50 protein-coding genes and 1 other annotated feature (1 of these 51 running past the window's edge) are annotated in these 57,671 nt (G+C 36.8%); of the genes, 7 read left to right on the forward strand and 43 right to left on the reverse strand.

What is annotated here, in order from left to right; translation table 11 throughout:
* The first annotated feature begins 609 nt into the window (after window positions 1-609).
* Entirely contained in the window at window positions 610-1,296 is a 687-nt protein-coding gene (locus GF867_RS14405; RefSeq protein ID WP_153832969.1) for a prepilin peptidase, read from the forward strand.
* A 49-nt stretch (window positions 1,297-1,345) separates the two neighbouring features.
* Here the strand turns inward: GF867_RS14405 and rpoC are convergent, their stop codons facing one another.
* Entirely contained in the window at window positions 1,346-4,969 is a 3,624-nt protein-coding gene (rpoC, locus tag GF867_RS10015) for a DNA-directed RNA polymerase subunit beta' (RefSeq protein WP_153832970.1), read from the reverse strand.
* A 135-nt stretch (window positions 4,970-5,104) separates the two neighbouring features.
* Window positions 5,105-8,680 carry a DNA-directed RNA polymerase subunit beta gene (gene rpoB, locus GF867_RS10020; protein ID WP_153832971.1) on the reverse strand — a complete coding sequence of 1,192 codons (3,576 nt, stop codon included), beginning with the start codon at window positions 8,678-8,680 and terminating at the stop codon, window positions 5,105-5,107.
* Window positions 8,681-9,275: 595 nt separating this feature from the next.
* On the opposite strand from rpoB, the gene ftsH reads away from it, so the two are divergent.
* Entirely contained in the window at window positions 9,276-11,096 is a 1,821-nt protein-coding gene (ftsH, locus tag GF867_RS10025) for an ATP-dependent zinc metalloprotease FtsH (RefSeq protein ID WP_153832972.1), read from the forward strand.
* An 85-nt stretch (window positions 11,097-11,181) separates the two neighbouring features.
* Here the strand turns inward: ftsH and GF867_RS10030 are convergent, their stop codons facing one another.
* The 6 genes from GF867_RS10030 to GF867_RS10055 form a co-directional block, all read right to left on the reverse strand.
* A complete protein-coding gene (locus GF867_RS10030) occupies window positions 11,182-13,143 on the reverse strand; it encodes a PTS fructose transporter subunit IIABC (RefSeq protein ID WP_153832973.1) in 1,962 nt (653 codons plus the stop codon).
* Window position 13,144: 1 nt separating this feature from the next.
* Window positions 13,145-14,071 (reverse strand): 1-phosphofructokinase, encoded by a 927-nt coding sequence (pfkB, locus tag GF867_RS10035; RefSeq protein ID WP_153832974.1) that lies wholly within the window; start codon window positions 14,069-14,071, stop codon window positions 13,145-13,147.
* Window positions 14,071-14,823 carry a DeoR/GlpR family DNA-binding transcription regulator gene (locus GF867_RS10040; RefSeq protein ID WP_172974007.1) on the reverse strand — a complete coding sequence of 251 codons (753 nt, stop codon included), beginning with the start codon at window positions 14,821-14,823 and terminating at the stop codon, window positions 14,071-14,073. The genes pfkB and GF867_RS10040 overlap by 1 nt, the downstream gene beginning before the upstream one ends.
* A 245-nt stretch (window positions 14,824-15,068) precedes the next feature.
* Window positions 15,069-15,983 (reverse strand): pseudouridine-5'-phosphate glycosidase, encoded by a 915-nt coding sequence (locus GF867_RS10045; RefSeq protein WP_153832976.1) that lies wholly within the window; start codon window positions 15,981-15,983, stop codon window positions 15,069-15,071.
* Window positions 15,984-17,099 (reverse strand): carbohydrate kinase, encoded by a 1,116-nt coding sequence (locus GF867_RS10050; protein ID WP_153832977.1) that lies wholly within the window; start codon window positions 17,097-17,099, stop codon window positions 15,984-15,986.
* Window positions 17,100-17,264: 165 nt separating this feature from the next.
* Entirely contained in the window at window positions 17,265-17,873 is a 609-nt protein-coding gene (locus tag GF867_RS10055; RefSeq protein ID WP_153832978.1) for a class I SAM-dependent methyltransferase, read from the reverse strand.
* 102 nt (window positions 17,874-17,975) lie between these two features.
* Between GF867_RS10055 and GF867_RS10060 the strand changes: the two genes are divergently transcribed.
* Window positions 17,976-18,851 (forward strand): Cof-type HAD-IIB family hydrolase, encoded by an 876-nt coding sequence (locus GF867_RS10060; protein ID WP_153832979.1) that lies wholly within the window; start codon window positions 17,976-17,978, stop codon window positions 18,849-18,851.
* 542 nt (window positions 18,852-19,393) lie between these two features.
* Here the strand turns inward: GF867_RS10060 and rplL are convergent.
* The 4 genes from rplL to rplK all read right to left on the reverse strand — a co-directional run bounded on the left by rplL (window position 19,394) and on the right by rplK (window position 21,738).
* The gene (gene rplL / locus GF867_RS10065) at window positions 19,394-19,759 is read right to left on the reverse strand and encodes a 50S ribosomal protein L7/L12 (protein WP_153832980.1); all 366 of its coding nucleotides are present in this window, start codon (window positions 19,757-19,759) and stop codon (window positions 19,394-19,396) included.
* Window positions 19,760-19,799: 40 nt separating this feature from the next.
* Window positions 19,800-20,303, reverse strand: a complete 504-nt coding sequence (gene rplJ, locus GF867_RS10070; protein WP_172972612.1) for a 50S ribosomal protein L10 — start codon at window positions 20,301-20,303, stop codon at window positions 19,800-19,802.
* Between the two features lie 36 nt (window positions 20,304-20,339).
* Window positions 20,340-20,464, reverse strand: a sequence feature (ribosomal protein L10 leader region).
* 75 nt (window positions 20,465-20,539) lie between these two features.
* The gene (rplA, locus tag GF867_RS10075; RefSeq protein ID WP_153832982.1) at window positions 20,540-21,229 is read right to left on the reverse strand and encodes a 50S ribosomal protein L1; all 690 of its coding nucleotides are present in this window, start codon (window positions 21,227-21,229) and stop codon (window positions 20,540-20,542) included.
* Between the two features lie 83 nt (window positions 21,230-21,312).
* Window positions 21,313-21,738: a 50S ribosomal protein L11 gene (gene rplK / locus GF867_RS10080; protein ID WP_311454218.1), complete on the reverse strand. Its 426-nt coding sequence runs from the start codon at window positions 21,736-21,738 to the stop codon at window positions 21,313-21,315.
* Window positions 21,739-21,948: 210 nt separating this feature from the next.
* On the opposite strand from rplK, the gene GF867_RS10085 reads away from it, so the two are divergent.
* Window positions 21,949-22,812: an ABC transporter substrate-binding protein gene (locus GF867_RS10085; protein WP_153832983.1), complete on the forward strand. Its 864-nt coding sequence runs from the start codon at window positions 21,949-21,951 to the stop codon at window positions 22,810-22,812.
* 48 nt (window positions 22,813-22,860) lie between these two features.
* On the opposite strand, the gene GF867_RS10090 is transcribed toward GF867_RS10085, so the two are convergent.
* The 13 genes from GF867_RS10090 to GF867_RS10150 all read right to left on the reverse strand — a co-directional run bounded on the left by GF867_RS10090 (window position 22,861) and on the right by GF867_RS10150 (window position 33,585).
* Window positions 22,861-23,652 (reverse strand): TspO-related membrane protein, encoded by a 792-nt coding sequence (locus GF867_RS10090; RefSeq protein ID WP_153832984.1) that lies wholly within the window; start codon window positions 23,650-23,652, stop codon window positions 22,861-22,863.
* A gap of 98 nt (window positions 23,653-23,750) precedes the next feature.
* Entirely contained in the window at window positions 23,751-24,293 is a 543-nt protein-coding gene (gene nusG / locus GF867_RS10095) for a transcription termination/antitermination protein NusG (protein WP_153832985.1), read from the reverse strand.
* Window positions 24,294-24,423: 130 nt separating this feature from the next.
* Entirely contained in the window at window positions 24,424-24,597 is a 174-nt protein-coding gene (secE, locus tag GF867_RS10100; RefSeq protein ID WP_153832986.1) for a preprotein translocase subunit SecE, read from the reverse strand.
* 15 nt (window positions 24,598-24,612) lie between these two features.
* The gene (gene rpmG, locus GF867_RS10105) at window positions 24,613-24,765 is read right to left on the reverse strand and encodes a 50S ribosomal protein L33 (protein WP_153832987.1); all 153 of its coding nucleotides are present in this window, start codon (window positions 24,763-24,765) and stop codon (window positions 24,613-24,615) included.
* Between the two features lie 97 nt (window positions 24,766-24,862).
* Window positions 24,863-25,477: a sigma-70 family RNA polymerase sigma factor gene (locus GF867_RS10110; protein ID WP_153832988.1), complete on the reverse strand. Its 615-nt coding sequence runs from the start codon at window positions 25,475-25,477 to the stop codon at window positions 24,863-24,865.
* A gap of 43 nt (window positions 25,478-25,520) precedes the next feature.
* On the reverse strand, window positions 25,521-26,054 hold the full coding sequence (locus GF867_RS10115; protein ID WP_153832989.1) for an NYN domain-containing protein: 534 nt from the start codon (window positions 26,052-26,054) through the stop codon (window positions 25,521-25,523).
* A 15-nt stretch (window positions 26,055-26,069) separates the two neighbouring features.
* Window positions 26,070-26,930 carry a 23S rRNA (guanosine(2251)-2'-O)-methyltransferase RlmB gene (rlmB, locus tag GF867_RS10120; RefSeq protein ID WP_153832990.1) on the reverse strand — a complete coding sequence of 287 codons (861 nt, stop codon included), beginning with the start codon at window positions 26,928-26,930 and terminating at the stop codon, window positions 26,070-26,072.
* Window positions 26,923-27,348 (reverse strand): Mini-ribonuclease 3, encoded by a 426-nt coding sequence (locus GF867_RS10125; RefSeq protein WP_153832991.1) that lies wholly within the window; start codon window positions 27,346-27,348, stop codon window positions 26,923-26,925. The genes rlmB and GF867_RS10125 overlap by 8 nt, the downstream gene beginning before the upstream one ends.
* Window positions 27,349-28,770 (reverse strand): cysteine--tRNA ligase, encoded by a 1,422-nt coding sequence (gene cysS, locus GF867_RS10130; protein WP_153832992.1) that lies wholly within the window; start codon window positions 28,768-28,770, stop codon window positions 27,349-27,351.
* A 126-nt stretch (window positions 28,771-28,896) separates the two neighbouring features.
* Window positions 28,897-30,372 carry a glutamate--tRNA ligase gene (gene gltX / locus GF867_RS10135; protein ID WP_153832993.1) on the reverse strand — a complete coding sequence of 492 codons (1,476 nt, stop codon included), beginning with the start codon at window positions 30,370-30,372 and terminating at the stop codon, window positions 28,897-28,899.
* Between the two features lie 57 nt (window positions 30,373-30,429).
* Window positions 30,430-31,539: a PIN/TRAM domain-containing protein gene (locus GF867_RS10140; RefSeq protein WP_153832994.1), complete on the reverse strand. Its 1,110-nt coding sequence runs from the start codon at window positions 31,537-31,539 to the stop codon at window positions 30,430-30,432.
* A gap of 69 nt (window positions 31,540-31,608) precedes the next feature.
* The gene (gene radA, locus GF867_RS10145) at window positions 31,609-32,997 is read right to left on the reverse strand and encodes a DNA repair protein RadA (protein ID WP_153832995.1); all 1,389 of its coding nucleotides are present in this window, start codon (window positions 32,995-32,997) and stop codon (window positions 31,609-31,611) included.
* Window positions 32,998-33,024: 27 nt separating this feature from the next.
* Window positions 33,025-33,585 carry a dCTP deaminase/dUTPase family protein gene (locus GF867_RS10150; protein WP_153832996.1) on the reverse strand — a complete coding sequence of 187 codons (561 nt, stop codon included), beginning with the start codon at window positions 33,583-33,585 and terminating at the stop codon, window positions 33,025-33,027.
* A 245-nt stretch (window positions 33,586-33,830) separates the two neighbouring features.
* Here GF867_RS10150 and GF867_RS10155 point away from each other — a divergent pair, with 245 nt between their 5' ends.
* Window positions 33,831-34,937, forward strand: a complete 1,107-nt coding sequence (locus GF867_RS10155; protein WP_153832997.1) for an ABC transporter ATP-binding protein — start codon at window positions 33,831-33,833, stop codon at window positions 34,935-34,937.
* A gap of 59 nt (window positions 34,938-34,996) precedes the next feature.
* On the opposite strand, the gene GF867_RS10160 is transcribed toward GF867_RS10155, so the two are convergent.
* The 3 genes from GF867_RS10160 to GF867_RS10170 all read right to left on the reverse strand — a co-directional run bounded on the left by GF867_RS10160 (window position 34,997) and on the right by GF867_RS10170 (window position 38,265).
* Window positions 34,997-36,469, reverse strand: a complete 1,473-nt coding sequence (locus GF867_RS10160) for an alpha-amylase (protein ID WP_153832998.1) — start codon at window positions 36,467-36,469, stop codon at window positions 34,997-34,999.
* Window positions 36,470-36,553: 84 nt separating this feature from the next.
* Complete coding sequence (gene glnA / locus GF867_RS10165) at window positions 36,554-37,897, reverse strand: type I glutamate--ammonia ligase (protein ID WP_153832999.1); 1,344 nt, start codon at window positions 37,895-37,897, stop codon at window positions 36,554-36,556.
* Window positions 37,898-37,926: 29 nt separating this feature from the next.
* Entirely contained in the window at window positions 37,927-38,265 is a 339-nt protein-coding gene (locus GF867_RS10170; protein ID WP_153833000.1) for a MerR family transcriptional regulator, read from the reverse strand.
* 307 nt (window positions 38,266-38,572) lie between these two features.
* Here GF867_RS10170 and GF867_RS10175 point away from each other — a divergent pair, with 307 nt between their 5' ends.
* Both GF867_RS10175 and GF867_RS10180 read left to right on the forward strand, forming a co-directional pair.
* Complete coding sequence (locus tag GF867_RS10175; protein ID WP_153833001.1) at window positions 38,573-39,529, forward strand: C39 family peptidase; 957 nt, start codon at window positions 38,573-38,575, stop codon at window positions 39,527-39,529.
* A 295-nt stretch (window positions 39,530-39,824) separates the two neighbouring features.
* Window positions 39,825-41,114 (forward strand): adenylosuccinate synthase, encoded by a 1,290-nt coding sequence (locus GF867_RS10180; protein ID WP_153833002.1) that lies wholly within the window; start codon window positions 39,825-39,827, stop codon window positions 41,112-41,114.
* Between the two features lie 66 nt (window positions 41,115-41,180).
* Here GF867_RS10180 and GF867_RS10185 read toward each other — a convergent pair whose 3' ends face one another.
* The 15 genes from GF867_RS10185 to yaaA all read right to left on the reverse strand — a co-directional run.
* A complete protein-coding gene (locus GF867_RS10185) occupies window positions 41,181-42,032 on the reverse strand; it encodes a DUF536 domain-containing protein (protein WP_153833003.1) in 852 nt (283 codons plus the stop codon).
* 46 nt (window positions 42,033-42,078) lie between these two features.
* On the reverse strand, window positions 42,079-43,452 hold the full coding sequence (gene dnaB, locus GF867_RS10190; RefSeq protein ID WP_153833004.1) for a replicative DNA helicase: 1,374 nt from the start codon (window positions 43,450-43,452) through the stop codon (window positions 42,079-42,081).
* Window positions 43,453-43,623: 171 nt separating this feature from the next.
* Window positions 43,624-44,076 carry a 50S ribosomal protein L9 gene (gene rplI / locus GF867_RS10195; protein ID WP_153833005.1) on the reverse strand — a complete coding sequence of 151 codons (453 nt, stop codon included), beginning with the start codon at window positions 44,074-44,076 and terminating at the stop codon, window positions 43,624-43,626.
* Window positions 44,057-46,084, reverse strand: coding sequence for a DHH family phosphoesterase (locus GF867_RS14080; protein WP_366927814.1), 2,028 nt, complete (start codon window positions 46,082-46,084; stop codon window positions 44,057-44,059). The genes rplI and GF867_RS14080 overlap by 20 nt, the downstream gene beginning before the upstream one ends.
* Before the next feature lie 547 nt (window positions 46,085-46,631).
* Window positions 46,632-46,865: a 30S ribosomal protein S18 gene (gene rpsR / locus GF867_RS10205; RefSeq protein WP_153833006.1), complete on the reverse strand. Its 234-nt coding sequence runs from the start codon at window positions 46,863-46,865 to the stop codon at window positions 46,632-46,634.
* 21 nt (window positions 46,866-46,886) lie between these two features.
* Window positions 46,887-47,444: a single-stranded DNA-binding protein gene (gene ssb, locus GF867_RS10210; protein WP_153833007.1), complete on the reverse strand. Its 558-nt coding sequence runs from the start codon at window positions 47,442-47,444 to the stop codon at window positions 46,887-46,889.
* A gap of 38 nt (window positions 47,445-47,482) precedes the next feature.
* On the reverse strand, window positions 47,483-47,782 hold the full coding sequence (rpsF, locus tag GF867_RS10215; RefSeq protein ID WP_153833008.1) for a 30S ribosomal protein S6: 300 nt from the start codon (window positions 47,780-47,782) through the stop codon (window positions 47,483-47,485).
* Between the two features lie 492 nt (window positions 47,783-48,274).
* Window positions 48,275-48,874, reverse strand: a complete 600-nt coding sequence (locus tag GF867_RS10220; RefSeq protein WP_153833009.1) for a nitroreductase family protein — start codon at window positions 48,872-48,874, stop codon at window positions 48,275-48,277.
* A 174-nt stretch (window positions 48,875-49,048) separates the two neighbouring features.
* A complete protein-coding gene (locus GF867_RS10225) occupies window positions 49,049-49,756 on the reverse strand; it encodes an ABC transporter permease (protein ID WP_153833010.1) in 708 nt (235 codons plus the stop codon).
* A gap of 1 nt (window position 49,757) precedes the next feature.
* Window positions 49,758-50,606 carry an ABC transporter ATP-binding protein gene (locus GF867_RS10230; RefSeq protein ID WP_153833011.1) on the reverse strand — a complete coding sequence of 283 codons (849 nt, stop codon included), beginning with the start codon at window positions 50,604-50,606 and terminating at the stop codon, window positions 49,758-49,760.
* Between the two features lie 159 nt (window positions 50,607-50,765).
* Window positions 50,766-51,680 (reverse strand): LytTR family transcriptional regulator DNA-binding domain-containing protein, encoded by a 915-nt coding sequence (locus GF867_RS10235; RefSeq protein WP_172974008.1) that lies wholly within the window; start codon window positions 51,678-51,680, stop codon window positions 50,766-50,768.
* A 251-nt stretch (window positions 51,681-51,931) separates the two neighbouring features.
* On the reverse strand, window positions 51,932-54,451 hold the full coding sequence (gene gyrA, locus GF867_RS10240) for a DNA gyrase subunit A (protein WP_153833013.1): 2,520 nt from the start codon (window positions 54,449-54,451) through the stop codon (window positions 51,932-51,934).
* Between the two features lie 35 nt (window positions 54,452-54,486).
* Window positions 54,487-56,412 carry a DNA topoisomerase (ATP-hydrolyzing) subunit B gene (gene gyrB, locus GF867_RS10245; protein WP_153833014.1) on the reverse strand — a complete coding sequence of 642 codons (1,926 nt, stop codon included), beginning with the start codon at window positions 56,410-56,412 and terminating at the stop codon, window positions 54,487-54,489.
* Window positions 56,412-57,536, reverse strand: coding sequence for a DNA replication/repair protein RecF (recF, locus tag GF867_RS10250; protein WP_153833015.1), 1,125 nt, complete (start codon window positions 57,534-57,536; stop codon window positions 56,412-56,414). The genes gyrB and recF overlap by 1 nt, the downstream gene beginning before the upstream one ends.
* Window positions 57,533-57,671 carry the 3' portion of a S4 domain-containing protein YaaA gene (gene yaaA / locus GF867_RS10255; protein WP_153833016.1) on the reverse strand. Its footprint extends 104 nt past the window's final position, so only the last 139 of its 243 coding nucleotides appear in the window; its start codon lies off the right edge, out of view — the gene reads right to left on this strand; its stop codon occupies window positions 57,533-57,535. The genes recF and yaaA overlap by 4 nt, the downstream gene beginning before the upstream one ends.

Genomic DNA, 57,671 nt, shown 5'->3' on the forward strand with positions numbered 1-57,671 from the left:
GTGTTCATTAACAAGTAATGAACCCTTACACATTTTGGTGTTTGTCTTTGTTCAGTTTTCAATGAGCTTTGTCAGTTGCGAACTCGTTCGCTGTGACAACTTTTATATTATAGCATGTTTCGTTTAGACTTGTCAACAACTTTTTAAAAGAAATTTAAGTTTCTTTTTTGTTATCGGATGGCCACGAAGCGCATCTCCTTAACGGAACTTTTATATAGTAACATCTTTCGAATTTGATGTCAATAACTTTTTTAAAATAAATTAAATTTTTTATTAACATTATCAAACCGTGTTGTTATTATAACACATCCGTCGTTGAAATGGAAGCGTTTAGAAAGTGATTAAATCAACTTTCTTCGTCATCTAACACTCTGTTCTCTTACTCTCTTTCAGCAACCTATTAATAATATCATGTATTATGAGTCATGGCAACACTTTTTTATTTATTTTTTTCGGTGCTATCATGAGTCATTTAACAACAGAAAGCAATATACCATGTAATACACATGAAAATCAATACTTTTTATCATTTTTATGTACTTTTTTATAAATTTTGTTACCTCACGCACATTTTAACTTTTTTTACGTATTTATATACGAGGTGATTGAATGATTTTGTTAATCGTATTTTTTTATTTTGGTTGTTGCTTTGGTTCATTTGCTTATTGTTTAGCCAATCATTGGACGAGGTCTACTTTTAAATTGAACACTCGCTCTTCTTGTCATCATTGCCACAAGCAATTAGCTTGGTATGAGCTCTTTCCTTTATTTTCCTATTTATTTCAGTACGGTCGTTGTAATCATTGTAAATTAAGTATCCCTTCCTCTTATTGGATAGTAGAGGCTATAACAGGTTTACTATTTGTTCATTTTTTTTATTATTATTCCGAGGATTCACGCCTTCTATTAACCGGAATCACACTAGCGGTATTATTCATTATGAGTTTATGTGATATTTGCGATCGATGGGTTCCCGACTCATTACAATTGTTACTATTAGTTTGTTCATTACTTCAAATTGACTTTAAACTTATCCTTTGGTTACCATTGTTATTACTCAATAGTTTGTTACTTCTATTAATTTACTACAATTGGATCGGTGGCGCCGACGTCAAACTATTATTTACCTTTCAACTACTAATCCCAATTGATGCATTTCCAGTTTTTCTTTTTATAGCTTCTCTTTCTGGTTTACTTTTCATGCTAGGTAGCCGCTTTATTAAGAAACCAATTTTAGAACTACCCTTTGTTCCTTTTTTATCGTTAGCATATTATTGCATTCTAATCTATTTTTAGACAAAAAAATCACCACCTAGCTAAGCTAAGCGGTGATTTTTTCTTACGTTTATTTCATTTGTGGCGTTTCTTCGATAACTAAGTCTTCAGTTTTCTCAGGTGTATCGATGTTCGTTTCAATTTTACGGTAACGAGTCATACCAGTACCAGCTGGAATTAACTTACCAATTGTAACGTTCTCTTTAAGACCTAATAAAACATCTTTCTTACCTCGGATTGCCGCATCTGTTAACACACGTGTTGTTTCTTGGAAGGAAGCTGCAGAAATAAATGATTTAGTTTCTAAGGCGGCTTTTGTAATTCCTAATAACACAGGACGAGCTGTCGCTGGAACTTCCCCACCTTTAATAGCGCTTGTGTTCGCTTCGGTGAAGTCAGAAATATCCATTAACGCACCTGGCAAGATATTAGTTGAAGCAGGGTCCATTACGCGTACTTTTTGTAGCATTTGACGTACCATAACCTCAACGTGTTTATCTCCGATTTCTACCCCTTGTCCACGGTAAACAGCTTGTACTTCTCTTAATAAGTAGTTTTCGACCGTAATAACGTCCGTAACTCTTAATAATTCTTTTGGATCAATCGAACCTTCAGTTAAAGCCTCTCCACGATCTACATGGTCTCCTTCTTTCACACGTAAGCGTGAAGTATAAGGAACATTATAAGTACGTGTATCAGTTGTACCTTTAACTGTAATATCTCTTGAACGATCTGATGGTTTTTCTTCGATATGATCAACGATACCATCAACCTCTGTAATAGTCGCTTGTCCTTTAGGTACACGCGCTTCAAAAATTTCTTGAATACGAGGTAAACCTTGAGTGATGTCTCCACCACCAGCAACCCCACCTGTATGGAATGTACGCATCGTTAATTGTGTACCAGGCTCACCGATAGATTGAGCGGCAATTGTACCAACTGCTTCTCCAACTTCAACACGTGATCCTGTTGCTAAGTTACGTCCGTAACAGTGTTTACATACACCGTGATCAGTGTCACACGTAAATACCGAACGAATTGTTACTTCTTTAACGCCTGCATTGACAACTACTGCCGCTAAGTCTTCTGAAATCTCAACATTAGCAGGTACAATAATTGCTCCAGTCTCTGGATGGTAAATTGTTTTCTGAGTGTAACGACCAATTAAACGTTCTTCTAACGTTTCAATAATGCTGTTACCATCAGCAATTTCAGCTACAACTACACCTTTATCTGTTCCACAGTCATCTTCACGAACAATTACGTCTTGAGCCACATCTACTAAACGACGCGTTAAGTAACCTGAGTCGGCTGTTTTCAAGGCCGTATCCGTCATACCTTTACGGGCTCCGTGAGTCGAGATAAACATTTCCAATACCGATAAACCTTCACGGAAGTTAGACGTAATCGGTAACTCGATAATTTTACCACTCGGAGCAGCCATGTTACCACGCATACCAGCAAGCTGTGTAAAGTTGGAAATGTTACCACGGGCTCCAGAGTCTGACATCATGTGAATTGGGTTCAAACGAGGTAATGAATTTGCTAAATCGTCTTGGATTTTATCTTTTGCTAATTCCCAAGTACGAATAACACTTTCATAACGCTCATCTTCTGTAATTAAACCACGCTTGTATTGCTTAGCAATCTTATCAACACGTGCATGTGCTTCATCCAGAATACCGTATTTAGTATCAAGTTTCAGAACGTCAGCAACTCCTACTGTTAAACCAGCGCGAGTTGAGTATTTATAACCTAGGTCTTTCATTCTATCTAACATCTTAGATGTTTCTGTAATATGGAATCGTTTGAAGACTTCCGCAATAATATTACCTAAATGTTTTTTCTTAAACGGTAACACGTAGTCCATTTCAGCAATCGCTGCAGGAACATCAGTACCTGGTTCTAAGAAATACTTATCTGGTGTTTTCTCTGTTAAGTTTTCATTTGTTGGTTCATTTAAGTAAGGGAATTCTGGTGGCATGATTTCGTTAAATAATAACTTACCAATTGTAGTTACCATTAAACGTTCTTTTTGCCAATCAGTAAATGCCTTGTCTTCTAAAGCTGCTGTTGGGATCGCAATACGTGTATGTAAGTGTGCTTCTCCATTTAAATAAGCAATTTCCGCTTCTCCGACACTACTTAAAATTAAACCTTCTCCAACACGGCCAGGTTCTTCTAATGTTAGGTAGTAGTTACCTAAGACCATATCTTGAGATGGTGTAACAACAGGTTTACCATCTTTAGGGTTCAAGATGTTTTGTGCTGCTAACATTAATAGACGCGCTTCAGCTTGAGCTTCTTCAGATAGTGGTACGTGAACCGCCATTTGGTCCCCATCAAAGTCAGCGTTATAAGCTTCACAGACTAATGGGTGTAAACGAATAGCACGACCATCAACTAATGTTGGTTCGAATGCTTGAATACCTAAACGGTGCAACGTAGGTGCTCGGTTAAGTAATACAGGATGCTCTTTAATTACTTCTTCAATCACTGGCCAAATCACATCATCTTGCGTTTCAATCATGCGTTTAGCATTCTTGATATTGCTCGCGATTTCGCGTTCTACTAATTCTTTCATAACGAATGGTTTAAATAACTCAATCGCCATTTCTTTTGGTAATCCACATTGGTACATTTTCAAGTTTGGTCCAACAACAATTACTGAACGCCCTGAATAGTCCACACGTTTACCTAGTAAGTTTTGACGGAAACGTCCTTGTTTCCCTTTTAACATATGTGATAAAGATTTTAATGGACGGTTACCCGGTCCAGTTACTGCACGACCACGACGACCATTGTCAATCAATGCATCAACAGCTTCTTGTAACATACGTTTTTCGTTTTGAACGATAATGTTTGGTGCACCTAAGTCTAATAAACGTTTTAAACGGTTATTACGGTTAATGACACGACGATATAAGTCGTTCAAGTCACTTGTCGCAAAACGGCCACCTTCTAATTGAACCATCGGTCTTAAATCTGGCGGAATAACTGGTAATACATCTAATACCATCCAGTCAGGTTTATTACCTGATTCAAAAAATGCATCTAGAATATCCAAACGACGAATCGCGCGTGTACGTTTTTGACCAGTTGCAGTCTTCAACATTTCACGTAATTCTGTTACTTCTTTTTCTAAATCTACGTTTTGTAATAATTCCTTAATTGCTTCTGCACCCATTTTGGCATAGAAACGATTACCATACTCACGTTTTTTCTCGCGGTATTCTGCTTCTGTTAATAATGATTTGGCTTCTAACGGTGTATCACCCGCATCAATTACAATATATGAAGCAAAGTAAATCACTTCCTCTAGCAAGCGCGGGCTTAAGTCTAACACTAATCCCATACGACTTGGAATTCCTTTGAAATACCAAACGTGTGTTACTGGTGCAGCTAATTCGATATGTCCCATACGTTCACGACGAACTTTAGCACGTGTCACTTCAACACCACAACGATCACAAACACGACCTTTGTAACGAACACGTTTCAACTTACCACATGAACATTCCCAATCTTTTGTTGGTCCAAAAATTCGCTCACAGAAAAGGCCATCTTTCTCTGGCTTTAATGTACGATAGTTGATTGTCTCTGGTTTCTTAACCTCACCATAAGACCAACTACGAATTTTTTCGGAGGATGCTAATCCTATTTGCATGGATTCGAACTTATTAACATCTATCAAGGGGCCGACCTCCTTTTAATTTGTCACCTTATCCGTTAGCGGAAAATAGCTTTCCGCTAGCTTCAAGGTTGCGTGGAGTGCCTTATCTCCAAATGGCTCCAAGGCAATTTAACTCAATTATCTCTTTTGATTGACTTAGTCTTCTGATTTTACAGCCGGCTGAGTGTCATCTTGTTTTTGCTGTTCAGCAGCTTTTTGGTCTTCGCGGTATTTATCCAATGCGTTAAAGTTGATTACGTCATCTTCATCATCGTCATCACGTAATTCAATTTCTACATCATCTTCATCTAATACTTTCATATCTAAACCTAAAGCTTGTAATTCCTTCACTAATACTCGGAATGATTCAGGTACTCCTGGTTTTGGAATTGGTTGTCCTTTAACGATTGCTTCGTAAGTTTTAACACGTCCTACAACGTCATCTGACTTGTAAGTCAAGATTTCTTGTAGCGTATACGCTGCACCGTAGGCCTCTAGAGCCCAAACTTCCATTTCCCCGAATCTTTGTCCACCAAATTGAGCTTTACCACCCAATGGTTGTTGTGTAACAAGTGAGTAAGGTCCAGTTGAACGCGCATGAAGTTTATCATCAACCATGTGGGCAAGTTTAATCATATACATGACACCTACCGACACTTTACGGTCGAATGGTTCCCCAGTACGTCCATCATATAAAGTTGTTTTAGCGTCTGCTTCCATACCAGCTTCTTTAATAGTATTCCACACGTCTTCTTCGCTCGCACCATCAAATACTGGTGTCGCAATTTTAATTCCTAATTGGCGTGCTGCCATACCTAAGTGTAATTCGAATACTTGTCCAATGTTCATACGTGAAGGTACCCCTAATGGGTTCAGCATGATATCAATTGGCGTACCATCTGGTAAGAATGGCATATCTTCTTCTGGCATAATTAACGAAACAACACCCTTGTTACCGTGACGTCCCGCCATCTTATCCCCTTCGCTAATCTTACGTTTTTGAACGATAAAGACGCGAACTAACTTGTTAACACCTGGTGCTAATTCATCACCAGCTTCACGCGTGAAGACTTTAACATCGTGAACAATACCGCCACCACCGTGTGGTACACGTAATGAAGTATCACGAACTTCACGAGCTTTCTCACCAAAGATTGCGTGTAATAAACGTTCTTCAGCAGATAATTCTGTCACACCTTTAGGCGTTACTTTACCTACTAAGATATCACCGTCTTTCACTTCCGCACCAATCGAAATGATTCCATCTTTATCTAAGAATTTCAAGGCTTCTTCACTAACGTTTGGAATTTCGCGAGTAATTTCTTCAGGTCCTAATTTAGTATCACGAGATTCTGATTCATACTCTTCAATATGAATTGAAGTATATACATCATCTTTAACTAAACGTTCTGACATAATAATCGCATCTTCATAGTTATAACCATCCCAAGTCATGAAGGCTACTAATGGGTTTTGACCTAAGGCCATTTCACCATTTTGCATTGATGAACCGTCAGCTAAGATATCTAAATCGTCAACTTGGTCACCTACTTCAACGATTGGTCGTTGGTTATAACATGTTCCCGCGTTTGAACGCGCAAATTTAATTAAGCTATATTCATCGACTGTTCCGTCAGCAATTTTCACTTTAACCTTATCAGCATCAACATAAACCACTTCACCACCACGGCGGCAGATAAGCGCTGCTCCCGAGTCATGGGCTGATTTATATTCCATACCCGTACCGATTAATGGAGATTGCGGATTGATCAACGGCACAGCTTGACGTTGCATGTTGGCACCCATCAAGGCACGGTTCGAGTCATCGTTTTCCAAGAATGGAATACATGCTGTTGCGACCGCAACTACTTGTTTAGGCGACACGTCCATGTAATCTACTTGATTAATAGGAACTTCAATATTTTCAGAGATGTAACGTGCCATAACTTGATCGTTAACGAATGTTCCATCTTCGTTTAATAATGAGTTGGCTTGCGCCACAACGTATAAGTCTTCCTCATCAGCAGATAAGTAAACAATTTCATCCGTAACACGACCATTTGCTTTATCTACTTTACGATACGGTGTTTCAATAAAACCAAATTTATTGATTTTAGCGTATGAAGACAAACTGTTGATCAAACCAATGTTTGGTCCCTCTGGTGTTTCAATCGGACACATACGACCGTAGTGAGAGTAGTGAACGTCTCGAACTTCATATCCAGCACGATCACGCGTTAAACCACCAGGCCCTAAGGCAGATAGACGACGTTTATGTGTTAACTCACCCAACGGGTTAACTTGGTCCATGAATTGTGATAGTTGGTGAGAACCAAAGAATTCTTTGATTGCTGCAACAACTGGACGAATATTAATTAACTGTTGTGGTGTAATCGTTGAAATGTCTTGAAGCGACATACGTTCACGAACCACACGCTCCATACGAGATAAACCGATTCTAAATTGGTTTTGTAATAATTCACCAACTGAACGAATACGACGGTTACCTAAATGGTCAATATCATCAGTAGTTCCAACACCTTCATCAAGTAATAAATAATAGTTCATTGAGGCAATAATATCTGCCGGCGTTAAACTTTTAGCACCTTCAAGATTTGCATTACCAATTACATTTACTACTAACTCTGGGTTTTTAGGTGAATACACTTTGATTATTTGTAAATCAATTGGCTCACCAATCACACCATCTGGAGATGGCATTGCCGTTACTAAATTCAGACCATTATCTAAATGAGGTACTAATTCCTCAATTTTATCTGAATCTAATACTGTACCTTCTGCAAAAATCACTTCACCCGTTTCAGGATCTGCTAAAGTTTCTGCTAAAGTTAAGTTTAATAGACGGTTTTTTAAGTGTAATTTTTTGTTTACTTTGTAACGGCCAACTGGTGCCAAGTCATAGCGACGTGGATCGAAGAAACGACCGATTAATAAGTTACGAGAACTTTCTGCCGTTTTCGGCTCACCTGGGCGAAGACGCTCGTAAATATCTTTTAAGGCTTCTTCCGGACGTGAATCCGCAATATTTTTATGAACATCTTTATCGATCGTTGTATTTAATAATTCTGTTTCAGATAAAATATCATAAATTTCATCATCAGAACCAAACCCTAATGCACGCATTAAAACTGTAAGAGGGATTTTTCTCGTACGGTCGATACGCACATACGCGATACCTTTAGCATCTGTTTCGAACTCCAACCAAGCACCACGGTTAGGGATAACAGTAGAGGTGAAACTATGACGACCTTTTTTATCCACTTTATCGTGGAAATAAACACCTGGAGAACGAACTAATTGTGAAACAATAACACGTTCTGCACCGTTATAAATGAAAGTCCCCATGTCTGTCATGATTGGGAAATCTCCGAAGAATACTTCCTGTTCTTTCACTTCACGTGTTTCTTTATTGATTAAACGTAATGTAACGTAGATTGGTTTTGAATAATTAGCATCATGTGCACGTGCTTCTTTAACTGTATATTTTGGCTCTTTAAATTCATAATCAACGAAATGTAATTCTAAGTTATCACTATGATCGACGATTGGAGAAACGTCTTCAAACATAACCTTGATACCTTCGTCTAAGAACCATTGATAAGAATCCGTTTGAATTTCAATTAAGTTTGGCAATTCAAGAACTTCATCAATACGAGCATAGCTACGACGTTCTGCTTTTTTACCATATTTGACGATATGATGTTGACTCAAGCTGTTCACCCCTCAAATTATTTGCGACTCAGCAAGATGTTACAGTTTTGTTACAAATATTAATAATCTATAACAAAATACTATTTTTGCCTATTTTTGAGCAAAAAAAGAACAAAAGAATCGTGTTCGTTAACTCAGTCCACTGTATCTTTTGTTTATTCTCTGTCAGAATCCCACTTTGGACAATATTTCAAAGCAGAATCCTTCATCTATGCCTACTCTTGCGTCTATCTATTCTACTCGCATCATTTTCAATTGTCAACACCTGAAAACACTTACTTAGCAATCTTCTCTACATTCTGGTGATTTTTTGCATTCTTTAAGAAAATATTCGACTATTCCGAGCCCATTAAATGACATTCAGTAGTTTTAACTCGATAATATTGTTTTACTTTTGTTGGAATACTTAACGCAACTTAGCGAAGCATAAAGCACACTAAACTTATCCCCCTTATAAATAGAACAAATTATGCTTAAACCACTGTCAAATTACTCCCCAACACAAAGAAAATGAACTAATTCATAGTGAATTAATAATTTTGTCATATGTTATTGCTATAACAAGCCGAAAAACGAATCAAGCAGGAGGAAAATTATGAAACAAGTAAACAATCCAAAACGTTCCCTACTATATTACTACGGATTTGCGATGTTAATCATCGTCATTTTCAATTTCATCGCAATGCCTTGGTATTCCGAACGTCATGTCCAACAAATTAATTACGATAGTTTTATGACGATGGTCGATGATCGACAAGTAGCCGAGGTACAATTACAACCTTCTGAAAACCAAATTATTTTCACGAGCGCTGAAGATGATACAGTTTATAAAACGGCAATGGTGGAGGACCCTAACTTAACCCAGCGCCTATTCGATGCGGACGTTGCCTTCACTGGTGAAATCATTGAGCAAGCTTCTCCAATCGCATCATTCTTGAGTTTTGTTTTCCAGATACTATTATTCGTCGCAATCGGTCAATGGATCTCACGAATGTTACTCAAAAAAGCTGGTGGCAATAATGCGATGCAGTTTAACCTCGGTAAAAGCAATGCTCGAGTCTACGTCCAATCAACAGATGGTTTAAGTTTTAAAGACGTCGCAGGCCAAGATGAAGCAAAAGAAAGTCTAACCGAAGTGGTTGATTTTCTAAACAATCCTAAGAAATATCAAGCAGTCGGCGCTAAGATGCCTAGCGGCGTCCTGTTAGTTGGACCTCCAGGAACAGGAAAAACCATGTTAGCCAAAGCAGTTGCGGGAGAAGCAAATGTTTCCTTCTTCTCAATGTCAGGTTCAGAATTTGTCGAAATGTTCGCAGGAGCTGGAGCCGCTAAAGTCCGCGACCTCTTCAAACAAGCAAAAGAAAAGGCCCCATGCATTGTCTTCATCGACGAAATTGATGCCATTGGTAAAAAACGTGGCCAAGCAATCGGTAACGACGAAAGAGAGCAAACATTAAATCAACTGTTAACTGAGATGGATGGCTTCGAAGGCAATAACGGCGTCATGATCCTGGCCGCTTCTAACCAACCTGAATCATTAGACCCTGCATTACTACGTCCAGGACGTTTCGACCGACAAGTTCGTGTTGAGTTGCCTGATTTAAAAGGCCGTGAAGATATCTTGAAAGTACATGCTAGCAAAGTGCAACATGACGATTCAATTGATTACAATAAAATCGCTCGTATGGCTTCTGGCGCTTCTGGTGCTGAGTTAGCAAATATTGTCAACGAAGCTGCCTTAAGAGCGGTACGCCAAGGACGCAATGCAGCGACACAAAACGATTTCGAGGAAAGTATCGAAACCATTATGGCAGGGGAGCAAAAGAAAAACGCCATTTTATCAGATAAAGAAAAATGGATCGTCTCTTATCATGAAATAGGTCATGCCTTAGTTGCTGCAAAACAGTCAGGTTCAGCCCCTGTAGAGAAAATAACCATTATTCCGAGAACTTCAGGAGCGCTGGGATATACAATGCAAGTTTCTGAGAAAGGCAATGACTATCTACACTCAAAAGAACATCTTGAAACTCAATTGGCGACTTTAGCTGGTGGACGCGCTGCCGAAGAAGTGGCATTTAACTCAATTACCACGGGCGCTTCTAACGATATCGAGCGTATGACGCAATTAGCCCGCGCAATGATTAGCCAGTACGGAATGAGCGATACTTTCGGAATGGTGGCTTTTGAACAAAGAAACAATCAATACCTAGGTAACGAAGCTAGTTCTACAGGTTCTGCTGAAACTCAAGCTGCCATAGACCGTGAAGTGATTGAACTAGTAGGAGCGCAGTACGACAAAGCGAAGACTATCTTAATCAATCACCGCGAATTACTCAACGAGCTTTCACACTTCCTATATAACGAGGAAACAATTACTGGTCAACAATTTATGGAGATTGTTAATAAATACAATTAAACCTAAGCCCAAATACGCCCCAAAGCGCTCGCGCTCATTCCACTAAAGAATGAGAAACGCGAAATGCTTTGGGGCGTATCCTAACTTATTTATTATCCTTTAAGAGTGCATTGAGTAATAGCGCTCCGACAAAACCACCCACTAACCATGCAACGATATACATAACTGGATTGGTGACACCACCCGCAAGTACGGCAAACAATCCGCCGTGTGGTACATAACTAACGCTACCGAACAACATACTTAACGCACCGGCAACTCCACTACCAATTGCCAATGCAGGAATCACTTTCAAAGGGTTAACCGCTGCGAACGGAATTGCTCCTTCGGTAATAAAGGCAGCTCCCATTACATAGTTAACTAAAGCACTATTTCTTTGTTCTGGTGCCCAAAGTTTCTTGTTGATTGTAGCCGAAATCGCAATTGCTAACGGTGGCACCATCCCACCGATCATTACTGCGGCCATTACATCTGAGCCCGCTCCGTCTGCTGCTGTAACTAGGGCTGTACCTGTTACATAAGCAGCTTTATTTAAAGGTCCGCCCATATCAATAGACATCATTGCTGCTGCTAAGAAACCTAATAAAAGTGACAGTTCACGTGGCACACTGTTCAACAAGTTCTCTAAGCCTGTCATCACAGCTCCCATTGGGCTATTTATAACAAAGAACATCAATAAGCCCATGATCAGCACACCAAATACAGGGTAGAGGAAGATTGGTTTCATACCTTCTAATGATTTTGGTAACCAACTGAAGCCTTTACGTAACAACCAAACGATTCCACCCGCTAAGAAACCAGCAACTAAAGCTCCCAAGAAACCTGAAGCAACCGTATCCTCGAAGATTCCTGCTGCATTGAAGCCAGCTAATACCCCCGGGTTAGCAAATACCCCACCCATAAAACCAATTACTAAACCTGGACGATCCGCTAAGGATTGGCCGATAAAACCAGCAAGTACTGGTAACATCATTGCAAACGATAAATCACCTAGCGTTTTTAATACATGCGCAACTTGATTATAGGTTGGATCTGCTGGATTCGCTGAGTTAATTCCCCAGAAAAACGAGAAGGCAATGAGAATACCACCTGCTACAACGAAAGGTAACATGTGCGATACACCGTTCATCATATGTTTATAAAATTTACGACCTAACGATTCATCTTCATCGCCTGCACTTTGCGATCCGGCAATGTCTTCTTGGTTAGCACGGTAAATCTTCGCATCAACTTTAGCTGCACGCTCAACTAATTCAGCGGCTTTATTAATACCATCCGCCACTTTAGTGACAATGACCGGTTTGCCATCAAAACGCGCCATTTCAACTTGCTTGTCTGCAGCAACAATAATTGCAGTAGCTTGTTCAATATCTTGAGCAGTTAGACGATTTCCTACACCAGTTTGTCCGTTCGTTTCAACTTTAATACGGTAGCCAGCTTGTTTAGCCGCTTGATTCAATTTTTCTTCTGCCATGTAAGTATGTGCAATCCCAGTTGGACAGGCTGTAACGGCTAGAATATACGGTTCTGAACTTTTAACGGGGACTTCTGGAGTGTCTGCAACACTGTTTGAACCGGCAGCTTCCTCAGCTTTGGTTTGCTCAAAGCGCGCAATCACCTCGATGACTTCATCGGCAGTTGACGCTTCTAATAAAGCCGCTTTCGCAGCTGGATCCATTAAAATTCCAGATAATTTGGCTAAAGCTTGTAAATGCTCGCCGCCACCTTCTGGAGCTGCAATCATGAAGATTAATTTAGCAGGTTGACCATCAAATGATGCCCACTCAATCCCTTGTTCCGCACGAGCAAATACAATGGCTGCTTGTTTAACGGAGGCATCTTGCGCGTGCGGAATGGCAATTTCATCGCCAACGCCAGTTGTAGATTGAGCTTCGCGGGCAGCTAGCTTATCAACATACGCCTCTACATTTGATACGCCGCCAACTTCAGCAAAGCGCTCAGCTAAATAACGTAACGTACTATCTTTATCTTGTGTCGTTAAATTTAAAGTAATAGCCTCTTTTATAAATAATTGTGATAATTCCATATTAGTTTACACCTACACTTTTCACTTTTATTTGTTCTAATAACTCTGACACTAAACTCGCTTCAGCAATCCCTACCGAGAAAGCTGTTGCACTCCCACTTGCTGCACCTTGTTTCAAACTCGCTGCATAATCTTGTGTTTCAATATATTTCGCCATGAAACCTGCCACCATTGAATCACCAGCACCCACAGAGTTAACCACTTGCCCCTTCGGAACATTTGATTGATAAACACCCCCTGTTTCTGTCACTAAAACCGCACCATCTCCACCTAAAGAAACTAAGACATTACGTGCACCACGCACTTGCAATTCCTTCGCATAAGTTACCACTTCAGCAATTGTAGTGATGGCTACACCAAAGATTTCACTCAATTCATGCGCGTTCGGTTTAATCAAGAAAGGCTGCTCTGATAAACAGGCTGTTAAAAGTTCCTTGTTTGAATCTAAGACAAATAGCGCTTCTTTTTCACGACACATAGTCGCCACTTGAACATAATGTTCACTAGTCATACCCGGAGCAGCATTTCCCGCTAAAAAGACAACATCACCTGCCACTAAAACCGTTTCGAAATACGCCATCAATCGGTCAACGTCTAATTGAGTTACCTCCGGTCCATTCGCATTAATTTCAGTTTCTTGATTCGCATGTAATTTCACATTAATACGCGTAATCGCATCTACAGAAACAAATGCCGTCTCTACACCCTCTGCCTGCAAACTGTTTTTTACAAACTCACCCGTAAAACCACCAATAAAACCTGTCGCAATATTGTCATGCCCTAAACGCTTTAATAAGACAGACATATTAATCCCTTTGCCTCCAGCCACATAATCGGCTGATTGTACACGATTTAATTCGCCCAAACGCAGCTCATCTGTTCTCATCACTAAATCAACTGCCGGATTAAACGTAATTGTATACAACATCAACGATCAACCTCCTTTATTTCCAATACACCATGATACTTATCACCTAACCTGTCACCTAAAGGACTCGTAATCACAACCGCTTCATCCAATTCCATAAACTGACAGAAAGAAACTTTATCAAACTTACTAGCATCCGCCAACACATAAACCCGATTAGCTTGCTGCGTTGCGGTTTGTTTAACATGTGCTTCCTCAGAATCTGGCGTTGTAAAACCAAATTTTGTGTCAATCCCATTCGTTCCCATAAATGCACGCGAAAAACGATACTGCTTCAACTGCTTCTGCGCATCTGAACCGATCATAGCGCGTGTGCGATTCTTCAAGTTACCCCCTAGCACAATCACATTCAACGACGCTTCTGACAAATGCCCTGCTAAGTCTAAACTATTCGTGACAATTGTTAAACCCTTAGCTTTTATATGAGGCACCATCGCAAGTGTCGTAGTCCCCGCATCCAGATAAATAAATTCATTATCCTGAATCAACTGCGCTGCATATTGACCAATCGACTGTTTTTCGTCATGAAAACGTAAGTTCTTTTCCGGAACGCTCGGTTCTGACTCTAATGAAAACTGACGTTTCGCGCCTCCATGAACTCGAACCAACTCGCCCAATTCCTCTAACTGCGATAAATCTCGCCTGACGGTTGACTCCGAGGCTTGCGTCGCCTCAACAATTGCCTGAATTTTTACAATTGAATCACCTGTTAACAATTCGCGAATCACATCGAACCTTTCCTCTGTAAGCATTTTCATCACTTCCTTACTCATAGGATACACCGAAAACAATCATAAATCAATCATAAATGTTCAAAATCAATCAATTTCAGCCAAAATACATCTCAGCAACCTCTTGTGCGTCTCAATAGCCCCTCCAGCAAAGTTTGGGGAGCAATGTTTGTAACCGATACAACTTGAGGGCTTATTTTCAAATAATTAAAAAACGCTCCTAAACTCTTTAAGTTAGAGTCTAGAAGCGTTGTGTGCTTGTTTAATTATTTTTTGTTGTAGTCGGCTGCGATTTGCGCGCCAACTTTTGCGTTGTTGTATACTAATGCGATGTTTGTTTCTAAGCTGCGGCCTTCTGTTAATTCAACGATTTTTCCTAATAGGAATGGTGTTGAGTCTTTTCCTTTGATGCCTGCGGCTTTTTCTTCTTTCAATGCTTGTGTGATGATTGAGTCGATTTCTTCGTGTGGAATTTCGTCTGCTTCTGGAATTGGGTTTGCAACTAGGATTCCTGCTGTTAAGCCTAATTCGTTTTGGTAGTGCATCATGTCAGCAATTTCAGCTGTTGAGTCACTGCGTAAGTTTAATTTGTATTCTGATGTTCTTGTGTAGAATGCTGGTAAGTAGTCTGTTTGGTAGCCTACTACTGGCACACCTTTAGTTTCTAGGTATTCTAATGTACGTGGTAAGTCTAGGATTGCTTTTGCTCCCGCACATACTACTGTTACATCTGTTTGACCTAATTCTTCTAGGTCTGCTGAAACGTCCATGTGGTCTTCGTAGCCACGGTGAACGCCGCCGATTCCGCCTGTAACGAACACTTTAATTCCTGCTAATTTAGCCCCGATCATTGTTGTTGCAACTGTTGTTGCGCCAATTTGTTTTGTTGCGAAGACATTTGCTAAGTCACGGCGTGATACTTTCGCTACGTTTTCAGCTGTTGCTAATAATTCTAAGTCTTCTGCTTCTAAACCAATTTTAAATTTACCATCCATAATCGCAATGGTTGCTGGAACTGCACCGTTGTCACGAATGATTTGTTCTACTGTTTTAGCCATTTCAACGTTTTTAGGGTAAGGCATTCCGTGAGAAATAATTGTTGATTCTAAAGCTACCACTGGTTGGTTGTTGTCAAAAGCTGCTTGTACTTCTTTGCTAATTGATAATAATGGATGTGTCATTTAAATGATCCCTCTTTCTTTTAATTCTTCTGTTTGTTTTTCTAGTATATCTTGTGTTAAATCTAAGCGTACTGTTTTAGGCGATTGAATGGTGTGATAAGCATTTGTCATAGCCAATTGGATACTTTCGACTGGCGAGTAGCCTTGTAATTGTCCGTAAATTAAACCTGAAGCATAAGAATCTCCAGCTCCTGTGACATCTTCGACGTAAGGCGAAACAGGTGGTACAAATTGTTTTCTTTCACCCGCTTGATTACCATAGAACGTTGACGCTTGGCCGCGTGTGATGATAACATTCTCAACACCTAAGGCCAACCAGCTTTCAACAAGCTCTTCAACATCTTCTGCTATTTCAACTTTTTTATTGAAAAATGTTTCAGACTCGTCTAGGTTGACGATGAGCCACTTAACCCCCTCTAGTTGACGTGGTAAGTGCGCCATTTTAGGTGAACTTACCGGAATAATCACAAGTGGAATGTCTTTATTACGTGCTAACTCAATAATATACTCTGTTGTTTCTAACGGTACATTCAAATCCAATACAATCATCTTAGCTTGGGCTAAAAGATTTTGATAAGAACTTATCCACTCACGGTTCATTGTGTCAGCTACTGACATATCCGCTAAAGCTAACTGCATATCTCCGTCGTCATCTAGTAATGCCACATAAGAACCTGTTGAGTAATCACCTAGTTGCGTCACGTGTTGAAAATTAACAAATGGTTCCGTCGCTTGCTTTAAAGTTTCGAAATCTTGATCTCGACCACCGATTGACAATAGGTTAACATTTAACCCTAAGCGTCCAAGGTTTTCTGAAATATTGCGTGCTACGCCTCCGACACTCATTGAAGAAGTGACTGGATTACTGGTTTTAGGTATTAGCTCTGCCTCCAGTAAATACTTGCGGTCAATATTCATTCCACCTATACAGAAAATTTCAGCACCATGGTTGACAATATAAGCCCGACCCAACAACTGCTTTTTATTCGTCAATGTCGAAACTATCGTTGCGACAGTAGAGCGCGGTAAATCTAATTGAGAAGCAATTTCTTGTTGTGTAAGAAATGGATCTTTTTCAATTAAAGCCAATACACGCTGCTCGTTTTGTGTTAACAATTCATCATCGCCTCCTTTTACAACAAATGTCCTTATTAAAGATTTTTGTTTACAATCACAGTATAAAACATAAAACTTATAACGACAAGCAAAATATACAAAATGAGAAAATTCTAATGAAACAAAAAATAAGCTGACATTCTATTGCAGAATATCAGCTTAATATTATTTAACACTTTTTAAAATCCAATAACCTTTATCCCGGCCCATTAGTTCTACATTACCAAAAATTTCCTCCATATAATCAGACATAGAAGGTGCGCCTTGTTTCTTCTGGATTACTAACCAGAGTTCCCCATCCACTTTCAGTGCTTTTGCAGCCGTTAGAACAAATTCACGTATCACTTGTTTGCCCGCTCTAATGGGTGGGTTCGTTAATACATAGTCATAGTCAGCCTCAACAGGCACAGTCGTCGCATCGTGCAACAACCATTCAACGTTCGCCACTTTATTTAATTGCGTATTCTGTTGCGCTAATTCAAGCGCACGCTCATTAACTTCAACACCTACATAACTGGCAAGCGGAAAATGTTTCGCCACCGCCAACAATAAAGGACCGTAGCCACTCCCTAACTCAAGTATTTTTTCCTCACTAGTCATTGATTTTCCTTCAATAAAAGTCTCCACTAGTAATTTAGAACCGAAATCCATACGATTCTTAGAAAAAACACCACTATCTGTCTTTAAACGTAAACTTTGTTTTCCAACTTCTGCACTAATCTCTTTTAGTTCATGGCTACTTTGAGGTTTATTTGTATAATAATGATCGCTCATTCTCTCTCTCCTTAAGAAAACATATTCATGTACCATAACTATATCACTTTTTAGGCTATTCATGTTACACTAAAACTAGATAAAACGTAATGGAGGTCAACAATGATCAAACTTTTTGCATCTGATATGGACGGCACTTTACTTAATGAAAACCACGTGATTAGCGACAGAACGGCTGCCGCAATCAAGAAATTACAAGAAACGACTGATATTGAATTCATTATCGCAACAGGTCGTTCTTTTAAATCAGCGTCTGTTCTGACACAAGCTCAGGATATATACTGTCGCATGATTAATTTAAACGGTGCATCGATTCATGAAAAAGATGGCACCTTAACTGATTCAAATCCTTTATTAACAGATACAGTCTTAAGTGTTATTCAATATTTAGATACTTTAGCTATCGATTATGCTGTTTCAACACCCAATAATTATTATGTTGCAGATTATGAAGGCTTCATCAAACGAATTGCACACTTTATGAATGTTAGTCATGAAGAAGTTCTCGCCGCAGCAGATGGCACCGATGAAGTAACTAACGCTCAGTTACTCGCACATTATGGTGATGTTAAACCTATTACTGAAATGGAATTAACAAAAGAAAACCCTGCATTAAAACTATTACTTTTCAGTTCCAATGCTGATTTATTGAGTCAAGTTCGTCAACACCTAAGTAATTTCTCTGATTTAGACGTCACATCTTCTGCTGCTGATAATATTGAAGTCACACACATTAATGCTCAGAAAGGTTTAGCCGTTGAAGCTTATGCTAAATCACAAGGTTATACATTAGATGAAGTTGCAACAATTGGCGACTCACTCAATGACCGTTCAATGTTACAGATGGCTAAACATAGTTATGCAATGGATAATGCGCCCGATCATATCAAAGCTATGGCACAAAACATTGCACCAGCAAATACAATCGATGGCGTTGCTATTATCCTTGAACAATTAATTGCTGAATATGCTAAATAAGTTATGCCTTATCAGTCTCTTCATGAGGCTGATTTTTTTGTTTATCTATACCGATCAACTAAGAGAGCCTCGCCTATTGAGCTGGAAAAAACCTCCCAACCGCGATACTTTGAAAGCGACCACCGCCTTGGAAAATAATAAGCTGAACTAAACACAGAACTTGGTAAAGCAACATAAAGCTTAAATTCTTGTATAATACTAGGAAACTTCGGACCAGTCTGAGGTCATTAAATTCCGTTTAGTAGTTTTTATCTGATAATACCGCAATACTTTTATCAGAATGCTATGCGCGTAGATCAGCGACTTGTTTTCCAAAGCGGCATGAAGGGCAATCGGCGCAGCTTGCTCTGACTATGAGCAAAGCGAAGTAGTCAGAGCCTAGCCGATTGAGTTGGAAAAGCCCTCACAAACGTGAGGCTTCGAAAGCGACCACCGCCTTGGAAAACAACAAGCTGAACGAAGCCCCAAAATTATATTTTCTGATTAAAAAAAAAAAAAAAACGCACCTAGAAATACTAGGTACGTTTTATGAGAGTAAAAGATTATTTTACTTCTACTACAGCGCCAACTTCTTCTAAAGAAGCTTTTAAAGCTTCTGCTTCTTCTTTAGATACGCCTTCTTTAACTGCTTTAGGAGCGTTATCTACTAATTCTTTAGCTTCTTTCAAGCCTAAACCAGTAGCTTCACGAACAGCTTTGATTACTTTAATTTTTGATGAACCAGCAGATGCTAATACAACGTCAAATTCAGTTTGTTCAGCTTCAGCTGCTCCACCAGCTGCTGCTACCGCTACAGGTGCTGCTGCTGTTACGCCAAATTCTTCTTCGATTGCTTTTACTAAGTCGTTTAATTCGATAATTGTTGCTTCTTTAATTTCAGCAATAATGTTCTCAATGTTTAATGCCATTTTTAATTTCCTCCGTTTGTATGATTATATTTTTTAAAAATTAAGCTGCGTCTTCATCTTTTGCTTCTGCAACTGCTTTAACAGCCAACGCAACGTTGCGGACTGGAGCTTGTAATACAGAAAGTAACATAGATAATAGTCCGTCGCGGTCTGGTAGTTTTGCTAATGCATTAATGTCATCAGCTGAAGCTACTTTACCTTCGATTAAACCACCTTTGATTGATAATTCGCTTGCTTTTTCAGCAAACTCAGCAACAATCTTAGCTGGAGCAACCACTTCATCAGTACTATAAACAATAGCTGATGGTCCTGCAAATACATCTTCAAGACCTTCGATTCCAGCTTCAACAGCAGCACGACGTAAAATTGTGTTTTTCACAACTTTCATCTTAGTTCCGCTTTCACGTAATTGTTTACGTAAGCTAGTAACTTCTTCTACCGTTAAACCTAAATAATCAATAACAACAACTGATGTTGCGTCTTTTAATTCACTTGCAATAAAAGATACTTCTTCTTGCTTTTTAACCATAATTGCTTTTGTCAACAGTTTCACCTCCATCAAATTTGATATAGAGATTTTTTCATAATAAAAAAATCTCTATGTCACCTAGACATAGAGATAGCTTCCTCATCACTGTGGAACTTCCTCGGTAAGAAATTAAGGCATTCGCCACTTACTGTCTTTGGTCGTAAAATACTTATATATATTAGCGGAAAAATAATCTAACGTCAATCCTTATTTCTTAAGATTTCCTTATTTTTCCAATAGATTCATTCTAATTAGATAGATGCTGAATCTAATTTGATACCAGGTCCAAATGTAGTTGTTAAAGATAAGTTAGTAATGTAAGTACCTTTAGCAGACGCTGGTTTCAAACGAACGATTTGTTCGTGTAAAGCTTTTAAGTTTTCAGCTAATTTATCGTTTTCGAACGATACTTTACCGATTGGAACGTTCACGATACCTGCTTTGTCAGCACGGTAAGTTACTTGTCCAGCTTTGATGTCGTTAATTGCTTTAGTAACATCCATTGTTACTGTACCAGTTTTAGGGTTAGGCATTAAACCTTTAGGTCCTAAGACACGTCCTAAACGACCTACTTGACCCATCATGTCAGGTGTAGCAACCATAACATCAAAGTCTAACCAGCCATCACTGATTTTAGAAATTAATTCAGCGTCACCTACGTAGTCTGCTCCTGCAGCTTCAGCTTCTTTAGCTTTCTCACCACGAGCGATTACTACTACAGATTGTGTTTTACCAGTTCCGTGTGGTAATACCATTGCGCCACGGATTTGTTGGTCAGCTTTCTTAACATCGATGTTTAAGTTGTAAGATACTTCAACAGTTGCATCAAATTTAGCATAATCTAATTCTTTAGCTAATGCGATCGCTTCAGCAACGTCATATTTTTTTGCGCGGTCTACTTTTTCTTTAGCCGCTACAAAGTTTTTACTTTTTTTAGCCATTAATATTTCCTCCTATAATTTGTGGTATTAGCGGTTCTTCCTCCCACCCCCGATAGAAAACGGGGATAGAAGCTACCTTGTGCTTAGTCTTGGACTGTGATTCCCATAGAGCGAGCAGTACCTTCAACCATGCGCATAGCAGCTTCTACGTCTGCTGCGTTTAAATCTTGCATTTTAGTTTCTGCGATCTCTTTAACTTGTTCTTTAGTTACTGATGCAACCTTGTTTTTGTTAGGTTCACCAGAAGCTTTTGTGATTCCAGCAGCTTTTTTCAATAAGATTGGAGCTGGTGGAGTTTTAGTAATAAATGTAAATGAACGGTCTTCGTATACGTCGATTACTACAGGGATAATCATACCCATTTGATCTTGTGTACGAGCGTTGAATTCTTTACAGAACCCCATAATATTAACTTGTGCTTGACCTAAAGCTGGACCAACTGGTGGAGCTGGACTTGCTTGTCCCGCAGGGATTTGTAATTTGACTTGTGTTACGACTTTTTTAGCCACGAAACATTCCTCCTTAAAATTTTTTGTTCGTGATGTGGTATGTGGAGCTTTTGCCCCTCCCACTCATATGCGCTCTTGACGCACCGTAACATTATAGCACGACTTACTTCAGTTGCCAACTGATTTTCTAAAAATATTTTTATTTAATCGTATTTTAATTATACTTATGTTATTATAATTGTAAGCACTAACAATATTGGAGGTTTTATCATGCAAGTATTTAATAGCTATGTTCAACCTGATGCAAAAATGACGCTCATTTCTACCCCCAGTCGTATTGTGACTCTTGGTTATGAAGCTTATGACACATTGCGTGCGCTTGGCGCTGAAGCTTCAATTATTGCTGCACCGAAACACAGAATACCAGAATATCTTAATAGCATGCCTGACAGTATTGCTGATACTAAATCTTTAACAGATATCGATTTAGATCAAATGCGTGCTTTAAAACCTGATTTAATTATTTCATCTGCCCGAACGACACATTTACTCGATGAATTAGATGAGATTGCTCCCGTTTTTAATTATGAGACGTACAGCTCACAATATTGGTCAAATTTTGACGAAATCAATCTTGAACTCGCTCGAATTATTGATAAAGAAGCCGAAGCTCAACGCTTAATTGCTGATTTAAATGTCCGCGCAGATAGAATTAGAAAAGCTAGTCAAGCGGCAGATAATACTAACCTATTACTCTTACATGATGATAATAAATTCACGACCTTTAAACCCAATTCTCGTTTTGCTTTAATTTTCACGCTACTCGGTTTCTCGGCGGTCAACCGTCAATATAGCTTCACAGATTTAGGTGAGGTTATAAGAGTTCCAGAAATCGCAGCCCTCAATGCTGATCGAGTATTTATCATTAATCGAACAGCTGCCATGCGATATGATCCTGAACAAGATGCACACGAGCAAAGAATGTTAATGCAAAGAAATGACTTACAGACGATTAAAGCTTCAGAAACTGGAAAATTATATTTCTTAACCCCTGATCTCTGGTATCTGAGTGGTGGCGGATTAGATTCAACCGGTTTACAATTAGAAGAATTATCTGAAATACTTGGTTTTTAAACCAAAACACGTGTTGATTACTGAATAAAATCAACACGTGTTTTTCGATTATTTAGCTTGTTTAGTTTGTAATTTAAATAAATAACCATATAAACTGACACCTATTAAGAAAAAGACTGTCGCTACCCAAGCCAAAGTTTCGCTTGCATAAGCAAAGTCACTACCTGGATTGTGCTGAACAATCAAACCAATCAATGCCCACAGAACCGGTAACATGACAGCTTCATTTCCATACTTACCATAAAAATAAGTAACTGTCGCTAAACTGGCTGCCATCATCGCAACCGCCCACCAGAAGCCAATTGTTCCAACACCGTCAATCCCAACACTTACGACATAAGTTGTCAAATTCGCAAATGTCGCCGCAATCAACCAACCGGTATGTAAACCAATCGGATATTTTAATAGCCAAGGTTTCTGTCTTAGTAGAGGTGTTCCGCTGATTAGCGTCATCAATTGCAATAAACGTCGCGTATAAAGTACAATCGCCAACAAAGCAATTAAAATTTGATCATTTGTCCAAGCAATGTTCCACAGAATATTAAAAAACATCCACTCAACAAAGTATGGCTGAATTAATTGCTGGTAACCTTTCTCCAAAGTTTCCGGCACTGAAAAAAAACTAAAATTTAAACTTAAACTAGCAATAACACCAACATATATTACCGCCCAAATACTAAATGTAAAATTAGCTGGTGCAAATAAATTCGGATAAAGTGCTGAAACCTCCGCTTGCGTATAAGGTGACATTATGCCAAAACTCGTCAAATAATTCACTAAAAGTACTATTAGAAATAAGCCTGGCACTGCCCATTTTAATAACTTATTATAATTCGCCATCGTATCTCTCCTTCATCTAAAATGACTGATTAATTAATAAAACTCATCTTTTTTACCGCAAAAGCAGGCCTAAAAGATGAGTTTAAATGTCTTAGAGCTTAAATATCTTCTCTTTTAACTTGGTTAAATTCTAATTCAGCCACAGTTTCACGACCAAACATTTCAATAACTACTTTAAGTTTTTGTTGATCCACTTCAATACCTTCAACACGTCCAGATAGACCAGAGAATGCACCATCCGTGATTTCTACATGATCGCCTACCTCAACATTTAAGTCAACGCGCGCTGCTTGTGCATTACCTAATAAGTTATCTACTTCTTCAGGCAATAACGGAGACGGTTTACTACCTGCCCCATGTGAACCAACAAATCCAGTAACACCTGGCGTATTACGAACGATGAACCACGCATCATCTGACATAATCATTTCAACTAATACATAACCTGGGAATGTTTTTTCCATTCTTGTTTTAGTTCCACCGCCATCTTGGACAACAGTCACTTCTTCTTCAGGCACTTCAACTCGGAAAATATTATTCTCCATATTCATGCTTTCTTTACGCATTTCGATGTTTTCTTTAACTTTATTCTCGTAACCTGAGTAAGTGTGTAGAACGTACCATTCTTTATTTAATTCCATAATCTCTGCTCCTTAATTTATCTTATATATGCCAACAATTTTTACCATAATAAAAAACCTACGTTATGTAGGTTTTTTAACTATAGCTATTATATCACTTCCATTATTTATATAGAAGCAATTCCTTTAATTACAATGTAACTAACCAGTTGATTAGGTTAGAGAAGCCATAATCAGCAACAGCGAAGAATAAAGCAAAAATAAGTACCATCACAATAACTGTGGCTGTATATTTTCTTACTTCCTTAGCCGATGGCCAAGTAACTTGTTTCATTTCTGTTCTTACATTTTTAAAGTAACCCATCAATAACCATCCTATCTATTTAGTCTCTTTATGAACTGTATGTCTGTTACAATATCTACAGAATTTTTTAATTTCTAAGCGTGAAGTTTTTCCCATTTGCGTTGGTGTCATGTGGTAATTGCGTTGGCCACATTCTGTACACGCTAAGGCCGTTTTTTTCTGTGCCATAACAATCCTCCTTACACGACAATTTGCGTCATTTTTAATAATATGGGTTCGATGAAAAAAAGTCAAGATTTAGTCCGAAAAAATCATAGATACTTACCTATAAATCTGGTTCATCTAATTGATCTTTTATTTTTCGACGTGCACGACTGATTGCACTTCTTACTGCAGTTTCTGAAACACCTAGAATGTCTGCAATTTCTTGGTAACTTGAATAAAAAATCGAACACAGAATAACTTCTTTTTCAAAACTCGATAGTTGCTTTAAATAGCGTTCAGCTTTTTCTTGCACCAACATCACATTTTCTGGTTCCTTACTGCTTGGACTAGACAAGTAATCAACAATTCGCGTAGACTCCGTCATCGCAGTTCTACCACAATGCGCATCAATTGATATTTCTCGATGAGCTCCATGTCTTCTATCCGAAAGCATACGCCTTAGCATATTACACATGTGATTCTTGTATAACAACTGCATAAAACCAGAAAACTGTGCTTGGCGTTTTACATCGTATAGTTGAATAGCTTTCAGCATGATTATTCTGCCTTCTTGAAAATAATCATCCATTAAAAATCCTGGTATTGGATAAGTACTACGAACACTATACATCAAAGGGGTGAAGCGTATAAAAAGTTCTTCAAATCCTTCGTCCGTCATTTCCACTTGTAATAAGGCAACTAACTCTTCATTACTTTTAAAGTCTTTAACAGTCAATACCGTTTCCTCCTAAATTTTAGGTGAAAACAGATACTTTAAGTTATTTTAATTCTTTCTCTAGCCACTGACGCAATGCATCTAACTTGGCCAACTGTTCCACTTCCCAAGGACTACGTCTGCGAATTTTACCATCATAATGCTCTCGTACATCTTGTTTGATTTGTCGCTTAGCATGCTCCAAATCCATCCATAGTTCATTCGCTGACTTACGCAGTGCTCCCTTTTGGAAAATCATCCATTGTTCTGCGCTATCGCTGGTTGCTACGTTTACACGATTTAAAGGATTAATATACCTTTCAACTTCTCGTTCAATATAAGCATCTGCTGTTTCACCTTCTTTGGTGAAAACAACTTGCACCTCATACTCATCATAAGTCTTAGTTAAGCCTGGCACAAATTGAGCATCAAATACAACAATCATTTGGATATCCTTGTATTTTCGATAATTTGATAACTCAAATAAAAGCAAGTCGCGAGCCTCTTGGATTTCATCGCGCTTTTGCAAGCGAACTAATTGTGGCCAAGAACCAATCATATTGTAGCCATCAACGAACATTACTTCTTGCCGTTTCATCGCAGTCACCTCTTCTTATATTTTTGAAGAAGGCAACGGAATTCGATCACGGGCAACTTCATACATTAAAACGGCAGCTGCAACACTCGCATTTAAACTCTGCACGTGGCCTACCATTGGAATCGTAATTGTTTCATCAGCTTTCTCTTCAACTAATTTCGAGACACCAGCTCCCTCATTACCAATGACTAAAGCAATCGCTCCTTTACTATTCCATGAACGCATATCTTGTCCGTCCATAGCAGTCGCAAAGACCCAAACGCCTTTTTCTTTTAATTGATCGATAGCTTGAGCAATATTCGTTACTCTCACGACTGGCACATGTTCAATCGCACCTGTTGAAGTTTTAGCTACAATACCGGTTAAACCAACCGCTCGACGTTTCGGGATGATAACTCCATGAACGCCTACTGCATCTGCAGTTCGTAAGATAGAACCTAAATTATGTGGGTCTTCAATACCATCTAAAACCAAAATAAAAGGATCTTCATTACGTTGCTCTGCCAAAGCAAAAATATCTTCAAGATTTTGATAGTCGAATGCAGGTGTTGTTACTACTACCCCTTGATGATTACCACCATTTGACAATTCATCCAATTTAGATTTAGGGACTTCTTGATAGACAACGCCTTGTTGTTTCACTAATTCAAGTATATCGATAATCAGTTGTCCCGAAACTCCTTTTTGGATAAACAATTTATTTACTTGCTTATTCTCTTTGAAAATATTGAAAACCACATGTTTACCAAAGAAAATTTCGTCATTTTGCGATTTAGTTTCGTTTTCTTGCGAATTATCCACAAAATGTTGTTTTTTTGCAAAATCACGTTTTTTATGATTATTCTGGCGTTTTCCTTGTGAGCCTTGTTTACGCATTATGTTGATCCCCTTCATCAATTATTCTAATCGCTTCAGAGATAAGTTGATCTAAGCGTTCGTTTTGATTCGTTAAAGATAGCCAACCCATCAATGATTCAAAGCCGGTCGCTTGACGATAATCACCAATCGACGCATTTTTAGCTTTCGTATTGGCCTTATGATTACGCCCTCGTTTGTAAAATTTTATCTCTTCTTGTGTTAAAAAATCATCATCATTAATCCAAGTCAACATGACTTTTGCCTGACCAATTGCACCAACATAAGCAACAGCCTCACGATGTAATTTGTTTACTTGGGTTTTACCTTTAGCGAGCACATGTCGTCTCACTGCTAATTCATATACTGCATCTCCAACGTAAGCTAGTGTTGCTCCGTTTAACATCTCGATATTAAGCTGTTCGGTTGACTGAGCCATTTATTTCACTCGCTTCCATTGTGTACCTTGGGGCGTATCATCCAAGATGATGCCTTGTTCTTTTAATTGATCACGAATTTCATCACTGCGTGCATAATCTTTTGCAAGACGAGCAGCTTTTCTTTCTTCGATCAGTGCTTGTATTTCTTCATCTAATAGATCATTTTCTACTAAGTCTAAACCAAACACATCTAATAGTTCAGTTAATACTGTATAAAATGCATTAAGTACTTCGACTGCTACTGTTTGTTTTTCAAGATATTGGTTAGCTGCTTTAATCAATTCAAGAATAGCTGTCACACCATTCGCCGCATTGAAATCATCGTCCATGGCATTCACAAAACTTGCTTGATGTTGTTGAATAGCTGCTAATATCTCCTGATTACCTTCTACTTCACTTACTGCATCTTGTTGACGGTAAGCTAATTTCCTTAAGACTTCACGAATTTTTTCTACATTAGCTTGAGCTTCTTGCAGTGCATGCGTGTCATATCTTAAAGGACGGCGGTAGTGCACTGTACTTAATAAATATCTCACTACCATTGGGTCTTCTTCTTTTAAAAGGTCTCTTAATAAGACAAAATTCCCCAGTGATTTACTCATTTTTTCTGCATCTGAGCCCATTGTGACAAAGCCATTGTGCATCCAATAGTTAGAAAACGTTTGATGAGTATGGCATTCTGATTGAGCAATCTCATTCTCATGATGTGGAAACTGTAGATCCTGTCCTCCACCATGAATATCTAAAGTATCACCTAGATATTTAGTTGCCATCACTGAACATTCAATGTGCCAGCCTGGACGACCAGCTCCCCAAGGTGTCTCCCAACTGATTTCATCGTCTGATTTAGTCGCCTTCCATAAGGCAAAATCCAAAGGATTTTCCTTGCGTTCGGTAAATTCATCATCAACACGTTCGCTTGCGCCTACCAACAAGTCTTGAATGGACTGATCCGATAACTGACCATACTTCTCAAATTTATCAGTTCTAAAGTAAACATCCCCTTCAGATTCATAGGCATAGCCTTGTTTAATTAATGACTCTACAAATTTAATAATTTCTGGAATATTATTCATGACTCTCGGGTGGACATTTGCTTCTTTAACATTAATAGCTCCGGTATCTTCTTTAAAGGCTTGGATATATTTATCGGCAATCGCCTCTGGAGTTGTGCCCTCGTTATGAGCTGCTTTAATAATTTTGTCGTCAACATCAGTGAAGTTGCTCACGTAATTCACTTCATAACCACGATATTCTAGGTAACGACGAATTGTATCAAATGCAACTGAACTGCGTGCATTTCCAATATGGATATAGTTATAGACAGTTGGTCCACATACGTAGAATCGTACTTTTCCTTCTTCTATTGGTTTAAATAATTCTTTTTTCCGCGTCAACGTATTATATAATTGAATACTCATCGGCCATACTCCTTTTATAGTATTTAGTATTTTGCCTACAATTGTAGCATACTGCTTGCATGCAATATAGACAAAACTAGCTGCCTCGCAAAATAAACTTGTTCGGCAGCTAGTGATTTAGTCATTTTATATTTGTGACATTACTTGTTCGATATGGTTAATGGCTTTTTCTTTCCCAAGAACTTCAATCAATAATGGAAGTTCCGGTCCATGCATTTGACCACTAACAGCAATACGAATTGGCATAAATAAGTTACGCCCTTTAATGCCTGTTTCTTTTTGGATTTGTTTCGTTAATGGCTTAATATTCTCCGCTACAAAATCCGCTTCTGATAACTCAGCTAATTTCGCTTTCATCGCTTGAATGACAACTGGAGCTGTTTCATCGCTCAATACTGCTTTACTTTCGTCATCAATGACTAAGTTTTCATTGAAGAATAATGCAGATAATTCAACAATTTCAGCACCATAAGACATTTGCTCATGATATAAACTAACTAATTTACTTACCCATGCCAATTCTTTTTCAGATGGGTTCTCATTGACTTTACCCGCTTGAATTAAGTGTGGTAATGATAATTCAACAACTGCTTCTAAACTAGCTTTCTTCATATAAGTGTTATTGATCCACTCAAGTTTTTTCGTATCAAAAGCAGCTGGTGAAGTAGATAAACGTTTGTAATCAAACAACTCGATTAATTCTTCACGGCTAAAGATTTCGTCTTCTCCGACAGGTGACCAACCTAAAAGCGTAATGAAATTGAACATTGCTTCTGGTAAGTAACCCAAGTTACGATATTGTTCGATAAATTGTAAAATCGCACCATCACGTTTACTTAATTTTTTATTAGTTTCACTGTTAATAATTAAAGTCATATGACCGAACTCAGGATAGTCCCAACCAAATGCATCATAAACCATCATTTGTTTAGGTGTGTTGGCAATATGGTCATCCCCACGTAAAACGTGTGAAATTTCCATCATGTGATCATCTACTGCCACTGCAAAGTTGTAAGTTGGCATACCATCACGTTTTTTAATGACCCAGTCACCTGAGATACTACGTGATTCGAATTTAATCGGACCTTTAACTAAGTCGTTAAATTCATAGACTACATCACTTGGTACACGGAAACGAATAACTGCTTCGCGACCTTCAGCTTCAAAAGCTGCTTGTTGTTCTGGTGTTAAATGAGCGTGTTGACCACCATAATGTGGCATTTCGCCATTGGCTTTTTGTTCTTCGCGTTCAGCTTCTAGTTCTTCTTCCGTCATATAGCATTTATAAGCTAAATCACGATCTAATAAATCTTGAATTAACGGATTATAAATTTCTAAACGCTCTGACTGACGGTAAGGACCATAATTACCTGGTTTGTTGGCAGCTTCATCCCAATCCATCCCTAACCAACTTAAGTTAGCTAATTGACTCTCTTCCCCATGATCTAAGTTACGTTTCATATCTGTATCTTCAGTACGGATAATAAACTCACCTTGATGATGACGAGCAAATAAATAATTAAAAAGCGCTGTACGCGCATTTCCTATATGTAATTCTCCGGTTGGGCTTGGTGCATATCTAACACGAACTTTGTTACTCATTCTATAATTCTCCTTCAATATAAAAACTTCTTTTCTATTATAGGTAACTTACACTATTTACTCAATACGATCTTGCGAATGTGCGGGTTTTGCGAAAATCATTCGTCCAGCAGCTGTTTGAAGTGCACTTGTTACAACTACTTCAATCCATTCATTCATAAAGTGCTGACCATCTTCAACGACAATCATTGTACCATCTTCTAAATAAGCAACACCTTGTTTTCTTTCTGTCCCAGCTTTAATAATTTGCACACGCATCAATTCGCCCGGAATAACTACCGGTTTTACAGCATTGGCTAAAGCATTAATATTAAAGACCGTTACATTCTGGAATTCACTTACTTTATTTAAATTATAATCATTCGTTACGATGGCTGCATCAATTAATTTTGCTAAACGAATTAATTTTGAATCAACTTCTGCAATATCTTCAAAATCACCTTCGTAAAATTCAATAGGTACTTCATCATCTTTTTGAAGTGTGTTGAGGATATCTAATCCACGACGCCCTTTCGCCCGTTTTAACGAATCGGAAGAATCGGCAATATACTGCAATTCCTTCAAAACAAAGTTAGGAATAACGAGTACTCCTTCAACAAATCCTGTTTTGACAATATCTGCAATACGCCCATCAATTATCACACTTGTATCTAACAATTTATACTTACGGAAAGAATCTCCGGCTTTTCTTTCTAAAATTTGGCTTTCAACTTCTGTTTCAATTTCCTGCTCAGTTGCTTGTCGACTGAATAGCTTGCGCCATTCATCTTTACGGCTAGTTGCTGTTTGGTACCCAATTAAAGCAAACACGATTGATAAAATTAACGGTAACGTTGACGATACAAACGGAATATTTAAACTAGCAAATGGCAACGCCAAGAAATAACCGATTAGCAAACCGACTAGCATACCAATCGTACCTAAAATTAAATTCGTTGTTGTCTGGCTGTCAATAATTTCCAATAATCGTTTAATACCTTTTTCAACCAGTGGCGCAATTAGCGATCCCAGAATAGCAAAAATAACAACAAAAATAAATCCATTAAAATAAGGGTTTCTAAGTACGATATTGGATAAACTTAGTGCACGCCAAATCTGTGGTCCGACTGTGAATCCAAAACTTAAACCTACAATGACTGATAAAAACATCACGACTTTTTTGAACATTCTTTCACCTCCTTGAAATAACTAAGCAACTAGAAGCTTAAAAAGTTTCAATTGCTTGTTTGATACTCTTTACTGTCGCGGAAAGACACGCTGAACCGCTTGTTTAATCGTAGCGACAGGGACTAATTCAATTTCAAAATCTGTATCAATATCATTGAAATTGTTTTTAGGAATAAAAGCACGTTTAAAACCTAATTTGTCTGCTTCTTTTAAACGCTCTTTTATTTGACTAACTCGACGAATCTCGCCAGTTAAACCAATCTCGCCAATAAAAACATCATCCGCATTGGTTGCTCGATTCCAGTAACTAGACGCAATACTGATACCAATCGCTAAATCAATCGCAGGCTCATTTAATTTGACACCGCCTGTTATCTTAAAGAAAGCATCTTGATTTTGAACTAACATATTACAATGTTTTTCCATGACTGCCAATAGCAATGAAATTCTTTGATAATCAATCCCACTAGCAGTTCGTTTAGCATTACCAAAAGCTGTCGGCGTCATCAATGATTGCACTTCAGCTAGAATCGTACGCGTACCCTCTAATGCTGCGACAACCGTAGACCCCGTAGCACCGGGTAACCTTTCTTCTAGGAAAAGTTCTGATGGATTGCCAACCTCTTGCAAACCAACATCTAACATTTCAAACACACCTAATTCATTTGTAGAGCCAAACCGGTTTTTAACCGCTCGTAATAAACGGAAGCGATTATGTCTCTCCCCTTCAAAATACAATACCGTATCCACCATATGTTCTAACATTCGAGGTCCTGCAATATTACCTTCTTTCGTCACATGACCGACAATAAAGATAGCAATTTGATTCCCTTTGGCTATACGCATCAATACAGCAGTCGCTTCTCTCAATTGAGAAACACTTCCAACTGCTCCGGTGTGTTCTGGTACTTGCATCGTTTGAATCGAATCAATAATCACAATATCTGGCTCTATTCTTTCAATTTCTGAAGCAATGGTCAATAAATCTGTTTCGGCTAACAGCCAAAAATTATCACCATTTAAAGCTAAACGCATAGCACGCATCTTAATTTGTTGTGCACTTTCTTCTCCAGAAACATAAAGCACTTTTTGATTGGCATTGGCTAATTGAACCGACACTTGTAAAAGTAAGGTTGATTTTCCAATACCTGGATCACCACCTATTAGTACGAGTGAGCCTGGTACAACCCCACCACCTAACACACGATCAAACTCATCAAACTTCGTTGAAAAACGCACTTCATTATTGTAAGTAATCTCATCTAACTTTAAAGCTCTACCCGTTTGTTGATTATTTGACGTATTAACTTGAACAGGCGATTTACTTGAAGCAGTAGTACTCTGTACGAGTTGCTCCTCCATTTGGTTCCAAGCGCCACAGTTCGGACAGCGTCCTAGCCATTTAGGCGACTCATAACCACAAGCAAGGCATTCGTACATGACTCGTTTTTTAGCCATCTACACAACTCCTTATATTCTGATTTATTAATTAGACGAACCGAAACCGCCATTTCTTTCTGCTACGCCACCCTCATCATTATCACTAATTAGATAAGCAGAAAAGATACCCTGAGCGATTCTTTCGCCTTTTTGAATGTGTTGGTCTACTAAACCAAAATTGATTAATTGAACATACATATGACCTTCATTTGCTTCATTGTTATAATAATCTGCATCAATAATGCCAATACCATTTGGTAAAGCTAAAAATCTCTTTAAAGGATTACTCGAGCGGTTAACAATTTGTAAATACTCATTATCCTGCATGTAGACTTTCAAACCTGTTGGTACTAAAGAAGGTTTTAGAATACGCTCAATTGTTGAGAGTTCTGTTAAATCCTCTTTATCAGGCGAAGAAAAAATCCACTGCTTTAATTCTACTAATACGTAACGAAGGACTTGTTTCCAGAACGTAGGTAAAATCATATCTTCCGCTGCTTCAAGATCATAACCAGCAGCTTTATGTGTAGCCCGTTTAGGCAAATTAATTTCTTTAGTCAAGTAAGTTGAAACAACCTCAAAACCACGTTTTCTTTCTTCTTTCATACTAAACCTCATTTCCCAGTATCATTCTTTATTCTACCAAATTTTAAGTAATCTGTGGAACTTAAACCATAAATAACACAATTATTTCATAACTTTTTCCAAAATACGGACTAACTTCTCAGATATTCACTGTACAATGTGCCGAATATTTTTTGTGCAATGAGTCAATAGCATTGTAAAACGCTTTCAAATATAATGGGTTTATCATTAAAGAAGCGTTATAAAAAAAAGGAGCTAGATAAAAAATGGTACAAATTAAATTAAACAGCATTCACAAAATGTATGACGGTGCACCAAATTATTCAGTTACAGACTTCAACTTAGATATCGAAGACAAAGAGTTTATTGTTTTCGTTGGACCATCAGGATGTGGTAAATCAACTACTTTACGTATGATTGCCGGTTTAGAAGATATCTCTAAAGGTGAGTTGTACATTGGTGATCGTTTAATGAACGACGTTGCACCAAAAGACCGTGATATCGCGATGGTATTCCAAAACTACGCTTTATACCCACATATGACAGTATTTGATAACATGGCTTTTGGTTTGAAATTACGTAAATATCCAAAGGCAGATATCAAAGAACGTGTAGAAAATGCTGCAGATATTTTAGGCTTAACTGAATATTTAGACCGTAAACCAGCAGCTTTATCTGGTGGACAACGTCAACGTGTGGCTTTAGGACGTGCTATCGTACGTGATGCTAAAGTATTCTTGATGGATGAGCCTTTATCAAACTTGGATGCGAAACTAAGAGTACAAATGCGTGCTGAAATCGCTAAATTACACCAACGTTTAGATACAACAACAATTTACGTAACTCATGACCAAACTGAAGCGATGACAATGGCTTCACGTATTGTCATTATGAAAGATGGTTTCATTCAACAAATTGGTACACCACAACAAGTATACGATTTACCTGTTAACGTATTCGTTGCTGGTTTCATTGGTTCACCTGCGATGAACTTCTTCACTGTTACATTTAAAGACGGTAGAATTTCAAACGGCAAGGGCTTAGACTTAATCGTTACTGAACCTCAACGTACATTATTAATCGAACGTGGTTACGAAGGAAAAGAATTAATCTTTGGAATTCGTCCAGAAGATATTCACTCAGAGCAAATTGCATTACAAGCATCTCCAGATTCAGTTGTATCTTCAACAGTATCTGTATCAGAATTACTTGGTGCTGAAACAATGCTTTACTCTTCAGTTGGTGATACTGAATTTATCGCGCGTGTAGATGCTCGTGACTACCACAAACCTGGTGAGACAATCGATTTATCATTCGATATGAACAAAGCTCACTTCTTTGATAAAGCGACAGAAGAAGTTATTCGTCGCTAATAAAATAAGCGTATAATCATCGAAAAAACCTCTTAGCTTTGTTGGCTAAGAGGTTTTTTTTAATCTAAATGACTTTCTTTATTCACCCACACTGAAATTTCCCCAGCATTAACAGGGAATGTCGCATTACCATCTTCATTAATCATAATTTCTGCATCATGGTGCTGTAAAAAATCTACAAATATCTTTCCAGCATTTGCCGGTCCCATATTCATTTCTTTCCAACCGGCTTCGCCATTACTCAAAACCACAGCCAGACCATCCGGATGCTCATCATTCCCAAGTCTAGCCCAACCAATACAATTTGGATGATCAAGATAATCTACTTGCTTACCGTACGCATGATGTTTACGAATAAATAATAACTTATCAAGTAATGATTGGTAACCGGAATGAGCATTCTCTCCTCCCACTCCATAATAGTCACCATAGAATACACAAGGCAGACCTTGTTCCCTTAATAAGATGAGTCCATAAGCATGTGGTTTAAACCACTGCTCTACCTCTGACTCCAAAGATTGACCCCTTTGTGTATCATGATTATCCACGAATGTTACAGCATTCCAAGGATTATGTTGCATTAAAGTATTATCAAAAATTTGGCGTAAATCATAAGCGGCTCCTTGTTGAGAAGCAGAATAAAGGTTCATATGCAAGCTGACATCAAATAAATCAAATTCAAAATCGATTGTTTCAAGATAATTGATGGTCGCATCATAATCAGCTACCCAATATTCACCAAACACATAAAACTCTTCCCCCATTGCTTCAGTAACAGACTCAATAAAACGCTCAATAAATCTTGAATCAATATGTTTAATTGCATCCAAACGGAAACCTTGAATACCTGTAGTTTCAATAAACCACCGAGTCCAATCTTTTATATTCTGGATGACTTCGGGATGAGAATAATCAATATCACAGAACATTAAATAATCAAAATTACCTTTTTCATCATCCACGCTCTGGTTATCTGCCCAACCTTTGTTGTCTCCCAGTATTAAATAAACACCTTTTTCTTCAGTCTTCGCATCGTAATCTGTTCCTGAAAAATGATAATAGCGCCATTCAAAATCATTGTATTTTCCCTTTCTACCTGGAAAAGTAAAATGGGTCCACCCCTCAATATCATAAGGTTCTGATTCAGCTTCTTGACGATTATCGGGATTCATCTTTAACACTTTGAATGTTTCTTTCTCATCGCCCCCTGCTTTATGATTTAAAACTAAATCTGCAATTGGACGAATTCCATGATTTTTCAATTCTTCGATCGCAGTCAGATATTCCTCTTTCGTTCCATATTTCGTTCTAATAGAACCTTTTTGATCAAATTCTCCTAAATCAAACAGATCGTAAATACCATAGCCAACATCGCCAGAACCAGTACCTTTAAAAGCTGGTGGAAGCCAGACATTATTGATACCTAAAGCTTGCAAATGTTTCGCATCATCAGCTAGCTTTTTCCATAAACTTCCGTCATCTGCCAAATACCATTCAAAATACTGCATCAAGACATCATTCTGTTTCTGCATTGCTATTCACTCCTCTTAATTTTAGTGATGTATTTGTAAAAAAACCTATCAAGAAGTTCTTGATAGGTTCATCTTACTATACTCTTAGTACAGTTTTAAATATTTATCTACTTCCCATTGCGTAACGTGTCTTTGGTAAGCAAAATATTCCATCGTTTTTTCTGCAATAAAGTTTTCTGAAATATGTGGCCCTAATGCATCTAAAATGATTGGCTCTTTTTTCAATTCTTTTAATGCTTCACGCAGTGATCCAGGTAAATCATTGACACCTTCAGCTAAACGTTCTTCACGAGTCATCGCATAAATATTACGATCAACTGAAGACGGTGGTGTTAATTCTTGTTTGATTCCCTCTAAACCAGCTTGTAACAATACAGCTAAGGCTAAATAAGGATTCGCTGACGGGTCTACACTTCTGATTTCAACTCGAGTTGAGTTACCACGAGAAGCAGGAATTCTGATTAATGGCGAACGATTTTGTTCACTCCAAGCCACATATACAGGCGCTTCATAACCTGGTACTAAACGTTTGTAAGAGTTCACTGTTGGATTACATACTGCCGTAAATGAACGAGCATATTTCAACATTCCGCCGATAAAATAGAGTGCAGTTTGAGATAATTGATCATCTGTTTCTGGATCAAAGAATGCATTACCTGCTTCTGTAAATAAAGACATATTAAAGTGCATTCCTGAGCCATTAATACCAAAAATAGGTTTTGGCATAAATGTCGCATGTAAGTTATGACGACGGGCAACGGATTTAACAATCAACTTGAATGTTTGAATGTTATCGCATGCCGTAATCGCATCTGAATACTTCCAATCAATTTCATGTTGTCCTGGAGCTACTTCATGATGGCTCGCTTCAATTTCAAAACCTAACTCTTCTAATTCAAGCACAATATCACGACGACAGTTCTCAGCTAAATCGGTCGGCGCTAAATCAAAGTAACCACCGTTATCATTTAAGCTCATCGTCGGCTCGCCATTATCATTAAGTTTGAATAAGAAAAATTCCGGCTCGGGTCCTAAATTAAAATCTGTAAAGCCCATTGCATGCATTTGCTTCAACATACGTTTTAGATTGCTACGTGGATCTCCAGCAAATGGCTCACGATTAGTATTCTCCACATCACAAATTAAGCGTGCAATTCGTCCTGCTCCTTCTTCAGCATGCCAATTGAAGATTAACCATGTATCAAAATCAGGCACCAAATACATGTCACTTTCCTCAATTCTTACAAAGCCTTCAATTGAGGACCCATCAAACATCATATTACCATCTAACGCTTTTTCTAATTGAGAAAAAGGAACTTCTACGTTCTTAATTGTTCCTGCAATATCAGTAAACATTAAACGAATGAATCTTACGTTTTTTTCTTTTGCATCTTTGATAATTGCTTCTTTTGTCCATTTTGTTGACATATAATAGTTTCCTCCACATTCAATAAAACTTAATGAAAACGACCTTGAATTTCTAATTCATCTCTTAATATACGCCGCACATCTTGGTCAGTCAGACTAACTTTTTCTTCATCATTGTCTGCCGATGGGCTAGCGTATCTTTTTTGGATTCCTTTTAAAGTCATCCCTTCATCAAGTAAGTCAATAATTTCAAGTAGCCGATCAACATCATTTAATGAATACATTCTTCGATTAGTTTCACTTCTTTGAGGTGTTACCAAATGATAATCTTCATAATAACGTATTTGTCTCGCGGATAAGCCTGTTAATTGCATGACAGTGCCTATTGGAAAAACTGCTAATGATTTTCTAAACTCTTTCTCTGCCATTGGCTGCACTCCTTAAAATTTGATTTAATTATAAAAATGACTAAAGTGATAGTCAAATGAATTTTTACAAATAATGTTATATTATATAACATTGATTTTAATTGATTTATCAGGCTTTGTCGAATTTTAACGCATAAATGTCACTTTTTTCTCTACTAGGTAACGTCACAATTTAGTTACAAGTAGATTATTTTTTCAAAAGGATTTATTAAATCGATAAAAAAGCCATATTTATTTTGATTAATATGATAAAATTACTTCGATGCGTATTCTAAAAAATACATAGTGAATCCCAAGGAGACAAGTGATGTCTAAAAATAAATACATAAATTTAATTGCAACGGGCTGTTCAATAGCCTTTATAGTTGCTGGTGTTTTCTTAATCGTTCATTTAGGGAAATTAACGGCACATAATAATGCCATAACAGCAGAGTATCAGGCAGATAACACACCGTTTGTTGAAGAAACCAATGCAGAATCCAGTGATTCCGTTGAAAGTTCATCGGAGAACACTTTACGCCAAACTGAGTTAGTAACAGTCAAAGAAAAAGATTTCGATAAACTATTAACAAGCTACACAAATTCTAGTGAAGATATCTCTAGTCAAGTTCATGAAATTGTGGAAACTGAATATCAAAACAACTTACTTGCAGCTCAACGGGATATTGTTTCGGCAATTAAAGAGACAAACTTAAAGATTGAAGATTTAGGCGCTGTCTTTTTACCTGAACATCCTGCATTAGAAGCTAATCTGTCTAACATTGAACAAATAGATGTTCCATTACTTTTACAAAAGGATCCTGAGTGGCGTGAATTGAAATATGGCTCAAACACAACTGAACAATTGGGGGAAAATGGTTGTGCAATCGTTTCTTTAGCGATGGTTCACGCTAGTAACTCTGGAAAGGATGTTGTTCCACAAGACATTCTTGATTGGAGTAAAGAAACTTACTATGTTCACGATGGTGGAACTTCATGGACGATTTTCTATGATTTTGCTCAACATTTTGGATATACCATGTTTAACTTTGGGAGTGACTTCCATTCCGCAATGGAAGCCGTACAAGAAGGTAAAATCATTGTTGCATCTGTGGAACCCGGATATTTTACTGAAACTGGTCATATACTAGTCATACGTGGTTATGAGGATGGCAAAGTATATGTGAACGATCCAAATGATGATCCCTCAAAGATGTTTAGCCTTCAAGGTATTGACGAGAACATCTTTCTAGAAGATGGATTAAACTACTGGACATTTTATTAATCAAAAGAATTATTCTACAAAAAAGTAGAATGATTCTTTTTTTATAGCATTTCTAATAATTGTTTTCTTGCTTATCTGGCTAGCTTATAGTATTTTCTAGAAGGGTACTTTTATAAATACATCGTTTCACATGACGATTCTTTAACTTAGTTCTAATATTGTTTATGTTTAGAAGAAATCTGCAAATTTTTACATTGAATCTCATGGTATAGTGTATTGAATAATTTTTATTATTCATTGGCAAGTACTAATTAGAATATATTTCTAAAAAATAGGATATAAAGGAGTAGTTTATATGTCATCAGTAGTAGTTGTAGGAACTCAATGGGGAGACGAAGGTAAGGGGAAAATTACCGATTTCTTAAGTGAGAATGCTGAGGTTGTGGCTCGTTACCAAGGTGGAGATAATGCTGGTCATACGATTAAGTTTGATGGTAAAACCTACAAGTTACACTTAATTCCTTCTGGAATTTTTGCTCAAGATAAAATTAGCGTTATTGGTAATGGCGTTGTAGTAAATCCTAAGTCTTTAGTAAAAGAATTAACTTACTTGAAAGATGAAGGTGTTTCAACTGATAACTTGAGAATTTCAGCAAGAGCACATGTGATATTACCTTATCATATTCTATTAGATCAACTTCAAGAAGATTCAAAAGGTGATAACAAGATTGGAACTACAATCAAAGGTATCGGACCTGCATATATGGATAAAGCGGCTCGTGTCGGAATCCGTATTGCAGATTTATTAGATAAAGAAATTTTTGAAGAACGTTTGAAAATTAACTTAGAAGAAAAAAATAAATTAATTGAAAAAGTTTATGGTCATGAACCATTGAAATTTGAAGATATTTTTGAAGAGTATTACCAATATGGTAAAGAGATTGAAAAATATGTTGATGAAACTTCAGTTATTTTAAATGATGCTCTAGACAATGGTAAACGAGTATTATTCGAAGGTGCACAAGGTGTCATGTTAGATATTGACCAAGGTACTTATCCATTTGTAACATCTTCTAACCCTGTTGCCGGTGGTGTAACAATCGGTAGTGGTGTAGGTCCAACAAAAATCAATACAGTTGTTGGGGTATGTAAAGCTTATACATCTCGTGTAGGTGATGGTCCTTTCCCAACTGAATTATTCGATGAAATTGGTAATACAATTCGTGAAGTAGGTCGCGAATATGGAACAACTACTGGACGTCCACGTCGTATCGGTTGGTTTGACAGCGTCGTAATGCGTCATTCTAAACGTGTTTCTGGAATAACTCATTTATCTTTAAACAGTATTGATGTTTTATCTGGTCTTGAAACAATTAAGATTTGTACTGCTTACCGTACAAGCGATGGCGAAACAATTGAATACTATCCTGCTAGCTTGAAACAATTAGCGGACTGTACGCCAGTTTACGAAGAGCTTCCTGGTTGGACAGAAGATATTACAGGTTGTCAAACATTAGAAGAGCTGCCACAAAATGCACAAAACTACGTACGTCGTGTAAGTGAATTAGTAGGTGCTAAAATTGCGACTTTATCTGTAGGTCCTGACCGTAAACAAACAATGATTTTAGACTCAGTTTGGGGCTAATCATTTTATACTTGAATCATCAAAAAGCCCTGAAAACACTTTACAGTTTTCAGGGCTTTTTATTTTTTACATTTTGAACAATCTTTGGAACCAGTTTTTGCCTTCATAAGGATTTTGATTGCTTACTTTTACTTCTTCAGTATTAGAAGATATTTCAGAAACTGCTTTGTTTGTTTCTTCAACTAAAGCTTTCAGCTCAGTTTCATCTTCCACGCCAAGTGTCTCTAATAACTTTTGGTGTTTTTGTTCTGCAACCAAAGCTAGTTGTTGTTGTTGATCTAACAACTTGTGTAAGGTAGAAATTTGAGAGTTTTTTTCTTCTAACTCGCCAATCAACGTTTGTCTCTCTTCAGATTCTATTTTTTTCTGTGACTCCAAATGGTCTTTTACAACCTGCTGAATAAAGTCTTTGACAGTTACTGATTTCTCGTGACTTGCAACTTCAATTGAGTTCCTTTCATCATCCATATCATCATCATCTTTTACATTTGACAGTGTAGATTTTACATTTGTCACTATTTCAGTTTTGTCATTTGAATCTGCGTTTGTCAGTTCTTTTTCAAGACTTGACTCGACTTTCTCATTAGTTTTCTCTTCATTTTTGGTCGTGTTAAATTCTTTATTTTCTTTCGATTCAGTGAGATTTTTTTTCTCAACTTCTTCGATTTTAATATTAGAATCTAAAGATTCTTCAATTTCTATTTCTGATTTTTTTTCATTTTTATTTGAAGTTTTTTCTTTTAATGTATCCGTCATATAACTTTTTAAAATGTCCTGCTGCTCAGGAGTAAAAACTAATGTGTTATCATCATCATAAGTTTTACTATTCTTGGGTAATTTTTTTGCATGATAATAAATTAGTTGTCGAGTGACTCCTAATTCATCTGCAAGTTGTTGGGCTGTTAAATTTTTACTCATATAGGCTACCTCATTTATATCAATTATTTCATTAAACGGTTATATATTACATAGGTGGTGTAGGCGCATAAGATAAGCTAGAAAACTTGTTATATTCTTTCTTAAACAACAGTTTTACAGTATCACGAGCACCACTACGGTTCTTCGCTAGGATAACTTCTACTGTATTGTCTGGTAAATCATCCTCGTTACCTTCTTCTTCTTCACCTTCCTGTTGGTGATAATCCTCACGGTATAAGAAGGCTACAATATCAGCATCCTGCTCGATTGATCCAGATTCACGAATATCACTCAAGATAGGTCTCTTATTTTGACGTTGTTCTAATCCACGCGATAGTTGTGATAAGGCAATAATTGGACACTCCAATTCTTTTGCTAGCATTTTTAGTTGACGTGAAATTTCAGAAACTTCTTGTTGTCGGTTTTCTTTACCATTACCTTCAATTAACTGTAGATAGTCAATTACAATTAAACCTAAATCATCGTTTTCTTGCTTTAAACGTCGACATTTAGCTCGAATTTCTGAAACTTTTATTCCTGCTGAATCATCGATAAAAATCGGTGCATCTTTTAGTGTATCAGTAGCAACAGTAAAACTTTTCCATTCTTCTTCAGTTAATTGACCAGTTTTTAAGTTAGAGGCATGTATATTACCTTCTGCACAAATCATACGGAAGACTAAGTCAACGGCACCCATCTCTAACGAGAACACAATGACAGGTACTTTAGATTTTGTACCAACATTTTGTGCAATATTTAATGCAAATGCAGTTTTACCAACAGAGGGTCTCGCTGCCAGTATAATTAATTGATCTGGTTGGAAACCACTCGTCATTCTGTCCAGATCAATGTAACCTGTAGGCAAGCCAACTATTTCCCTTTTTTCTTCTGACAATTTTACAACTTTCTCAAACGCTTCTGCGACAACTTCTTTCATTTCACGTGGTTTGTTACTTTGACTACTTTCTCCAATCGAAAGAATCAATTTCTCGCTTCGATCAATGATATTCTCAACATCATCACCTTCAGCATAAGCATCCGCTATAATTGTGCGTGATGCTGAAATTAACTGTCTAAGCGTCGATTTTTCTTTTACAATCGTTGCATACTGTTCTATATTCGCTGATGTCGGAGTATAGCTTGCTAAATCAATAATATAATCTTGTCCACCGACGTTTTCTAGCTCATCGTAAGAATCCAATTGGTTAATTAAAGTAACAGGATCGATTACGCCATTTTTATCAAAGACTTTATTCATCGCATCGAATATAACTTGATGTGACTTCTTGTAAAAATCATCGTCCTGTAAAATAGATTGTACAGACCCCATCTTCATTGAATCAATGAGTAAGGCACCAATCACTGATTTCTCTGCTTCTATACTGAAAGGTAACGCTTGTTCTATATGTTTTACTTCCAATGATGCTCCTCACTTTCTTTTACATTACTATACATAAAGCAGTGTCAAATCTTTATGTCACATCTTACATTATACATCATTTCATTTCATTTGTCTGATTTGTTTGTCACTGTAAAACAAAACAAATGCTAACATACCGATAAATGTTAGCATTTGCATATAATATTTTAACTATCCAGATATAACACTGATATTAATTACTGCTGTAACTTCAGCATGCAGTTTCACTTCAACTTTATGGAAGCCTAATGAAGATAGATTATTCTCTAATTGAATTTTACGACGGTCAACTTTTATCTTGTACTGCTTGTTCAATTCTTCAGCAATTTGCTTAGATGGAATTGTTCCAAATAATCGTCCATCTTCACCAGTTTTAGCTTTAATTTTAACTACTGTCTTCTCATCTTCAATTGATTTTTTTACTTCTTTAGCTTCGGCTAATTCTTCTTCAGCAATTTTTTGTTTAGCTTTTTGTTCAGCATTTAATTGACTCATTGCTGATCCATCTGCTAACTTAGCTAAGTTGTTTTTAATCAAAAAGTTACGACCATAACCGTCGCTTACTTCGATTACTTCACCTTTTTTACCTTGTTTTTTTACATCTTTAAGTAGTATGACTTTCATTCAAATTCCTCCCTGTATCTATATCTAATTTACTTAATAACAATTCATATGCCTCCTCAATTGTTTTATCTTTTAATTGAACAGCAGCATTTGAAAGGTGACCTCCGCCACCAAGTTTTTCCATTATGATTTGAACATTAATTGTCCCTAAACTTCTTGCACTGATTCCTACTTTCTCATCAGAGCGTTTATAAATCACAAATGAAGCTTCAACATCCTTTAAGCCTAACATTTCATCTGCAGATTGTGCAGCCGTAATTGTATCGTATACTATTTCTTCTTCACCACATGACACAACATATCCTTCTGAAAGATAGACGCTCTTTTCAATCAAATGATTACGACGTTTGACTGTCTCTAAATCTTCTTTTAGCATTCGGTTAATTTGAGCTGTATCAGCACCTCTTGATTTAAGGTAACTCGCAGCATCAAATGTACGCGAACCGGTTCTTAATGAAAAGTTATTGGTATCGACAATAATACCAGCTAACATCGCAGTAGCTTCAAATTTATTTAAAGCTTCAAGATTCGAGCCTGTATACATAAAGAATTCCGTTACTAGTTCAGATGTTGACGAGGCATAAGGTTCGATATAGGTTAACACTGTTTGCTTAGGGAATTCCTCGCTACGTCTGTGATGGTCAATAATTACAGTATCATGTCCATCTATTAGCGCTTCAGCTTCACTCAAACTAGGTTTGTGATGATCAACTAGCACGATGAGTGTATTGTCTGTTCGTATTTCCAATGCTGTTTGTTCATTAACAAACATTAGATGCTTTTCATTTTTGATTTGAGGCATTTCAAGTAATTGAACAATATCGTGATTAAATTCTTCTTCATTGACAATAATTCGACACTCTTTGCCCAGAAGTTTTACGATTCTATATAAGCCTATAGCGGAACCTATAGAGTCCATATCTGGATATTTATGACCGCTTATAATTACTTTTTCAGCTTGCTCAATTGAGTTGACTAGTGCTTGAAAAACAAGTTTAGATCTTATATTGGTTCGTTTCTCTGTTGGATTTGTTTTGCCACCATAGAAACGAGCTTTACCATCTTGAGAACGAACAACAATTTGATCGCCACCGCGTCCTAACGCTAAATCTAAATTCAACTGAGCTTGTTCTGCTAAATCATTTAATTGATAACGCTCAATTTGAGAATATGCAATCCCTAAACTGATTGAAATGGGAATGTTCTTTAAATGATTTTTCTCTCGAATCGCTTCGAATGTCTTAAACTTTTCATTTTCAAGTTCATCCAGTATTAATTTATTGAATAATAATAAGAATTTTTCTTCATCTAATCGTTTTAAGTATATATGGTGTTGGTTAGTCCAATTATTTAAGTCATTAAGTAGTTCAGAATCAAATTTTGCTGCTTGATTATCATCCATTGATTGAATTAATTCATCATAGTCATCTAGGAATAGATAACCGAATACAACTTGATCAAACTGTTTGTCTTCTCTAATTTTATTTTCCTCAGTCGTATCTAACAAATAGATAGCCCGTCGATTCGGTTGATGCATCAACTTATAGAAACTCTTTTCTAATCTAATAGTGACCCATTCTTGAGAAGAATCTAGCTTTAAAGCTTCTACAAACTCTTCATCTAATGACATTATTGATTTACCTAAGATATCCTTGGCATCAAATACTTGATGAAGAGCAGGGTTAATCCAATTTATTCTTTGATTCGTATCGTAGATAATCACTGCGATTGGTGACTTATATAATGAGTCCTCTTCAGCTATTTTCGCTAGGTTTGAAAGACGATTAGCAACCATACTAAAGTCTTTGAAGAAGTTATTAAAGTTAAATAGCCCAAAGATAACTATTGCAGCCAGAAGTAATAGCAATAACATACCTATCTGCCATTTTAAGACAATAGCAATCAATGTAATGATTAAATAAGCAAAAGCTAAACTATATAACTGCCAACTAATCTCTAGTGAGTTAAATACCTCAAAGAACTTTTGTATTTTCTCTTTTGTTATCACATTCCACCTCTTTACTGGATTTACCTTTTATTTTACCACAAAGCAATGGTTAATTCTATTCTATTACTAGAGAGTGTTTCACGTGAAACATTCTAATCTGAAACTTTATCTTTCCTATTAAGATTATAGGATTATTAGTATCACTATTTAAGTATACTAATTCAAAGGCGTTACATAATCTACACCCTTTACAATCATAAATTCCGTTTAAGTAATCTATTCTGTATTTCAAAAAAACTTGTCTAGTGATTTGAATTTCTTTATAGATTTCTTTATACTCTAAATTTTATAATTGAACTACCAGACATAGCTCATTTAAATGTTTTGCCATAGAGGTATAAAAGGCAGTCAGTCTTTCGTTCAAGCTTGTAATTAAATTTCTAAAGTGTAATTATCTAACAAATTGAACGTATAATCCGAATAATGTTGATGATTTAAATGAGGCTACTTCCTTATTAAAACTTTAGCTGCTAAATTTACTCTAAACTAATAGTTCCTTAAAATAAAAAAGAGAACCAACCTAAATGGCTGATTCTCTGATCAAAAATTACTCTGCTACTGTAAATGGTAGTAAAGCCATAATTCTTGAACGTTTAATAGTTGCTGTTAATGTACGTTGGTGTTTCGCACATGTACCTGTTACACGACGTGGTAAGATTTTACCCTTTTCAGAAATAAATCTTGATAATAATGCTGTGTCTTTGTAATCAGGATGGTCAATATGGTTTGCACAGAAGTGACATACTTTTTTTCTACGTCTTCCACCGCGGCGTTGTGCCATAATAATTCCTCCTCTTTTATCTTAAAACGGTAAATCGTCCTCTGAAATATCAATAGGACGACCATCTTCCATGAATGGGGAAGATGACTGTTGGTTAAAGTCTTGATTAAATGAAAAATTGTTTTGCGGAGCTTTACTTTGATTACTTTGTGTATTCTGGAAATTTGATTGGTTTTGGTAAGAATTTTGATTGTTATAATTATTTGAATAACCACCTGATGATGGAGCATTTGATTCTCCAGCTGGTCTTTGTTCCGTTACAGAACGTGGTTCCAATAGGTGGAAATTATTTACAACAACTTCAGTTACGTATACACGTTGACCTTGTTGGTTTTCGTAATTACGTGTCTGAATTCTTCCTTCAATTCCAATTTGAGATCCTTTACGCGTGAAGCTTGCTAAGTTTTCAGCTGCTTTACGCCAGATTACACAGTTAATAAAGTCTGCTTCACGATCACCTTGTTGGTTAGTAAAACTACGATTGACTGCTATTGTAAACGATCCTACGGCTGTTCCCGAAGAAGTAAATTTTAAATCAACTTCTTTTGTTAAACGGCCGACAAGTTGTACCGTATTCAAAAACTATTCCTCCTCCAAAGTGTTTCACGTGAAACAAATTATGCTTCGATTTTAATAATCATGTGACGTAAAATGTCACGGTTGATTAGGGCTAAACGATCAAATTCATTGATTCCTTTAGCGTCTGAAGCAACGATGTTAATTAGGTGGTAAATACCTTCTTTATAATCGTTAATTTCATATGCTAAACGTTTTTTCGCCCAGTCTTTTGATTCAACAATTTCAGTACCGTTTGAAGTTAAAATACCATCAAAACGTTCAATTAATTCTTTCTTAGCATCTTCACCTAAATCAGGACGAATGATGTATAAGATTTCGTATTTTGTTGATTGGCTCATTGACTGCACCTCCTTTTGGTCTAATGGCTCCGAAGAGCAAGGAGAAAAAAGCTATATATAGCTAATTACTCACATCTAAGAATTATACTACTTTTGACTTTTAAATACAAGTCTTTTAATATTTTCTTATAACATTCAATCATGAGCCAGTTTAAGGGGAAAAAATAAAAAATCTCGGATAAATCCGAGCCCTTTAAATTCTGTTTAGCAATTTTAAATTGATTATATCGCTTAACTTTTGTTGGAATACTCAACGTAGCTCAACGACTTGTTTTACAAAGCGATACAAAGGGCAATCTCTGAATATGAGCAAGCGAAGTAGACAGAGCAAAGCCGATTGATCTTTTAAATCCCTCACAACCATGAGGCTTTGAAAGCGACCACCGCCTTGGAAAACAATAAGCTGAACATAGCACAAAGCTTGGCAAATAAGCATAAAACTTAAGTTATAAAAAAAGCTTATTATCCAAACAAGATAATAAGCCCTTTATATTATTCTGAAATTACTTGTACTTGAACAGTTGGATCGATATGTTCTTTCTCTCCAGCGGCTTGTTCAACTGAACCAAATGGCATTTGTGCGATTAATTCATATGAAGCTGGTAAATTGAACATTTCACGAATTGCTTTATCAAAGCCTTGTTCGTAGCCAATGTTAAAGTGTTGTAATGAAGCTCCTAAGTCCATTTCTGCTAATGCTAACCAAATAGCAAATTGAGAGTTTGCGTTATTGTTTTGTTTATAAGCTTCAGCACGCTCACCTTTAGCTGGCATTTGGTTTACAGCATCACGGTCTTCGAAGAATAAAACTGTTCCCATCGCTTCTTTAGCACCCACCATAATTGGAGACATAAAGTTCCACATTGCTTCGTTTAATACTTCTTTTTGAACATCATAAATTAAATTCCATAATTTAGTATTTGCTTCACCTGTTAAAACCACTAAACGAGTTGTTTGACTGTTATTAGCTGTTGGAACTGTTTGTTGTACTTCACGTAGACGTGCTACGATTTCATCTGTACTTAATTCACTGTTCTTACCTAAAGCATAAATTGAGCGGCGTTTTAATAATACATCTTTAAATTCTGACATGAATAATATCTCTCCTTGACGTTTATAATTTATCTTACATCATTATTATAACACCCACTTGAATATAATCAAGAATATTCGAACGTGAGATAAAATTAAATAATAAAAAAGCTTAAAGCTCATATTTTAAGCTTTAAGCTGTGTATCATTTCATTCATTTATTTGATAAGAAATTTAACGTTTATCGTCTTTAGAACGCTTTTTAAACGTCCAGAATACGATAATAAATACTAAAATTACCCAAACTAACAGAATCATTAACGGTTTGAAAGGCGGTTGACCTTCCTCAATAAAGAATACTTGGTAAATTGGTAAGTAATTAAACACTTTTCTCACAATTGAATTGGGATCAGTCACAATAAATTCGACATATTGAGACATGCCAAAGATAAACATAATCGGCATTGAATAAACAGCTGTTGTTGCAACGCTTTTTACACTCAATCCAACGGCAATACCCAAGCCTAAAAAGAATAACAATAACAAAATAAGTGCGATAATTCCCATAAAACTCCAACTTGTTATGGCATCACAAATAGCCAAAGAAATTCCTAGAGAAATCAATGTCATTAAAATTGTCACTAAACTTTTCCCAAGAATAATATCTATTAACGAAGCTGGTGATTGAACTAAACCTCTTAAAGTATCTTTTTCATTTTCTTCCGCCATCATCGTTGCCATGGTGTTATAAGAAATAGCTGAGAAGGTCATGCCTATTAATATGAAAATTATTTCTAGTGGTAGATCTTCGATTCCGCCTCCAATATTCGTAAACAATAATGCCATAATAATTGGCAGTAAAATCATCGTAAACAATGACATATTGCGCATAAATTCTTTTAAATCTTTCTCAAAAATTGCCAATACTCGATGTAGTTTCATATTAAATTAATTCCTTTCCAGTAACATTTTTAAACACTTCGCCTAAAGAAGGAAAATCTGTATGCATTTCAATTAAGTTCTGATCAAATAAAGCCTCTTGGATTTGATTAAAATTCTCACTAGAGTTTTCAATCGTTTTAATAAGTCCGGAAGCATATTTAATATGCACAACATTGCGTTTATATTTATTTCTTAAATCCTCTGGTGAACCCGTTTCTTTAATGATACCTCCATGCAGAAATGCGACATTATCACATAACAGGGTTGCTTCGTCCATATCATGAGTCGTCAATAAAATTGTAGTACCAGACTCTTTCAACTTCAACAACATTTCATGAATACGCTCACGTGTATTGGGGTCTAAAGCACTTGTTGGCTCATCTAATAACAATAAGGGCGGTGCATGTAAAACAGCTTTACATAACAAAATACGCTGCTTCATACCTTTTGACAACTTAGAAACTCGTTTATTTTTTTGGTCCAGTAGGCCAACTGCTTCTAACACTTCATCGACTTTCTCTTTATCAGTATTATAAAGTTTTCGATACAACTCTAAATTATCGGCTACAGTTAATCGTTCATATAAAGCGCTTTTGTCAGATAAAATACCTAATTTTTCTAAATATTCAGTACGTCCAAACATTTCAGATGAATAACCTAACACTTCTAAACTTCCTGACGTCGGATCTAATTCTCCAGTTAATAACTTAATCGTGGTCGTTTTCCCCGATCCACTAGGACCTAATAAACCAAATATTTCGCCACTCTTAATTTCGAACTGAATACCTTTTAATGCTTGCTCATGTCCAAAGTTTTTTCTTAATTCTGCAATTTTTACAATTGTTTTCATCTTTGTACCTCCCTTGCTTTCTAACTATAGTTTAATTCATAAAAAAAACCCACCGCAAGCGAATCCAGTGAGTTGTAGAGATAGTTAAATGACTTGTAGTGTAAACTGCCTTAGATAGATTAAATTTCGCTAAAATGTACTAATTTCAGCTGAATTGTACTAAAGATTGATTAAAAGTTCTTGGATTTCGCTATATTTTGTTCGAGAAAGTGGAATTTTATCCTCTGTACTATTCCTAATCACGACTGAATATGAATTTTTCGACCAATTAATAATTTCCTTTACTTTATGTAGGTTAACTAAATAAGATCGATGGCAGCGATAGAAACCAGCATCTTTAAGCAGTAATTCTGCATTCGCTAATGTTGAATCATAGATATAACGTTCTTGTTCAATCATGATAACTACTTTTCCATCATGACTTTCAACATACTCAATGGCTTCAATATCGACAAATATTGTTTTATCTTCAACTTTAACTTTTATTTTACTCGGAATTTTTGCTGAATCGTTCGTTTCAAGCTCATTTTCTTCGGTAATAATTTGTTCTAAACCGGTCGATTTCAAACCCCAGATGTTTGGTTGCACAATAAAAGCATCCTCAATGCGTGAAGCGATGACTAACAATTTACGATTTGCGTGTTTTAATTGTTCGATTAATTTATGAAAGAGATGAATATTCTCATTAGACGAATGAATAAATGGATTAAAAGTCACTATTACCGCTTCGCTTGTAAGCAAAGCATGAATAAAAGAAATCCTTTGGATTATTTCAGGTTTTAAGATTTGAATTCTGATATTTTGTTCCTCTAGTAACATAAATTGAGCGAGTAAGTCATCAATATTAAGCGAACTACCATACCATTTAACTAAAAATTTTACCTGTTCTTTAACTGTTAAGCGTTTAAAAAATTGTTGATTTGTTTGCAATTGAAATATATTCTCATGACGAATCAATTGTTCAAGCGCATCAAAATTTTTGTTATTCGTATGAATAACGGTAGGATTTTCTACAGATAATTGAATCATTTGATCTTCATTACTTTGAATAACTGACTTAAAATTTATTTCCATCCTATTGAACCTCTCATTCATTTCAACTATTTCTACAGTATAGCATAGTCAAATTATTTACAGATATAATTAACTACCCCAACACATATTAATAAACCATACGTACAAAATATTAAATAAGATACTTATTTTGAAAAAAATTGTGTACGTATAACTATTTGCTTTGTCAATAAGAGTCGCAGAAGAGGTGAATAAAGAAAAAAAAAGCTTAACTGTCATATAACAACAGCTAAGCTTGCGTTTAAAAATTATTATTCTTCTTCCTCATCAGCTGCTTCATCTAAGTCAGCCTCATCATTCAATGCTTCCGCAGCTTCTTCACCTTCTGATTTAATCAGTTTAGTAATTGAGCTAACAATTGCACCATCATCTAAACGAATCATACGAACCCCAAGTGTTGCTCTTGATGATTGAGAAATACTCTCAACACTAATTCGAATAACAACTCCTTGGTCAGTCATTAACATCAAATCTTCTTCTAAGCTTTCAATCGCTAAGATTCCAGCTAATTTTCCAGATTTTTCACTAATGTTTGAAGTTTTAACACCTTTACCACCACGGTTTTTCAGTGTATATTCGCTTGCCATAGTACGTTTACCATAACCATTCTCAGTTACAACTAAAACTTCACTATCTTCGTTCAAGACAGCAGCCCCTACAACAAAGTCACCTTCACGTAAACGAATACCACGAACACCTGTTGCAGTACGGCCCATAACACGAGCATCATTTTCGTCGAAAGCCATCGCATAGCCTTCATGAGTTCCGATAATTAGTCCTTGCTCACCGTTTGTAACTAATACGTTGATCAACTCATCGTCTTCACGCATTGATAAAGCAATTAGACCGTTATTTCGAATGTTGAAATAGTCGCTCGCTTTCGAACGCTTAACAGTTCCATGTTTAGTAACAAAGACAAGGTGATGATTTTCACTGTTGGCAGAATGACGGACGTTAATTAATTCTTTAACGTATTCATCTTTTTCGATATTCAATAAGTTTATAATTGGAATACCTTTAGCCTGACGGCCATATTCTGGAACTTCATAACCTTTATTAGAGTAAACTTTCCCTTTATTCGTAAAGAACAGAAGGGTATCGTGCGTTGAACATGATACTAAGGTTTGGATAGCATCATCATCTGACATACCCATTCCTTTAACACCACGACCACCTCGATTTTGAACATGGAATTCATCTTCAGTCATTCGTTTAATGTAACCATTCGTTGTTAATGCAATCAGTACATCTTCTTCGTCAATTAAATCTTCGTCTTCTAGACTTAAAACCTCTCCGACTAATAATTCAGTACGACGATCATCATTAAATCTTGTTTTAATTTCAATTAATTCATCTTCAATAATTTCGTGAATGCGTGCTTCACTACCTAAAATTTCAGTTAAGCGTTGAATTAAAGCTATTAATTCCTTATACTCTGTATCGATTTTGTCGCGTTCTAAGCCTGTTAAACGAACTAAACGCATGTCTAAAATCGCTTGAGCCTGAATATCAGTAAACGCAAATTGTTCAATTAATTCTTGTTTAGCTTTCTCCCCATCTTTAGAACCACGAATAATTGCGATAATTTGATCGATAACATCTAAAGCTTTTAGTAAACCTTCAAGAATATGAGCACGGTTCTCTGCTTTACGTTTCTCAAATTCAGTTCGTCTTCTAATGACAATTACTTGGTGATCAATATACTTAGATAAAATATCTTTCAAGCCTAACACTTTTGGCACCCCAAAATCGATGGCTAACATATTAAAACCAAAACTAACTTGTAATGATGTTTGTTTGTATAGGTTATTCAAGACGACACTCGCGCTTGTTTCACGTCGACACTCAACCACTACACGCATTCCTTCACGGCCTGATTCATCGGCTACGTATGTAATACCTTCAATACGCTTTTCACGAGCTAACTCTGCAATTCGCTCCCAAAGCCTAGCTTTGTTAACTCCATATGGAATTTCAGTAATAATAATTCTTTCACGGTCATTTCCAAATTTTTCAATTTCAACTCGACCACGAACTATAATCTTACCTTTACCAGTTTCGTAAGCTTTACGAATTCCTGATTTTCCCATCACAATACCACCAGTAGGGAAGTCGGGTCCTGGTAAAACTTCCATTAGTTCCGCAGTCGTTGCTTCTGGATTATGCATTAATAATACTGTCGCATCAATTACTTCACCTAAATTATGTGGTGGAATGTTTGTTGCCATACCAACCGCAATCCCTGAGGCACCATTCACAAGTAAGTTAGGAAATCTAGCTGGTAAAACAACAGGTTCTTTTTCTTCTTGAGAATAGTTAGCTTGGAAATCTATCGTATCTTTGTTGATATCTTTGAGCATTTCCAAAGCGATTTTACTCATACGTGCTTCGGTATAACGCATCGCAGCTGCCCCATCACCATCGACAGAACCAAAGTTTCCATGCCCATCAACTAACATTTGACGATAACTAAACGGCTGTGCCATCCTAACCATCGCTTCATAAATTGCAGAGTCCCCGTGAGGATGATATTTCCCCATTACGTCCCCAACAATACGGGCTGATTTTTTATATGGTTTATCCGGTGTAACACCCAACTCGCTCATTCCGTAAAGAATACGGCGATGAACCGGTTTTAAACCATCTCGAACATCTGGTAAAGCACGAGCAACAATAACACTCATTGCATAATCCAGAAACGATGTTCGCATTTCTTCTGGTAAATTTATTTCTTCAAAACTTTGTGTTGAAGGATCAAAATTTTCACTCATTCTATTTTCCTTTCCCTTCTAGTACTTAGAAATAATTAAACGTCCAAGTTTTGTACGTACTGTGCATTTTCTTCGATAAAAATACGTCTAGGTTCTACTTCATCACCCATTAACATATCAATGACTTTATCGGCTTCCATCGCATCTTCTACGGATACTTTTAACATTCGACGATTTTCTGGATTCATTGTAGTGTCCCATAATTGATCGTAGTCCATTTCCCCTAAACCTTTATAACGTTGTAATGAATAACGTGCGTCAGGGTTTGCAGCTTGCCATTCTTTTAACTCTTCATCCGTCGCAATATATGTTTCCTTCTTACCTTGTTTAATTTGGTAAAGAGGTGGTTGCGCAATATAAACATATCCTGCTTCTAATAATGGACGCATATATCTAAACACTAATGTTAATAAAAGGGTTCTAATATGGGCCCCATCAACATCCGCATCGGTCATAATAATCAATTTATGGTAACGCGCTTTCGCGACATCGAATTCACCGCCAAAGCCAGTTCCCATTGCCGTAAATAAAGAACGAATCTCAGTATTGGCAAGAATTCGATCCATTGAAGCTTTTTCAACGTTCAATATTTTACCACGAATTGGTAGAATCGCTTGATACATACGTGAACGACCTTGTTTAGCAGATCCTCCAGCAGAGTCTCCCTCGACAATAAATAATTCACATTTCTCAGCTTCTTTACTTGAACAGTCAGCCAATTTACCTGGTAAGTTACTAATCTCTAAACCAGATTTACGACGTGTTAATTCACGAGCTCTTTTAGCAGCATTACGTGCTTTAGAAGCAATAATACCTTTATCCACAATAATACGGGCTGTTTTAGGATTTTCCATTAAGTATGTCTCAAAGGCAGCTGAGAATAGTCGGTCCGTAATGGTTCTTACTTCAGAGTTACCCAATTTCGTTTTAGTTTGCCCTTCAAATTGTGGTTCTGGATGCTTGATTGAAAGTACTAATGTCATTCCTTCACGTGTGTCCTCACCACTTAAATTTTCTTCATTTTCTTTAATTAAATTTCTTTTACGAGCATAATCATTCAACACACGCGTCAATGCTGTTTTAAAACCTGATTCGTGTGTCCCACCTTCGTACGTATGAATATTGTTCGCAAATGACAAAATATTTGTATGATAGGTATCGGTATACTGCATCGCAATTTCAACTTGAATACCATCTTGTTCACCCTCAAGGTAAATCGGCTCTTCCACGATTGCAACTTTACTTTCGTTTAAGTATTCAACGTAACTCTTAATTCCACCTTCATAATAATAACTTGCTTTCGCTTCACGTTCTTCACGCTTATCTTCAATTGAGATTCTTAAACCTTTGTTCAAGAAAGCTAATTCACGTACCCGTGTCATCAACGTTTCATATTTAAAGTCCGTTGTTTCAGTAAAAATAGTTGGGTCTGGAACAAAATTAACAAAAGTTCCTGTCTTATCTGTGTCAGCAATAATCGTAATTTCTTGTGCGATTGCACCACGTTCAAATTTCATTTGATGGATTTTTCCATCACGGTGGACTTCAACAGACAAATTGCTTGATAGGGCATTAACAACCGAAGCACCAACACCATGTAGCCCTCCGGACACTTTATATCCGCCTCCACCAAACTTACCACCCGCATGTAAAACAGTATAAACAGTCTCTAAAGCTGGACGACCTGTTTTAGCTTGAATATCTACAGGGATTCCACGTCCATTATCAAGAACTGAAATACTATTATCTGCTTCAATGGTTACCTCGATATGATCACAATAACCTGCTAAGGCTTCATCAATGGAGTTATCCACAATTTCCCAAACTAAATGATGCAAACCAACTCCACTAGTGGAACCGATATACATACCTGGACGTTTTCTAACCGCTTCAAGTCCTTCTAGGACTTGAATCTGATCAGCATTATAATCTTGATGTAATTCTTTACTATTATCAGTCATTAAGCACTTTCTCCTCTACTAATTTGACCTTTCTCAACATACAAAATATCTGCATTTTTTAATTCATGGAGTTTAATCCCTTCAATTGATGCAGTTGTTAAAAATGTTTGAACTTTATCTTCAATATGGCTCATTAAAATCATCTGACGATTGTCATCCAGTTCAGACAAAACATCATCAAGCAATAAAACTGGGTATTCGCCAGTCATATTATGAAATAATTCTAACTCCGCTAATTTGATACTTAATACAATTGTTCTTTGCTGTCCCTGAGAACCAAAAAATTGTGCTTTTTTATCATTTATATAAAAAATAATATCATCGCGATGAGGACCGTAGACTGTAATCCCTTGTTCTTTCTCACGATTCAAAGCTTGTTTAAATAACGCTAGTAATTGCGCTTCGATATCTTTTAGGTCATTATATTCTAATTTTGAACTGCTGCTTTGATAAATAATTTTTAATTGTTCGCGTTGATTCGATAAATCACGATGAATAGGCTCAGCAATTCTTTCAAGTTCTTCAATGAATTTAACGCGATATTTAATGACTAATGTTGCTTTTTCAACTAATTGTTCAGTCAAAATTTCGAAGTATATGTCATCAAATTGTGAAGTCCGACCGTACTGTTTTAAATAAGCATTGCGCTGTTTTAAAATTCGTTGGTAACTTAAAAGTTCTTGTAGATAAACTGGATGTGATTGTCCGAGTTCAGAATCAATAAATTTTCTTCTTAAACTTGGTGAGCCTTTTATTAATTGTAAATCTTCAGGAGCAAAAAGAATAACGTTGAATTTCCCAATAAAATGACTTAATTTACTCTGTTCAATATGATTCAGCTTTGCTATCTTACCTTTTTTATTCAAAATCAACTCTAACGGAAATTCAAAGTGCTCCGTCGTTATCGTTGCTTGTAAAGTAGCTAACTCTTCTTCCCATTGAATCAATTCTTGGTCATGGTTTGTTCGATGACTTTTGGCTAATGATAACAAAAAAATGGCCTCAAGGAGGTTGGTTTTTCCTTGGGCATTTTCTCCGGTTATTATCGTTAAGCCATCACCAAAAGTTAACGATAACTCTTGGTAATTTCGATAGTTTGTTAAAGCTAATTCTTTAATTTTCATGATTGTTTTGTAGTGCTTACTGATTGAATTGTTACTTCTAACTCTTCATTTGGTAAATAAACTTTATAACCATCGTATAATTTTTTTCCACGACGTTGTTCTTGTAGTTCATTTACAAACACATCATATTCACTT

The sequence above is a fragment of the Fundicoccus ignavus genome (assembly GCF_009659375.1).
Classification (GTDB): domain Bacteria; phylum Bacillota; class Bacilli; order Lactobacillales; family Aerococcaceae; genus Fundicoccus; species Fundicoccus ignavus.

Coding starts and splice junctions, on each gene's coding strand:
- GF867_RS14405 (WP_153832969.1), top strand. CDS start 610: ATGATTTTGTTAATCGTATTTTTTTATTTTGGTTGTTGCTTTGGTTCA.
- ftsH (WP_153832972.1), top strand. CDS start 9,276: ATGAAACAAGTAAACAATCCAAAACGTTCCCTACTATATTACTACGGA.
- GF867_RS10030 (WP_153832973.1), bottom strand. CDS start 13,143: ATGGAATTATCACAATTATTTATAAAAGAGGCTATTACTTTAAATTTA.
- pfkB (WP_153832974.1), bottom strand. CDS start 14,071: ATGTTGTATACAATTACGTTTAATCCGGCAGTTGATTTAGTGATGAGA.
- GF867_RS10040 (WP_172974007.1), bottom strand. CDS start 14,823: ATGCTTACAGAGGAAAGGTTCGATGTGATTCGCGAATTGTTAACAGGT.
- GF867_RS10045 (WP_153832976.1), bottom strand. CDS start 15,983: ATGACACATCCATTATTATCAATTAGCAAAGAAGTACAAGCAGCTTTT.
- GF867_RS10055 (WP_153832978.1), bottom strand. CDS start 17,873: ATGAGCGATCATTATTATACAAATAAACCTCAAAGTAGCCATGAACTA.
- GF867_RS10060 (WP_153832979.1), top strand. CDS start 17,976: ATGATCAAACTTTTTGCATCTGATATGGACGGCACTTTACTTAATGAA.
- rplL (WP_153832980.1), bottom strand. CDS start 19,759: ATGGCATTAAACATTGAGAACATTATTGCTGAAATTAAAGAAGCAACA.
- rplA (WP_153832982.1), bottom strand. CDS start 21,229: ATGGCTAAAAAAAGTAAAAACTTTGTAGCGGCTAAAGAAAAAGTAGAC.
- GF867_RS10085 (WP_153832983.1), top strand. CDS start 21,949: ATGCAAGTATTTAATAGCTATGTTCAACCTGATGCAAAAATGACGCTC.
- GF867_RS10090 (WP_153832984.1), bottom strand. CDS start 23,652: ATGGCGAATTATAATAAGTTATTAAAATGGGCAGTGCCAGGCTTATTT.
- nusG (WP_153832985.1), bottom strand. CDS start 24,293: ATGGAATTAAATAAAGAATGGTACGTTCTACACACTTACTCAGGTTAC.
- secE (WP_153832986.1), bottom strand. CDS start 24,597: ATGGGTTACTTTAAAAATGTAAGAACAGAAATGAAACAAGTTACTTGG.
- rpmG (WP_153832987.1), bottom strand. CDS start 24,765: ATGGCACAGAAAAAAACGGCCTTAGCGTGTACAGAATGTGGCCAACGC.
- GF867_RS10115 (WP_153832989.1), bottom strand. CDS start 26,054: ATGAAACGGCAAGAAGTAATGTTCGTTGATGGCTACAATATGATTGGT.
- rlmB (WP_153832990.1), bottom strand. CDS start 26,930: ATGCGTAAACAAGGCTCACAAGGAAAACGCCAGAATAATCATAAAAAA.
- GF867_RS10125 (WP_153832991.1), bottom strand. CDS start 27,348: ATGGCTCAGTCAACCGAACAGCTTAATATCGAGATGTTAAACGGAGCA.
- cysS (WP_153832992.1), bottom strand. CDS start 28,770: ATGAGTATTCAATTATATAATACGTTGACGCGGAAAAAAGAATTATTT.
- gltX (WP_153832993.1), bottom strand. CDS start 30,372: ATGAGTAACAAAGTTCGTGTTAGATATGCACCAAGCCCAACCGGAGAA.
- GF867_RS10140 (WP_153832994.1), bottom strand. CDS start 31,539: ATGTTCAAAAAAGTCGTGATGTTTTTATCAGTCATTGTAGGTTTAAGT.
- radA (WP_153832995.1), bottom strand. CDS start 32,997: ATGGCTAAAAAACGAGTCATGTACGAATGCCTTGCTTGTGGTTATGAG.
- GF867_RS10150 (WP_153832996.1), bottom strand. CDS start 33,585: ATGAAAGAAGAAAGAAAACGTGGTTTTGAGGTTGTTTCAACTTACTTG.
- GF867_RS10155 (WP_153832997.1), top strand. CDS start 33,831: ATGGTACAAATTAAATTAAACAGCATTCACAAAATGTATGACGGTGCA.
- GF867_RS10160 (WP_153832998.1), bottom strand. CDS start 36,469: ATGCAGAAACAGAATGATGTCTTGATGCAGTATTTTGAATGGTATTTG.
- glnA (WP_153832999.1), bottom strand. CDS start 37,897: ATGTCAACAAAATGGACAAAAGAAGCAATTATCAAAGATGCAAAAGAA.
- GF867_RS10170 (WP_153833000.1), bottom strand. CDS start 38,265: ATGGCAGAGAAAGAGTTTAGAAAATCATTAGCAGTTTTTCCAATAGGC.
- GF867_RS10175 (WP_153833001.1), top strand. CDS start 38,573: ATGTCTAAAAATAAATACATAAATTTAATTGCAACGGGCTGTTCAATA.
- GF867_RS10180 (WP_153833002.1), top strand. CDS start 39,825: ATGTCATCAGTAGTAGTTGTAGGAACTCAATGGGGAGACGAAGGTAAG.
- GF867_RS10185 (WP_153833003.1), bottom strand. CDS start 42,032: ATGAGTAAAAATTTAACAGCCCAACAACTTGCAGATGAATTAGGAGTC.
- rplI (WP_153833005.1), bottom strand. CDS start 44,076: ATGAAAGTCATACTACTTAAAGATGTAAAAAAACAAGGTAAAAAAGGT.
- rpsR (WP_153833006.1), bottom strand. CDS start 46,865: ATGGCACAACGCCGCGGTGGAAGACGTAGAAAAAAAGTATGTCACTTC.
- rpsF (WP_153833008.1), bottom strand. CDS start 47,782: ATGAGCCAATCAACAAAATACGAAATCTTATACATCATTCGTCCTGAT.
- GF867_RS10220 (WP_153833009.1), bottom strand. CDS start 48,874: ATGTCAGAATTTAAAGATGTATTATTAAAACGCCGCTCAATTTATGCT.
- GF867_RS10225 (WP_153833010.1), bottom strand. CDS start 49,756: ATGAAACTACATCGAGTATTGGCAATTTTTGAGAAAGATTTAAAAGAA.
- GF867_RS10230 (WP_153833011.1), bottom strand. CDS start 50,606: ATGAAAACAATTGTAAAAATTGCAGAATTAAGAAAAAACTTTGGACAT.
- GF867_RS10235 (WP_172974008.1), bottom strand. CDS start 51,680: ATGGAAATAAATTTTAAGTCAGTTATTCAAAGTAATGAAGATCAAATG.
- gyrA (WP_153833013.1), bottom strand. CDS start 54,451: ATGAGTGAAAATTTTGATCCTTCAACACAAAGTTTTGAAGAAATAAAT.
- gyrB (WP_153833014.1), bottom strand. CDS start 56,412: ATGACTGATAATAGTAAAGAATTACATCAAGATTATAATGCTGATCAG.
- recF (WP_153833015.1), bottom strand. CDS start 57,536: ATGAAAATTAAAGAATTAGCTTTAACAAACTATCGAAATTACCAAGAG.